Source organism: Lactobacillus sp. HBUAS51381 (assembly GCF_012641095.1).
Classification (GTDB): Bacteria; Bacillota; Bacilli; order Lactobacillales; family Lactobacillaceae; genus Levilactobacillus.
The window spans coordinates 1-57230 of record NZ_JAAVSC010000018.1; the positions used below are offsets into that span (position 1 = coordinate 1).

Consider the following 57230-nt stretch of genomic DNA (forward strand, 5'->3'; position numbering starts at 1 on the left):
ATATTCAGTGACGACTTTAATCCTAAAATCTAAATTAAACTTAACCATAATAAAACCCCCAAGGTTGGACTTTCTGTCCAACCTTGGGGGTTCACTTCATTAAGGGGTTATCCACAGGTTTTGAGGTAGTCCTCGTCAAGGGCACACCCATACCATCTAAAAAGTTTCACATGAAACTTTTTCAAATCCACTGAACCCGTCAAAAGAGGCCGTTCCGACCTGGACTAAAATCCAGATCAGAACGGCCTCTTTTTCATTTTCTACCTATCCTCTCGCCACCGGCTTCACCGTCTGCAGTTCGCCCTGCACCACCAATCGTTTCGGTTCATTTCGCTTCGCCGAGGCACAGGTGACCAATGTGACCAGCTTTTTGCCTGGGACATCGTTGATGACTTCAACCTGATACCGGTCAACCACCCGCACCCGCGTTACCCGATATCGATAGACCTGCCGTTGATCCGTCAAATACACGCTATCGCCACGATGGACGCCTTCGAGGGGCGAGAACCGGAGGCGTTTCGTTGTCATATAATGTCCGGCCAGCGCGTAATTGCCCTGTCCCATCCGCTGGTCCGCCTTGAGGGTGCCCGCGCCACGGACCAACACGGTATTACTGACGCCGACGCCAATCGGCAAGTCCAAGCCAACCGCGGGCACTCGTAGCTGGCCGATCGCACCATACCTGCTGGTTCCAGCCAACTCCTGTAGGCCATAACCGGCTACCGAAACGGGCGTCAGTTGTTTGGTCTTGGCGTAATTGAACGGGGCGGTCTTCCCCTTTGCCGCACGATTCGCCCGCTGGACACTTTCGACCGTCATCCCGTGCATTGCCGTCTTCCCCAACTGCGTCACCGAGAAGTTTCGTGTCAGTCCCAGTAGGACCAAGCCGGTGCCGCCGAGAAACATCAGGAGTAGCCAGAGGGACGTCTTTTTAAATCGTCGTTTACGCGTTGCCATTTAACGTCCCTCCTTTGACCGGCGGTACCGCCGATAGCCTGTCCACATGCCCCCCATGATGAGTACGCCCGCCAACACGATCAAGCCAATCTTGTACCAATCCCAAACAAACTTACCTTGCGGAATCGTTTGCGTTTCATTGGGAATCCGCTGGCCGGTTACCAAGAGCCGGTGCGTGTTGATCATATACGGCGTACACGTCATCAGCGTCACCTGATTCTTCGTCGCCACACGCTGGATCGGTTGCCGCGTCGCCGCCTTCACGGTCCGTAGGTTGGTTACCTCATAGGTCATCAACCCGTAAGCGTTCTTCAGGTAAAAGCGATCACCGCGTTGGAGCCGGGGTAGGTCGGTAAAGAGTTGGGCGCCGGGGAGTCCCCGGTGAGCCGTAATCAGGCTGTGCTGGTTGCGTTTGCCCTGCGGCGTGTCCGTCCCGCGGACCACCCCCGCATATTTCTGGAGCACCTGTTCGCTGGTGTTGGCAAATACCGGCAGTTCCACGTTAATCTTGGGAATCGCCACGAGGGCTAGCGGTGTCGTCTCCACAAAACCTTTACTGTCGGCCTTGAACGGGTCTTGAACCGTGGTCTGATCCGTCGTTTCTTCCTGTTGCAGCGCCCGTTGGAGTGCCTTGAGCTGCGTCTGACTGGCCGTACTCAGCTGACGTTTATAGGCGGTCAGAACCCCCTGCTGGCGCCATCCCGTCACCACATTGCTGGCGGCCGGGTAGCCAATCAGGCCGAGGCCTAAGCAAAAGAGTAGGATGATGAGCCATTTACGCATGGGAGATCCTCCTTTCCCGTGTCGTCTGAGCGGTCAGCCTAAAGTCTAGTTCTGTTGCCGCTGTTGCCGGTAGTACAGGTAACCTGCGCCACCCATCAGGAGACTCCCGATCAGGAGGAACAACCAGATGCCCATCCCCCCGGTAATCGGCAGGGCGTAGCGGTCGTTTTTAATCGTGACCAGTTGCGTTTCTGTATTAATCTCAAATGCGGTCGCGTCCTTCAGTAAGGCATAGCCAGCGGGGGCTTGCGTTTCAACCAGGTTGTACGTCACCTTGCCATCCCGTTGGTCGTACACGTACGGAACGCCGGTGAAGTCAAACGTGCCATCATCCCCGGAAACGATCTCCGTCGCATCCGCCTTGTCGGCAACCCATTTCACAAACGTCTGGCCATCAAAGACCGCCCACGCGATATCGCCCGTATGCGTCACCTTCTGGACCTTGAACTTCGCACCGGCCAAGCCTCTGTCCGTATTCTGGCCATCGACCTTCTTAAATTTGGCGCCGCCCAGAATTAGGTAGTTCAAGATGCCAATCCGATCGTCTTCAATCTTGAAGTATGATTTGTCTGGCTTCGTTTCCGTCGCGGTAATTTTACCATCCTTATCAACCGTAAATGTCAGAGAGATTTTGCCATCCTTGACCTCGTCTTGGTTGTACCACGGGTAATTGTCAATCGCGATTTCCGTCAACACGTATTCCACACCCGCCGTTAAGTTGCCAAACGTAATGTCACCCTTGTCGTTAGTCGTTAATTTCGTGACGTCGCCGGACCCATCCGCGCGTTTCAGCTCGAATTCAACCCCGCTTAACGCCACGTAGTCTTTACTCGTTGGGTCTTTGGGATTAATCCCGACCTTGTGGATCTCGGGATCAACGTTACTGGCAATCACGTTCTTGGGGTATAGGTGAATGGTGCTCTTATTGCTCAATGGCAAGCCGATAATCATGGGTGCCGATAGCCCCGTCAGATGGTGCGTGGGTGCCTTGGTTTCCATGATGAGGTAGAAACCGTTGTTTGGGAGGTCCGCAAAGGTTAGTAGACCATCACTCGTCGTTAATTCTTTCTCTGCGACCAACGCGAGCTTATTTTTTTCAACGAAGGCGGCCTGTGCCTTGAGAACGTCGGCCGGATCCGTCTTGCCGGCAAGAATCTCTTCAAGCAACTCGTCCCGTACGGTTTTAAACGTTTGGCCATCCGTCTGACCGCTCGTAACGCCCCGGTCTTTAAGCAACGCGGTTAAATCATACACGCCGTAGGTCACAGCCCCATACTTGGTTGCGTCGTAGGCCGTCATCCCATTGAGGAGGGGGAGTTCATCCCCCGTGTTCTGCAGGGTCTGGTCCGACTGATTGTCCACCTTGTGCAGCTTCATGGTGACCGTCTCTGGTGTGGTCTCAGCGGCATGTGCGGCCGCCTGACCGCCCAATGCGAGGCCACAAACGGCGAAAGTAGCGAGTGCGAATTGACGTAATTTTGTGAATTTCATGGGGTTATCCTCCTCTAGGGTGGGTGCGCCAAATGGCGAGCGACGATAGGGTCAGTGTAAGCCCTAAGACAATGAGCCAGAAGATCCCCTGCCCCCCGGTAACGGGGAGACTGTACGGGTCATTTTTTATCTGGTCTGGTGTGGTTTGTTTCTGATCGGAAATCGTAAACTGATGCGTTGCCCCCAGGGTATAGCCGTCCGGTGCCTGCACCTCAATCAGCGTGTAGTCACCGTGGGGGAGACCCGTGACCTCAAAGGCCCCTGTGTCGGACCCCTTCAGTCGTGTGGCCTGATCGCGTCGGTCGACCGCGCCGGTCAATTTGCCGGCGGCGTCAAACGTCAGGTACTGATCGTGACTGTTTTGGATGATGAATTCGGCGCCGGCAAGGTTATCGCCACTCGTGCCGTCAACCTTTTGGAACTGGTAAGCGCCACGCTTCAGCCGGTTGGTCATGGTGATGACCTGGTGCCGATCGTCATTGGTGATGCTGACCTGTACCGCATCCCCCGTGATCGCCCAGCGTTTGGCTTTCGCATTGTACGTTAGGGTAAAGCTGTCACGATCCACGTATGCGCCGGGAACCGTTTCGGTAATCGTGTACGTCTGTTGCCGGTCCAGGTCGCTCAGGTCGATAGTACCATCCGCATCGGTGACGTACGTCTTGTGGAAACCGTTGTCGCCGGTTACCGTGAAGCCGACGTTTCCGAGCGATGCATCCGTTGCGGGGTCCCAGTGGAGGTCCCCCACCTTCTTGAGTGTTAGGTCGATTGGGTTACGTTTGAAATGTGTGACCACTTTATTGGTAGACTTCTCCCACGTGTAATGTGTGCCAGAATCAAACTTGACCTTGGCCTGGTTCTCAAACGTCCCGAGGAAGTCTTCACTAAAGTTGACTTTCATCTGAAAGGCGAAGGGTTGGCCGTCAAACGTCAACGTTTCGATTTCCTTGTCGGACAACTCATACGTGACGTGCCGACCATTCGTCACGGTCACCTGGCCACTCTTAGCGATGAGGTCTCCATTCGTGTTGTAGAGACGAATGTCCTCGGCCTTGACCGTCATGCCCGCCGGTAACTCATCCGTTAGAATAATCTTATCCGGCTTAGCGATGGACTCATCGGGAATGCTGTAGGTTGGTTGATAAATCGTGTAGTAAAAGCTCGTCATGTTTTCAAGATCCCGGTCAACCGTGACCTGATCCAGGTTGTTATTTTCTACACCCAGGTCGCTGGTCCGGTGAACCGTCTTCTGCGGCGCAAGGGGTTCTAGGGGAACCACGTAACCGCTGGAGAAGGACTGCCACGTAAACCCGGATTCACTCATTAACTTGAACTTCTGGGTCGTGCCGACCATGGGGAAGGACACGGCGCCCCGTTCGTAGTTGGTGGACCCGAGGAAGTCCCCCCATTGATTCGGCCCATTGTATGGTTGGCCTTCCTGCCAAACCCCCTCACCAATGCCTTCGTACCACCCATCATCGCGGGGAGCAACCAAGGAATCAACTGAGAGTTTGCCTGTCAGCCCCGACCGTGTGCCGGCCCATTCGTGTTCGCCAGTGTCATTCCCGTTTAGCGAACCAAAGGTGAAGTACGACGTGTGTTCCTCGCCGTCGCCGGGCTCAAGGAAATCAAGCGCCCGGGTTCCATCGGCGTTGGTGAACGTAATGTCGATGTCGAAGCTCTTGATCCCGTTGTAGACGATCCCGGAATAGAAGTTGTTGGAAAAGTCAATGTAGCGGTCCTTACCGTCCGTTCCGGCGGGGACATTGTCATTGTAGACAATGTTTGAAATGGTGAGGATGGCCCCCATCGTTTGGTCCGGCTTTTCCGCCGTTGCGGAGGTCGTGTAGGCCCCGACATTCTGGTAGTAGACCACGATGGTGTCGTCCTTGGCCGGTGTCTGGTTGAAGACGAGGGCGTAGGCTTTGGCCTGGTCCGCCTGTTGGTAGGAGTAGTAGTACTGGTCGCCGTAGCTGTTGTTCCAGTACGTGTTGCCGTTAGCATTCGACTGCTTCGGTCCCTTGACGGTGGCCTTCTGATCACTGAGAAGCGACCCGCCAATCTCCAATTCCGAGGACCAACTGCCAATCTGAATCTGTCCGCGGTGAACCGCAAGCGGCGTCCCCGTGAGGTTATCCCGTTGGTCCTTAGCCGGTGTTGCCCGACTCATCTTAGTCGTGGGCGCCGGCTGGGCATCGGCGTCGTCATCAGCGGTTTTACTGGCCGATTGACTCGTGGATGTAGCGGATTTTTGAGAATGGGCTGACCGCGACCGTTGCTTGGTGGACTGGGACCGTTGCTTGACGGTCGTTTGGGAGGAAGCTTGTGATGAGGCTTGTGACGTTGAGGAAGAAGCGGCCTGGTTACTGCTGCTCGTGTTGCTCGTGGCTGACTCTTCCGTTGCGTTATCGGTTTGATCAGCCGTGACCGTCACCTCGGGAAGGGTAAACGTTTCGTCCGTGTCGGCTACCTTTAATTCCAGTTGAAGTTTGTCGGTCAGCAAGGGGTCGGCCACCGTCAGGGGAACCACGAGGTCAACGGTTTGTGGTTGCTCTTGCTTGTTTGTGAGCATGAGTTGCCGTTTTGGGTTAACCTCCGCCGTAATGTCTTGGGCCGGGTCGAGGTCGGCAAGCTTCCCCGGGGTAAATGTGGCCTCATCCTGTTCGGTTAAGGTAATCACCGTGTCTCCGGCGGGTAGTTCAACCGTCAGTGCCAGTTGCAGATCCTGCGGACGATGGCTGGGAATGTCCTGGACGACTTTACCCGCTTGATCATGGAAGACCGCCGATTGGATACTATTTGCTCGTTTCTGAGCATAACTGTGTAAAAGGGGAGTTAAACCAACGAGACAACCAATCAGTAAAAAGATTTTTAACCATTTTTTCATGAGGGATACCTCCATATCGAAGCGGGTTGCGAGCTGTTTTTTTATTCGTAGGCTTAGATTAACAGTGAAATTTGAAAAAATTATGAACATCATATGCATTTTATAATAATGTTAACCTTGTCGTTGTGTTATATACTAAAATAGATGTAACGTCTAATTGTCAGCCGCACACATCACGCCCCTCAAGCATAACTATTAAAAGAATTATCTTTACGTGCGGTGAAAAGGCCGACTAGTCCCCTATCTGACGGTAAAAATTATGGTCAATATCAGTTTTGAAGAAATGCTGATTCTCGCTAGGAGCCGCCATTCAGGAGTGCTACACTGATTGAGAACAGGAGGAGATATCTATGGAAAAGATGCACTTGTTTCAAGGCGCCCTAGCCATCGGAGTTGGTGTGGGCTTACTCGGTTTCGGAGGAATTTCGGCAGCGGCCAGCAGTCAATATTCGGCAGCACGCTCCCGATCCGTTCGACTGGTCTGGCGTAAACCGATGAAGCAGCGGGCCTATACGGCAACGACGGGGTCCCGTTTTTCGCGGCATTTGGGCGTGCGCTATAGCAAAAATAAAGCGACCGCCAACGTCACGTGGTATACGGATGCGCATGAAAAAATGTATAAGAAGTATCAGGGCCATTCGACCATTTACTATCACGTGAAGAGCGCTGACAGGACCTTACAGGGATGGATCTGGCGCGGCTACTTGAAACCAGTCAAGGCTAAGACATCGGATGCGGCCGTCACCGCAACGGCGAACCCCGATGACCCCGGGACCCGTGCACCAATCGCCAATGAACGGCTACTCGACCAGGAAATCTTGAACCTTTTCCCGGGAACGATTGAGGATAAGACGCTGGACCAACAGGCTGGGGCCGTGGTCTACACCGACGACGGTGAGGAGGGGCCAACGGTCAAACCGGGCCAGGTCTATATTCGCCTCTACAACTCCGCACGGGTCATGAACACCCAGAATTACGCGAACTTATTGGCGAAGGCGGGCTATCCAGCCACGAAGCGCAGTCAATACCGCGGCTGGCACATTGGTGTCCGGGCCCAAGTCGAAGACGGCTACGGTGAAGGCGTTAGCCAGGGCGACGCGGCCATCTTCTTAGCACCGGGGAAATAGGTTAGCCTGCGTGTCGGGGAGAACGGTTATCTTGACAGCTTTCAATGACTAATATAATTTAGAATTCGTTCTACATAAGGTATCGGATGGGCTCGCTATTGCTGGCCATTCGGTGCCTTTTTTAACGGCTTTAATTAGGTAGGATATCTGGTCCACCTTCCGATATTGGTGTCGTTACGTTAATGGTTAAAAAGTTAAGACTGATATATGAGTTTTCATTTGTTGTTTCATTCGTCGTTGTGAGGAATCGCTAATTATCAGGATAGGTCAATTTAGTTTGCCCTTTTATTGTTGTAAACCGCTTTCAATGCTACTATAGATGGGTAACTGATATATCTGTTTATCATTTAGGAGGGATTTTATGGTAGCTGACTTACTCGCACTTTTCTGGGTTTTACTCGGGATTCTGCTCTTGGTTTTCCTAATCGTCAAAACCAAGGTACATAATATTATTGCGTTACTGATTTCAGGTTTATTCATTGCCTTTGCCGAGGGCTTACCTTTGGTGAAGATTGCCACCACGATTCAAGAAGGTATTGGGAGCGTCATGTCCTCTTTGCTCTTGATTGTGATTTTTGGGGCCATCATTGGGAAAATGATGACCGAATCTGGGGCGTCTCAACAAATTGCGGACACGATCGTCCATGCCATGGGGCGGAAGATGTTGCCCTACGCTTTACTGATCATCGGAACTATCTTCGGGATGTCCATGTTTTACGAGGTTGCCTTCTTAATCACCATGCCTTTAGTGATTAATATCGCGAAGGAAGCTAAAGTGCCCTACATGAAATTAGTCATTCCGACCATTGCTGGGGCGACGATGGGCCATAGTATTTTCCCACCGCAACCCGGTCCAATGGCCTTGGTAACGGCCTTCCACGCGGATATTGCGCAAGTCTACATTCTCGGTTTCATCGTCATTGTCCCGACGATTATCTGTTCCGGGGTCTTGATTCAACGCTTCATCCCCGGCCTAGCGGACATGCCGCTGGGCAACGTGATGAAGCCGGCGCCTAAGCGTGCTGCCAATGATATTCCCAGTTTCAGGACAAGTATCATCATTCCCCTACTGCCAGCGATTATCATTATCTGTGCGTCCATCGCTAAATCATTGGCCGCCACTAGCAGCTGGGTCTTTAAGTTCTCCAGCTTCATCGGGAGTGCCGAGATTAGCATGTTAATCACGGTTATCGTCGCCATGATTCTGTTTGGCTACCGTAGAGGCATGTCGGGTAAACAAATTTCCGACCACATGACTAGCGCCATTGCTGGTATCTCTAACGTCCTCATGGTCATCGCCGCCGGTGGTGTCATGAAGGAAGTTATCATTGATAGCGGTATTGGGAGTAAAATTGTCGATTTAGTTGGTCATACCAATATCTCACCGCTCATCTTAGCTTGGATTATTACCGTCCTAATTCGCTTAATGACGGGACAAGGGGCCGTTTCCGCCATCACCGCCGCGGGAATCGTGGCGCCGATGGTCGTGGCTTTCCACGTCAATCCAGCCCTGATGATGTTGGCCTGTGCCTGTGGGAGTAACACCACCACGCTGATGTACGATGGCGGCTTCCTATTGTACCAACAATCATTTGGGATTTCTTTGAAGGATACCTTCAAGACTTGGGGCCTGTTGGAATTTGTGAATTCCTTTGTCGGCCTACTGATGGTTCTGCTGATTAGCGTCTTTGTTCATTAAATTATTTCACTAGATAGTCATAAACGAGCCGCCGAAACGGGTTGAAACCCCAGCTTCGGTGGCTCGTTTTACGACAAAATTTAAATTCAGTGTTGTTATCATACGGCCGTCTAATTGAAAAGACGCATTACCTGACGAATTACCTACAATTCAGAAGCCGCTATGCTCTAGCCGAAGCTCATGCCAAATCCGTTGACTACGGCGCGTAATTATCCTTGAGGAAGCTCTGACATAGTCTTTGAAGCTTTGTAACCCAGATAAGCGAACAGGTTGATCATACAGCCGATCTTGTCCATCCCCATGACCTTCAAAAAAATCCATCAATATATTTTTCTCAACGAACTGATCAAACGATCCAAATTGTTCAAAATAAGCACTTTGTTTTCGAATCGCCACTGACAAGCGATCATCGCCTAATTTACCAGCGTAGAAAGTAGCAACCTTCTCTAAGTAACAATCAAAAAAATCAAAATAGGGAGACCCCGAGCGCTTAGGATTAATCCCACCATGAACTGGCAGAATTCCAAAATTTCCTAATTGATAGTTGTTGCACACCTGATAATAGGGTTTTCCGTATTGGTCAATTTGTTCATATTCGAAAATCTGACTTTCATTGTGTGGAGCGTATTGCCGAATAATACCGATAATCTCTATCTGACTGGCACGATCTAAGTTCCAATAATAATGGCCATAATATTGCTGGATCGCAAGGCGGTAAGTATTTAAGGTATCTCCGGCGTCAGCCTTTTTGTCATACCAAGGGAAAATTTGCTGATAAATTTCATTAATCAATGGGCATCGATCTGATTCACCGCCCTGCGTTAAAAAATCAAATCGAATTGCCTGCAACTCATCCATTTTCAGAAAATCTGCTAACCTGATTGCTTTGCCATAAGCATAATGGACTAAATCCATCAATACATCTCCTCACACAAGCTGAGATTCCCGCCACATCAGTGATCTCAAATGAATACAGATACCATGTGTCTGCTCCCTATTAAATGATTCGTTACGCCTTAATATTATCAGTGGCTGTTCAACAAGTGAATGGCTATCCCTTTCAAACCCGTATAAAAAAGGAACCCATCGCCTACGTTTCCACACCCAGCAATGCGCCCCTTCAGTTTATGGCTTCTTCCAAGCGTTCTCGTACGGCGTATAGGGCATCAACTCATCCTCTGCGTAGTAGTCCTGCTGTACACCACTGAAACGAATTAAGTACCGGCTGCGTTTGATATCCTTGTAAACCACCACGCCGACCAGTGGCGTCGTCCCCAGCTTCGCTAAAACTAAATCACCAATTTTATATTGTGTTAACATTAGGCATACTCCCTCTTCTTTGACTTCGCGATCAACCAATAGCCTAAGTTTACGGGACCCGCCGTTATCAAACAATCATCAGTCTGGCGCAAGCGATGAATAATCAACGATTCATCCCAATTGTCGCTTATCTCGAAAGGAATTTGCCGATGTCCAAAACCGACTTACGCGTCACTAAAACCAAACGGGCCATCCAGCAAGCGGGCCTGGCGCTCCTGCTTAAGAAGCCGATTAATAAAATCACGATTACCGAACTGGCCCGCACAGCTCTGATTAACAAGGGCACTTTCTATCTGCACTACGCGGATATTTACGCGCTGTACGATGAATTGCTCGCGACCGCAGCCAACGCGGCCGTTTACGACTCACCGGCCTACCCACTGCTGTTTCAAGACAGTCAGGCCTTTGTTCGCGAGTTTTTATTCGCCGAAAGCCCGACACTCCCACCGGAACAACAGGCGTTGCTGAAGCCAGAGAACCTGCGTTTTGCGCCCGACTTTCCTAAGGTCTTGTTGGCGATTTTCAAACAGGCCATCTATGCCGTGGGGCCGCTGACCCCTAGTCGCCAAAATGATCTCAAATTGACGTTCTTACTGAACGGGATGATTTCACTGCTGGTCAATCCGACGCTGATCGATCGCGAGGACCCGGCTTGCGTTGACTTCACGGTCCAGTTTTTAAGTCGGACTGTTGAGGCGACTTTTCCGGAATTTTATGGCAAGTAGCATTGCCGAAAGGCCCTTTTCGCACGAGTTAAGTGTTTTTCACTGAATGTGTGCTTAAAACGGTTGGACGTGGCCGGCTACCCAGACACGCTCGAGAACATTCTCGGGGATGCCGAAAACTAGGCCATTGCCTACCTTAAGGGCATTACGATTGGCCAGTTGATGGACGAAATTAAGATGATTTAATCGCGTAACGGCGCTCTGCAGTGGTGAACTGCGGGGCGCCGTTGTGGGTTTGTTATCGATTAATCTGTTTGCTAATCACTGAGTTGATTTTGTCGTGAGTGCCTTGGTAGTCGTCCTCAAGCCTTCTCCAAGGAGATAAGTGAGCTTCTACGCTGAATTGCGGTCACAACATTTCAAGCTGTTGTTCTCGCAAACCTCTGGCTTTAGTCAGGGGTGGTTGAACCTTAGATCCGCGTTCTGAACGAAAACTATTTCCCAGGAATTAACGCCACATAAATAACCGGATAACCAATCTCTAGGTTTCGGGTGTCATTCGACGTGACCGTTGCAACGCCAATGTGCCAGCCCTTAAATTGGGTGTAGGTCACCGGCACTGGTTGTGCTGGATACTCGCCTTCCTTGTAAGGAATTGGCGCGCCTTTACTCATAGCGATCTTTGAGAAGTAGTCCTTGAGGTTTAGCTTACCTGACTCATAGGCATTGGTCAGGGCATCGCCTTCAACGGAACCGTCCGGCGAACTGATCAGGCGGATTTGTCGCGCTTCTTTAGGTGAGAAGCCATCACTTTCGACGCAGAACTCCCAGCCTTGGTTGTAGTTTTCAGTATCGTTATTAGCGAGCACAAAGTCCTGGGCCAATTTCGTCAACCGCTTATCGGTCTTAACACCCGGGAAAAAGCTGGTGATTTCCTTGGCCTGAGCGGCTTCCGTTTTGACGTAAGCCGGGGTGACCTTAGGTGCGACCGGCTGGGGAACCGGCTTGAGATAGCCGCGCCAAATCCATCCCTGCATTGAACCGTCACCGTTACGCACATGGTAGTAGATGGCGTAGTTATGGCGATTCTTCTGGTAAAACTTTTCATGAGCATCGGTAAACCAAGTCGTGGAACTGACTGAGGCATTGCGGTCATAGCGAACTGTTAAGTGCTTAGAATAGCGGTACCCCTGATTGGCCGTAAATTGGTGCTGCCCCATCGGCTTCCGCCAAATCACCCGAACCGAGTTACCCCGTTTGGCCGAATATTGATTCGCTGATGCGGTCGTCGTTGTAGCTAGCCACAAGCCTAACCCCAGGCTTATAGCCAACATCCCCTGAATAAATCTTTTCATATGTAGTTTCCTCCTAACTATGAGGTAAGCTTAGCACTCTGCCAGTGGGTTTACCAGTTAAGCTGGCGAATCAATTGGAAACCTATTGTTGTTGCTGCAACACCATTTGAACCCGCTCCATGGCTTGTTCCTCATCATACGCACAGTCTATATCCGTTAAAATTTCCCCTTCTCAGACTTAACCGTGAGTTCTTTGATATTTTCTGGCTACTGTTGCGCTTCAATTAACAATTCGTCATACTAAAATTACTTCGTGATCACGGTGTTTAATCTAACTTGGATGATCAAATTAGAGCTAAGTCACCAGCATAGATTAATTCTGAACTTGCAATTTATTTTCAAAGGTTTTAACCAAAAGGAGCGTATTTAAAATGCAGACGCAAACGTATTTTTTAGGCTGTAATTACATTATCGATTTGGTCAATGGCAAATGGAAGCCCTCCATCATTTGCTCACTTGGCTTAGGTGATAAACGATTTGGCGAGCTTCGTCAGTACTTTAAGCGTCTTTACGGCGTTGCCCCGGCTGAAAAAGTTCTGAGTGAGCAGCTTCATCAACTGATTGATCACAAAATAGTTAAACGAACGAGTTATGACGTCATGCCCATGAAAGTTATCTATTCGCTAACCGACGAGGGGCGAGATTTAAAGGCTCTATTAATTCAGATGACGCAATTTGCAGAATCTATACAGGACGACTCCGTCCACTTTAAATATAGTTCCAAGGCTATGTTGGGATTGGTCGATTTGGATTTAGAAGAAAATTTATCAGACTAGTGACCACCGCCAGCTTTGAAATCAGCTTCTAGCACTACTTACTTCCAAGTAAGCAGCTTACAAAGAAGTGCCTACTATTCGTAAGTAAAAGACTGGGTTATAATAGTTAGTGAAGTAATAAACAAAAAGGAGTTTTCAACTATGAGTAGCTTAAATGATCCGTTAACTTTTCGTCATGGCGCAACTGTTGATAACCGATTCGTTCTTCCGCCGATGCTGACTAACAGTGGTAAAGACGGCTATATTACTCCAGATACGCTTGACTATTACCATGCCCGTGCTAAATCTGGCGGCCTGGTCATGACTGAATACATGTACGTTACAGAAACCGGTGGACCCGCGCTGACTTGGAAACGGGGTCGCGAGCAATTGGCCGCCTACGATGATAAATTTCTGCCACAGCTCAAGAAGCTGGCTCAGGCGATGAAACATTCCGGCAGTAAAGCGATTATGCAAATTGCCCATACTGGACGGGAAGCGAACTACCGTGCCATGCAAGGGGAAAAAGTTTACGCACCCACGGGCTTAGAAGACGGCAGCGATTTCCCATTCCTTGATTACAAGGTCCATTCACTATCGGATGAACAAATTAAAGAAATAATTGCCGGTTTTGGTAAAGCCGCTAAACGGGCCATTGACGCCGGATTCGATGGCGTTGAAATCCATGGCGCTAACCATTACCTCATTCAACAATTTGTATCCGCTTACTCGAATCACCGTACCGATCACTGGGGCGGCTCTGTCGAGAAACGCATGAACTTTCCATTAGCGGTGGTTAAAACCGTTATGGAGACCGTCGATAAGTACGCGCCTAAAGGTTTTATCGTTGGCTACCGAATTTCACCAGAAGAGATTCACGGCAAAAATGTGGGCTACACTTGGCACGAGTCCACACAATTAATTGATCAAATCACGAAGCAATTCGATTTAGACTACATTCATCTTTCAATGTTGCATTTTGATTCAAAACCCGGTGACAATTTATTACTAGACACCGACGGCGAAGCGGACAATAAATTTAAGGATTCTGACAAGCCATTCGCAACCCTCTTCAAGCCCTATTTAAATGGCAGTAAAGAGATTATTGTTGGTGGAATCGATAGCAAGGATAAGGCCGAATCAGCTTTATCTTTGGCTGACTTAGTCGCTGTTGGTCGGGAAAACATTATTGATCCAGATTTTGCCGAAAAGATTTTAAACCATCAAGAAGACCAAATCATCACTTCACTATCCATCGAACAAACTAAGAAAAACCATATGACGCCAGGATTAATTGATACCTTCTCTGGCCCAACTACGGCAATTCCACTATCAGGTGCTGAAAATATTCAACCTCTACATCGAGGCTTTGGTGGCTGGACTGAAATGACCTACCCACATAATAGTGAGACTAAATAATCGTAGAACTAGATCGATTAATTTCATCGTTTAAAATAGACTAAGATTAGCTCTGTAAGACCCAGTTAGGTTTTACAGAGCTAATTTTAGTATGCTTATAATTAATATTTCAATTATTACCTAAAGACACATCACCACATGTCTTCAGTCTATTTCTTAACTATGCTTTCGCCACGCTTGTTTCATAAGACTGAGAATATACTCCAGTTGCTCATCATTAGCAATTGATAACTCGTAATCTCCATTTCCCCAGTGTCCCGTATGACTAACATCCCTAAATAGATGCACTGAATCGTCCAGCTCCCCTTTGCTCAGATTAATCCAAATCTTTAACTTCTTTTTCTGAGGCAATAGGTCGACAACATTGTGTCGATCAATTCGAAATCCCACATAAACCTTAGTTACTTTAACCTCAAATCTAGTATCCCATGTTAATAACGCCTCTTTGATCTTAGCGTATACTTCCTGAACATTCTCATTACTCTTAGCTAACAACTCTTCTTCGCTGACCAGCCGCAAGTCCTTAGCATCTTTAATTTTAATCGTCTCACTCTTCGAAACATCACTGCTTATTTTTTCTACATTGTTGGCCGTCTTTTGCATTCCAATTCCTTTAGAGATTTTATTAAAAATCAACTCATTATTACTAAATAAGTTGGCCTCATACAATTCAATTGGAAGAGAGGGATTATCAGCTGCATCTTTTTGATAATCATCAAAACTCTGCGCAATGAAAATAAGCCTCACCTGTGACCAGTCAAAATAATCGATACTCTGTGATTCGCCGTACCGTTCATTGTAGGCCAAAACAAAATCCGCTTTATGATTCAAAAGCGTATTGAGATAGGCATAGCCTTGATCAATTACGCTGTACTTAGTTGTCTTCTTATATTCAATAATAACGAACGCTTTCACTTCATCGTCATAAGCAACTGTATCTAAACGATACTTTCCTACTGTGAACTCTGTTGCGACAAACTTCGGTCCAATCGTTAACTCCAGATTGTTCTCAATACATGTTTGTAATTTCTTTTCATTTTTAAATGAAATTGGATTAATCTTGCTCAAACTTGATCTTCCGTTTACCTTGTCAGGGTTAAGTTTATAGAGATCCATTTCAACAACCACCTTATTTTCCTCATAATTAATAATCTACCTTGAATTTAGCAATAAATATTAGGCAACAAAAATCAGCAGAATGAATAATTTTACAGAATGATAACCGCATCACTTATGATAAGGCAATCCGTATCAGACTACTCTGCAATTACGCCAATCAATTGATTCAAGTATGATATACCGATTCTCATAAGTAAACCATTCATATAGCCTTAGAGCTCGTGGGTTCAACTCCTACTCCTGCTATCTGACATCACCGGTTCTAAGCACCTTACTCCAATCCCTTTTCGCAAGTTGTCTCTACGAATCCTTGAAAGGGGTAACGAATATGTATCCTTTACTTGTCATCTTAGCCGTGTCTCCGGTTTACTTACCAGTAGGATCCTTAATCCGGTTCAGAGGTAATCTGTTAACCACTCACAGCTAATGGGGCTAGCTTAACTGCTAGCTCATTTTTTTATACGAAAAATCCCTCCGTCATTGTCAGATGAATTTATATTATTTCATCTGACAACCACAAAGGGATCATAACATATGCCGCTCTAGGCTCTTTTTGCAATTGGTAACTGCTCCCACACAGTAGCTACTGCATTTTATAATCAGCTCGCTGAAACCAATCAAGCTCTTCTCATATACAAGAGCGGGTAGGGATTGCCTTGTTCATCATGTTCTGTTCGCTTATACACTTCAAACCCCATATGCTCATAAAAGCCCTTTGCGCGCGGATTCTGCTCATTAACTGCTAAATCAGTCACCGCATATTTTTCAAGACCATAGTTAATTAAGGCTTTCCCCAAGCCCTTGCCCTCTTCCTCACGCGCAATAAAGAGCATCTCGATATGCTGCTCGGTAATCCCCATAAATCCAATTGGGACGTGCATTTCATTTTCGACAACAATCAAATGTGGTATTTCTGTTAACGCTTGTGGCACGTATCGCTTAATGGTGGCGATTTCGTCTGCTGACAAGAAGAGATGCGTGGCCTGCACAGCGCTTTTCCACACCGTCAAAAGTTGTTTAATTAGCGTAACATTGCGGTCTTTCACTTCAATAATTTTCATTTTTCCTCAATTCATTTACTAGTATCAAAAAACAAGGAACTGAATCCATATATTCTCTCTATACAATCTATACTCAGTCAGTTCCTGGACCTGAACCGGCCACTGTTTAAATTTCCGTGAAAGCACACTGCGAAGAACTAAATAAGCAATCTCTACCCCCAAGATACACCGATTTCATCCAGTCTTATCCTCAAACTTTGAAGCATCTCGTAAATTTTCTAACTGTTGTAAATAGCACCTACCGAATAATACCGATGGATATTTCATTGGTGATAATCAACAGATTTCGTTGCTACAATCTGCTGACCATTGCCTGTTGGAGACTATGACTTTAATTTTCATATCTGAATCAAGTCATTCATCTATGCCCCATAGATCAGTAAGCACTACATCATCACTAGCAGGTCGAATTTCCCTATTTTTAATCTTAGGTATCTTTACAAAGACAGGAATTTGCATTGAACTTCCTGTAATTATAGCCTCTCCTTTTCCAAGGCTGGGTATCATCTGAAAAGAACTTCTGTCTAAAGTTGGCATTGTATTTTCCAACATACGTAAATCTCTGTCATTGACCAGCCGGTGAACTACATAATTATGAACTTGAGATAGAATTGTTGGTGAAATATCCGCTGGCCTTTGTGAACTAATAGTCAGGAAAAAGCCAAATTTACGACCTTCTTTTATTATTTCTTCAAATGTACGAAGCCTATAATCTTGCCAAGTGTCTCCAAAATTCGTTTCTTGATCGTTTAAGATGTTATGTGCTTCATCAATTATTAAGTGCTTAGTTTGCGTAATGCCATGGCCTGTAGTGTTCTCTTTTTGAAAATCATAAAACATTTTAGACAACATCATAGGGATAACTCTCTTAATTTCTTGATTAGTATGGACCAAGGAAAAAACATTTACTGGATAATACTTATCCTGAACATCGTCTACCACTTCAATTACTTTGGCAAGGCTAGTAAATACTGAATCAATACGATGAAATAAGGGATTTAAATAATCTCGATTAATTTTCCCCCATGCCGTGCTATGAACTCTCTGAAAATCCAAAAAGACTGCCAGCTTTTCAATTGGAGTTCTATTACTTGATTTCCAGTAATCTGATAATGCATTCTCAATCTCCCCACCCTTTAAATATATCCAGACTGAATCACTGATTGTTGCCTCTGAGCCCACGTTAAAATATATTTTCCCATTTGTAGTATCAATATAATAGTTTTCATTAGTAGAATTAAACTGGATTTTATCAATTTCTGAATAAATATTTTCTCCCTGAACGTACTTCTTACAACTTTGAATCCAATCTTGTATGCTATCTTGATTTGCTGAGGAACCACTAGTCAATATTTTTTTTAAAGTGCCGCAAACAAACTTTCCAAACTCGAAATTCATATCATCATATTTTTCATTAAATAATGAAACAGCCTTTTTCAAAAAAGGTGCTTGAGTAGCTGCAGTTGCACTAAAAAGAGTCGATAAAATATCTGCGTCAAACAAGTAGTTCTTCGTGATAAATACCTTATCCCCAGCACTTCGGGTACTCAATGTGAAAACTTTTTTCTTATCACCAATATCAAATTGTTTTCCTGTATATTCCCCATTAAAGTCAATGATGAAAAATTGGCTTCTTTGAAATATTTGATTTTTATATTTGGAATGAAATAAGTCAAAGTACAGTTTCTGTAATGTGTTTGATTTACCACTACCTGTATTCCCAAAAATACCAATATGACTCGCAAAAAAAGTATTAATATTTAATTCAACCGGTTGATTTTCTAAAATCGACTGTCCTATATTGATGGAGCCAGTCTCTCTATCTACGCTATAAATTTCACTTAATTCTTTTTTGGTAGTTAATGTCACTTCATTCCCAATCATTGGTACATAAGAACTCGTAACTTGAAAAGTATTATCAATAATTACTCCACGAGTTTTTAGCTGGATTACTCGATTTATCGAATCTTTCTTATATCTATTATCAAATTATGTACTTCTAATCGTATTTTGCTGATCGATCACTTTTTCAGTAATAACTGATGCGATAATTTTTACATCATTCTGATTAATCGTTAATAACGCACCAATCTTGGGACCCGTAAGAATATCCCCAAGCCAAATAATTTCAGAAGAATTGGACATATTATATACACCAACACTGGCAACGGATCCATCAACACCAACTATTACACCAATTTGTTTAGTCAGTTGCATTTTAATCTCCCTCTGATAGCATTCCATTTAAAGTATACGTTAGCCACTCTAAATTAAGTTTATCAGAATTTTCATCTGCAAAAACATCCTTTGGAGTAATTATTTTGAAGTTTGGCCGCTCTTCTAAGAAACCCAAATTATTCAGAAAAGTTTCTCTATCTGCATCACTATACCCAATTGCGTACACCATTAATTCAGCGTTCTGAAGTGCTCTTCTAACCATTTTTCCAATATGTTTATCTTGAAATGAAAACCCAATTATAAATAAAACAGATTGTGGTTTATCTAATTCTAATTGAAACATCCTTAGCATTTCATAAAAATGATTCTGTAAAAAAGTTGTTGCGGATTCAAACCCCGTTGGTGGCACAACGACTGGTACTGGGCTAACTCGATTAATTATCCGAATATTTTCCTTATCCTTAACCCAGTTCATAGAGCCATGTGGTTTAATCACAGAAATTGATGGCACTTCATTTAAATAATCATTGTTCAATCCCCTATATGAAACAGTTCGGTTATAGTTAGAACTGTCTAGCGTTCTTTGAAAGTAGCCATTAGCACCATCATTAAATACAATTCTGTTATTCTTCGAAGCCTTATCGATAGCCTTTTCAATAAAAAGATCATAGTTCGTTGTAAAAATATTAACGTTTTTAGGCGACTGTCTTGAATTGGATAGATTTAAAAGATCGATAACTACTTGAATAAACCGATCATATGTACCTTGTGTATTTCTTACGTTAGCACTTTGTCTATATCGGTCTAAAATTTCACGACTCGTTACCTCTACCTTTTTAAGTAGTTCATTATTCGTCAACCCCGCCATTAAAGGAATCGCCGGAACAGACGTGCCCGAACCTAGTAAAAAATTCAGTTGTTTCGTTATTGCTAAGTTTCTCATCCGCTTGCTTAACGTATCTACCTGATTATCCATAACATTGCTCTCCCTACATATTCTTATTCGATCATATGACCCAAGCTTCACATAACGAGTTTAGTTGCCGACAACTTTAAGAAAAACCGCATCACTTATGATACGGGGACCCCTCATTAATCATAAACGCCCGATAAACCTGCTCCGTCAACACCAACCGCATCAGCTGGTGGGGTAGCGTGAAGCGGCCAAACGAGATCTGGGTGTCCGCGCGCTTCAAGACGGCTGGCGTCAGGCCCAGGGAGCCACCGATGACGAAGGTGATGTCTGAGTGGCCGTAGGTGGTCAGGTCCTTGATTTCCTTGGCAAACTCCTCTGACGAGCGTTCCTTGCCCAGGATGGCCAGTGCGTAGACGTATTCGCGGTCCTTGATCTTACTCAGGATGCGTTCGCCTTCCGCGGCCATGACTTGGTCCATTTCGGCCTGTGACATGCTTTCCGGGGCCTTTTCATCTGGGACTTCCACGATACTGAATTTACAGAAACGGGAGAGCCGCTTGGCGTATTCCGCGATTCCTTGTTTGAAATACTTTTCCTTCAATTTCCCAACTACGACGAATTTGATGTTCATAATTATCCTCCTGTACACAGGTTGTCCACAAAGTTATCCACAGGTGGACAACCTGTTTTCCTAGATATTGGGGGTAAATGGTCACTTACCTACGACATCTATTTTTTGCCAAAATGTCAATCTCTTTTTAGTTATCCACTGCTGAAGTTCAAAACAAACGTTCGCCGGTCCCGCTTACAATCGTTGCTACCACGGTGTTTATCAGTGACTAGAAGCCACCAAATTTTTTCTATCCACAGTTATCCCCAGCACCTGTGGATAACTTTTGCACCGGTCTAATTGCCGTTCTAGCCCTGTTCATAACTTTTCCACCGCTAACGGCACCAGCTTATCCCCCAAGTTATCCACAACTATAATTTCTGCAATTTTACGACCTGAATTACGCGCGGGACCTTCAGTTGGTTCGTTCGGACAGCTAACCACCGGGTACGTTTTCATTCGGCTTAAGTCGATCTTAAACTTCGGTTTTTCACTAGATAGTTTATCATATCAAAAAAGCGGCCGCTGGAAAAATCCAACGACCGCTTTCATTTTGACTAACTTTCTGAGTTTTCCGTCGTACTGGTGGTGCTCTTTAGCTGCGAACTACTTTCGGTCAACTTGACCTTCGTCGTCTGCTTCTTACCATTGTGGTAATACGTCATCGAGACGGTATCGTTCAGCTTATACTTGTAGAGAATATCCCGCAGCGTCGACTGATCGGAAATCTTGTGACCACCCAACTCCGTGATGACATCGTACTTGGACAGGCCGGCCTTCTTCGCTGGTGACCCAGACGAGGCACTCATGACCACGACGCCGGCATCCACGCTAGATGGCAGCTTCAATACCGACTTCTGTTGCGAGCTGGAAACGTTGGCCAGATCCACGTAGGTAATCCCTAGCGCGGGCCGCACAACCTTCCCCTTCTTGACCAGCTGATTGATGATGTTGACGACTTCGTTGGATGGAATGGCAAAGCCCATCCCCTCAACGCTAGTCCCTTCAGCATCGCTGGCAATCTTCGAGGACGTAATCCCGACGACTTGACCGCCGACGTTAATCAACGCCCCACCGGAGTTCCCGGGGTTAATCGCGGCATCGGTTTGGATAACCGTGGCGTTCCCGGTTTGGGTCCCAGCCGAGTTCGTGGTTTCAATCGTCCGTTTCTTCGCGGAAATGATCCCTTCCGTTAACGACGTGGCATACTGGCTGCCCAGCGGCGAGCCAATGGCCAGTGCCGTTTCACCGACCTTGATCTTGTCGGAATTACCGAACGACGCCACGGTCTTCAGGTCGGCGCCGTTAACCTTCAGCACCGCCAAGTCGGTAACGGAATCCTTCCCGACCAACTTCGCCTGGAGCTGCTTGCCCGAACTGGTCACGACCCGCAACGCGGATGAGCCAGAGACCACGTGATTGTTGGTCACGATGTAGGCCGTGTTGCCATCCTTCTTATAAACGACCCCGGAACCTTCCGACGCCTCTTCTAATTCGGACTTGGACTTACTGGAGTTCGAGGATGAACTCTCCCCAAACAGTTGGCCCAAGGTATTGCTACTACTATTCTGCTTTTGTAAGTTGACCACGGAAACCATGGCCCCTTTGACCTCGTTAAATGCCTTGGTCGATTGCGTGGAGACATTGACCGTCACGTTCGAGGTCTTGGTGTTCCCGGTTGAATTACTCCCACTAGGAACAGCGGTATCATTAATACCACTATTATTAATATAACTAATCCCACCGTAGGCTACACCACCACCGAGAAGTCCGGCGATCGCCGCCGTTACGGCCACCTTAGTTAAAGTGATACCGCCCCGCCGCTTGCGTGGTTGGGGTTCCGGCGTGGGTGTTGGTGTTGCCTGGTTATCATTATTTTGATTATTGTTGTTATCCATAGCATTGCGCAGAAACGCGCTAACCCTCCTCATTCGTCGGTCAGGGCATCAGGCCACCAACCGCCATTTTGATAACTCTTATCATAGCTGGATTGTGTGAATTTTTTTTGACAAATGCTTGCTGAAGTCCTAAAGTTTACGGTTTCTTTATAAAGCCACTAATGGTGTGGCCTCTTCCGGGTTAGTATCGATCAACTGGAAGTCGTGGCCCACGCCAAAGTCGCGGTTCTCCATCATGGAGGCCACGGTCAGATGACACAGCGACTGCATGTTGTTGTGCAGGCTGCGGTGGCCCAGGTAGATCTTCTTGGTTCGGTTGCCCAACACGTCCATCAGGGCATCGGCACCCTCTTCGTTGGACAGATGGCCCTTGTCGCCCAAGATCCGTTGCTTCAGTGGCCAGGAGTACTCGCCCATCCGCAACATTTCCACGTCATGGTTACATTCCAACAAGTAGGCGTCCGCGTCGGCAATCACGCCCTCCACGTGTTCCGACACGTAGCCGGTATCCGTCAAGATCACGAAGGTCTTGCCGTGGTAGTGAATCGCGTAGAATTGGGGTTCCGCCGCATCGTGGGACACCGAAAAGCTCTCCACGTCGATATCGCCAAACGTTTGAACGGTATCGGGGGCAAACAGGTGCTTCTGCGCCAGGTCAACCTTGCCAATCTTGGGGCTCATCGCGTCCCAGGTGCCCTGGTTAGCATAGACATCGAGTTGCGCGTAACGCCGCGCCAAAATCCCCACGGCCTGCCGGTGGTCCGAATGTTCGTGGGTGACCAACAGGGCATTAACGTCCTGCATCTTCCGGTCGATATTGCCCATTAACTTTTCAATCTTCTTCCCACTCAACCCGGCATCAATCATGATCCGTTCGTTGGGACTCTCTACGTAGCACACGTTGCCCGTGCTCCCGCTGGATAACACGCTGATGCGTAGGTCATCCGCTGTTGCTGTTTCCGTCCGCAAATCCATTCGACCTCTCCTTAAATTCAATACCGTTATCATACCGCATTTTGGCGGACTTGTAACTTATTATCCTTGCGCCATCGTTGCCCAGTAAAAAAGCCCGGAACATCGCCCAGACTTCTGGTATTGCTAAACTTAATTTTTTTGACGAGTCTGGGACAAAACGCCCAGACTCTTTGTGTCTCCGAACTAAGATTGCCGAAACGTGGGTCAAAAGGCAGCTGGTTCCGCTTAAAACAGATAACCAAACAATCCAAACCCAGGATTATTCGGTTATCTGCCTTAATGCTCACCAGCTAACCGCCTTTTATCCCACTCTCTTACTGTTTTAGTCGCTGGTTGTGGCCGATCCGCTGACCGTCTTGACGTTGCTATCCGACGTCAGAATCGCCCCGGTAAAGGCGTTGACGTGTTTCAGCTGCAAGACGCCCGCATTACTGCCGCTATTGGCCTTAACCGCAATAACCCACGTTGGAATGTAGACGCTACTGTTCTTCAAGTTAAAGTAACGGGTATACGCCAACTTGGTCCACACAATCTTGGTATTGTTCGCAATCTGATTATATTGGTACAGCCAGATTAGCGCCTTTTGTTCAGAAATGGTTTCCGTCTTTTCCCGCAAGGTCGTGACATCCGTCAAGTACCCTTGCGTATAGCCGGTGACGACCCCCGCATTCGTTAAGCTGAAGCGGATTTCACCGTATTTCGAATAAATCTGGCCGTCCGTCACCCGTTGCGTGTAAACCACCGTGTTGCGACTCGACAACTGCTGATTGTATTTATACTGCCGCCCATTGAGAATCAACGTGGCATTGCTGACCACCGTATCCAAGGTCTTATCCGGATGATCGGGATCCACGTCCGTAATGGCGGTCTTAAAGGTTGAGGCAATCGTCCCGTCCGACTGATACCGCACCGTCTGATCCGTCAACGACGTCAGGCTACTCTTGATGCTATCGTCATTACTGGTCGAAACGTAGTAGCCCTCGCCGCTCTTCTTAGAGGGCGTGCCAAACTTAATGTCGTCCGTCCGCATTTCCTTAATGATGGTCGTGTCGCTGTCCGCCGATCGACTCGTCGTATCCGTTTGGGCCGTCGTGTCGTGTTGAAACGCCGCGAACAGAAAGATATCAATTGCGATAAACGCGACTAGAAATAGCCATTCGATGCGTCGAAAATCCATGCCGGACCGCCCCCTTTCACCGGATTACTGTTGTTGCTTCAACAGCTGCGTGTAGGTCTTCCAACTTCCATTGTAGAGCACGTACCACGTCGGCGTCAGGTTGACCACCTTATCCGACGAGGTCGATGTCAGCCACTGATAGCCCACCTGGAGGCTCTCAATCTTCGCTTTACTGTACCCGGCTGCGACCAACTGATCGATCACCGCCTGAGTTCCCGGCAACGTCACCGCTTTTTTATCGGTGGGCACGGGGACTTGCAGGCTATAAAGCGAGAAGTTATACCGCCGAACGCCCTGCGAGAGCATCTGAATCCGGGCGGCCCCGTAATCACTCTGATTAATGATCGGGAAACCTTCCACGAAGCTACGGTACGTCACCGTCGAGTTCTTCGCGCTGTAACCATAGTACCGCAAGTTCTCCATCGGAATCCCAATGGTCTTCACGGCCGAATAGCTAGCGGTCAACGCCTGGCTAAAGGACAGCGATGACTGTAGCGCGCTATAGTCCTCGAACAGTGCGGTTCCCTGCTTATTGTAGACCGTCAACTGCCGTGAGGCTCCATCACTGTAGATGGTGTTGTCCTTATTCTTCTTGGCCGTCACGTTGGTCGACTCCCCTTTATTCAGGAGTCGCGACGTAAAGTAATCGGTCGACTGCTGGTTAACCAGATAGCTATATGAGGGCACCGAAACACTCGACTTCACGTACGCCGTTGCCGATTGACTCAACCACTTCATCGAGACGTTGATCCGGAATAGGTTTTCTTTCATAATCTTCCGGATAGCTGACGCGTCCGAGGACTTGACCGTCACCTGATAGACATCTTGCTTTTTATCGTCTAACAGATAGATGTGGTCCTGATCATCGAAGGGCACCAGAATCCGTGAAAACTGCGTTGATTGACTATTCAGCTGGCTGCCAAATACCGTGTTAAACATCTTCACGTTGATCGGACTGGCGTACGACAGTAATAGGCTATTCTTCCGCGTCAGGTAGCGCATATAGGCGCTCTTAGACGGCACCCGAATGTGATTAACCCGGCCAAATTGCCACTTGGTGAGGGCCTCACGCAACTCGGTCGTCAGATTGACTTTCCGGTTATTCAATAACTCCTGATTCCCGTTGGCATCGCTATACACAACCTGCGTCGGCAGATACACGTCCTTTTGGGGCCGCGTACTGAGTTCGGTGGTCGGCGTATTAGAGCTCCGTTGCCGGTTGCGTTCGTACTGCGCCGGGTTCGTCCAAATCATTGCGGACAAGACCACACTGACGGTCACGGCCGCGGCCAATCCGAGTGGCAAGAAGGCTTTAGTTATCTTCATCCCAAAGGTCCTCCTCTTCATACGGCTTGTAAGGCAGAGAAATGTAGAACGTTGACCCCCGTCCTTCGCGACTATCCACCCAGATTCGGCCGCCGAGCAATTGCACAACTTCCCGGGAAATAGCCAACCCTAGACCGGTCCCGCCTTGTGCGCGTGAACGGGCCTTATCAACCCGATAGAACCGATCAAAGATCCGTGGAATATCTGCGCGGGGAATCCCCAGACCTTGGTCAGACACGCTAAGAATCACGTTATTGTGGGTCTCAAGGAGCCGACAGGTCACCACGCCCCCATCGGGTGAGTATTTGATCGCGTTGTTCATCAAATTATCCAAAACTTGGGTGAAACGATCGGTATCAATCTCAACCCACAGGTCGCGCTTGGTGAAGTCGCGCTTGATGGTGTACGTCTTTTCTGGACGATCGTCTTGTTTTAACATCATATCGAACCGGTCCAACACGTAGTTGAACAGTTCATTTAAGTTCACCATTTCCATGTCGACCTTTTGCGTCCCGGAATCCATCCGAGACAAGGTTAACAGGTCATTGATCATCCGAATCATCCGATCCGTTTCCTCTTGGGTCACCTTCAAGAATCGGGGAGCAACCTCGGGGTCCTTCCAGGCGCCTTCGGACAGGGATTCGATGTAGGCCCGGACACTGGTTAACGGCGTCCGCAACTCATGAGACACGTTCGACACGAATTGTTTCCGGTCCTGGTCAATCTTCTGTTGCTCCGTGACATCGTGCAGGACGCAGACCAACCCGGAGATGAAGCCAGACTCCCGCTGAATCAGGGAGAAGTAGGCTTGCAGAATCAGATCGTGTTCTTTGGTCGAAAAGTCCAAGACTAAATCGTCCGGGTCTTCCAGCAATTCTCGCAACGTATAGTCGTCACGGATCGCCAACAGATCCAGAATGGATTTACCCACGGCACTATCGGTTTCCGTATCCAGGAAGCTCGCCGCCGTTTCGTTAATAATTGTGACATTTCCCCGGCGATCGGTGGCAATGACGCCATCCGTCATGTGGGACATCACGGAGTCCAGCCGCCGCCGTTCGGATTCGGTCGATTCCTGCGCCTCTTCCACGCGGACAGACAGGTTATTGACCGCACTGGCCAATTGCCCCAGTTCGTCGGTCCCATAGACCCGAACGTGCCCAGAGTAGTCCCCACGGGCGATTCGGAGCGTCTGTTTCTTCATTTCATCGATTGGTCGGGTAATTGCCCGGGAAATAATGATCGCCATCACGAGACCTAAGATGATCGCCACAAACGTTGCGGAGAAGTAGATCAGCGTGATTTGATTAATATTTTGATAGACCGAGTCCAGGCTCGACCGCATGTAAACAACCCCGACTAATTCGCTGTTATTTCCCTGCGTCCGAATCAATCGCGTAATGGTGGTGTAGTAACGACTATTGTTCTGTGAGTTGTACGTAGTCCGCACCACGTCACGGTTATTGTAGATTGAATTCTTAATATTGTTGTCGGTCGTCTTCTGACCCACAATCCCCTGGTTATCCACTTCATTGGTCCCACGAATGGTTCCCTTGTTGTCGATAACCCGAATCTGGGCATTGTTGGTGTTGTTGATCTCCGATAAGGTCGATTTGATTTGTTTGTCGGCCTTGGTTGTATTCGTGGTCGACAACTCATCAGACAAGCGATTGACGATGTACGTCTGGACCACCTGCTGCGATTTAAACGTGTTTAAGTTCTGACGTTCCAGTTGTCGGACGAACACGGCACCCACAATCTCCAGCGTGAGGAGTAGGAGTAGCGCGAAGACCAACGCGATTTTAAAATGAATCGACTGGAAAAATTTAATTTTGCTATTCACGAAGTCACAGACTCCTCCAATGCGAGATTTAGCGGCCGACCGCTAGCTAAGCTTGATCAGAATCGGGGTTACGTAAATAGTAACCAACACCCCGCCGTGTGACCAACCAAGTTGGATGGCTCGGGCTGTCCTCGATCTTTTCACGAAGACGCCGCACCGTGACATCCACGGTCCGCACGTCGCCGAAGTAATCGTAGCCCCAGACCGTTTGTAACAAATGTTCCCGGGTCATCACCTGACCAATGTGTTGGGCCAGATAATGGAGTAATTCAAATTCACGGTGGGTTAATTCAATATTAGCGCCCCGCTTAGACACAGAATAGGCCTCGGGATGAATGGTCAAATCCCCAATCTCGATGTCTTGGTTTTCTGGTTCTTCTGGCTGGGCATGCGCCGCCGTATTTTGCCGCCGCAAATTGGCCTTAACCCGGGCCACTAATTCCCGATTAGAGAACGGCTTGGTGACATAATCATCGGCGCCTAATTCCAATCCCAGAACCTTATCTAGTTCGGAGTCCTTGGCCGTCACCATGATGATTGGCATATCATGCTTCTTCCGAATCTCACGAGCGACTTCCAGGCCATCCACTTTGGGCAACATTAAATCAAGGATCACGAGGTCAGGATCGCCGTCTTCAACCTGTTGAATGGCGGCTTCGCCATCGTAGGCGACATCCACTTCGTATCCCTCTTTTTCCAAATTAAACTTCATGATATCAGTAATAGGCTTTTCGTCATCGACAACTAGAATTTTTTTAGGCATAATTAAAAATTTCCTCCTTAAAGGGAAATACAGTCCGATCCGGTAATTGCAGGATTACCGGCAGGCCAGCCATTGGATGTCAAACTACCATCGTCAATGGGGCCACTACGATTTTGGTACGGTTTTGTGTTGATCGTTTAAAGTCAAGGAATAGTGGGCCAGTCGTTGTCACTAACCCGATTTTTTCAAGTGCGTTGACCGTCCTGAGAAACTTCCAGTGACGGGAGTGCAACGCTAGTTAAAGTATAACACATCATGAAAATTCTTTCAGTTCAGACCGCAGTAAGGGTTAAGCTTATGTTAACCAAACATTTCCCGGGAAATGTTTGACAGTAATAGACGAATTATTGATTTATGTCCGTTTTATATTTTTTTCGCGCTTTTCCTTCGTCACTTATCGGCGATTGGCCTTAAAAATCGGTTTTTTTCAAAAAAAAATTTATTTTTCAAAAATCCAGATAATTCCCGTTAAATTAGGAAATTCGGGTGCCTCGATAACCAATTTTTTGAATAAAAATCAACTTTTTTTCAAAAAGGGGTTGCGCACCCCCCATCCCCATGATATGATAGTTCTCGTTGATATGGAAGACATACAACAGCAACAACTTAATCACATGGGCAGTTAGCTCAGCTGGCAGAGCAACGGACTCTTAATCCGTGGGTCCAGGGTTCGATCCCCTGACTGCCCATAACGACTAATCAGCTTTCACGAAGGCATTCTTCGTGGTTGCTGATTTTTTTGTGCACTCAAGTTATAAATATCCGTTTTACTTATGTTTATTCAATCTGATCAGGGGACCACCTGATGGCCGACTGAACCACTTCGGCTATTTTCTACCAAAAAGATCATTCACGCTTTCGTGAATGGTCTTTTTTCATTTTCCGGCCTTCGGTTATTCAGAATCAATTTTGATTAACAACTTGCGTTATTCACCATCTCGATTCAGGACACGACTTGAGGCCCTAGCACGCTCCCCCTAAACATAAGGAAAATTGTATTCAATTCGATGTATAAAGGGGCAAAACGTTGACTTGGTGCCGCCATTTCCGTAGTCTGAGAACTAACTTATGGAGGTGACGCTTATGAATAAAATGACGTTAGGGAGCCTGGCTGCCCTCACCATCACGGTTGTCGCGGTCGGCTTAACCATCAAGTCCAGCACCGCCAGTCCGACCTTTACGGTGACCCAAGCCCGGTACAACGGGCATACCCATCAACTACGCCTAAAAGTGAAGTCCACCCGGCCCCAGGCCCTCAGAGTGATCTACAAGGGACACACGTTGGCCAAGACCAGCCATAAGGCCAAGCATCAGCAATTTAACGTTAACTTTCGCGGCTACGGGACGTTTAAGGTCACCAATGGTCATCTGACGAGGCACGTTGCGGCGAAGCGTTACGCGACCAAGACGCCCACGCTACACGCTGCTAAAACACCGGCCCATCAGCAGGACTGGCACCCAACCGTGGCGGTCTCTAAACACAGTCGCGTCACGCTCAAATTTCGCGGCAAAACCTACCACATCTCCAGCCACAACCAACAGCAAGTGACGTTCAAGATTCCCGTCCGCACTCGCCCAACGGATCAGGCCTTTCGCCAGGAGATGGTCACCATTACGGCGAAACGGGCCCATAAGAAGACCAGCAAGCCCCTTCACCGCAAGATTGGTATGGACTTCCCAGCCTAAAAAAAACGACGCGTCCACGTATCGACTCGCCGTTACCTGTTCAACGCGACCGATAGCGGCGAACCGCTTCGAAAAGATCAATTAGGCCGAATAACCCAATAAATCCACCCACGCTCTTTAAGAAAAGAATAATATCACTCAGCCAAAACAATTGGCCCTGAGAGATGAAATCAATCATCCCCTTGACCAAGAAGATTGGCACAAGGAAACACAGAAAGATCTCTAACAAATCAACGGTTTGCACAATTTGATCCCGCAAAATCTTTTGAAAACGCACGGCACAACCTCCTCCAGGTCAGGCCGACCCCATTCACTCGTTATTTGCCGCCGACTCGTTGTCCGCGATCCCCCAAATAACCGGATGAAACGGTTCCCCGAGGCCTTTCCCAATTCCATAGTAACATAAACCAATCGCTAGCTGATTAGTTTTCTCATACAACTATTTCGCTGGTTTAAACGAAAAAATCGCCCTGCAATTCCTGCAGAACGATTTTTAAGATAGAGGGTGGATTATGTCGGGTGAGCGGGGTCTCTCCGGGCGAACACTCACGGAATTACTTGCCAGATTTACTTCCAGTACGCGTATTTATACTGGGCGTCCGTCATCATGGTGTATTTCAATCCACCCACTTGATCGGAGACCAGATGCGCCTTGGCTTGTTGATACAGTGGCACTAGCCCTGATTGCTGGGTGACATACTTGTCGGCTTGCTTCATCAGATCCCACCGTTGTTGGGTCGTGTAAGCGGAAGTGTTGTCGATTTCCTTCATTAGATTCGTAAAGTGCGCATTGTTCCACTTGGTGAAGTTGACGGAGCTGGTCCCATCGGCCATCTGGAGGAAGTCGGAAGGATCCCGCCAGTCGGTCGTCCAACCGTCCAGATCGATATCAAAGTTCCCGGCGGAGCCCTTGGCAATCTGTTGGGCCAGTGGCATAGACTTAATCGTCAGCGTCAAGCCAGGCATGTACTTCTGAGCTTGTTGTTGCAGATATTGCGCCGTATGCTTCTGTTCGTCCGTATCGGCCGTCAGCAGTTCCAGATTGGCCTTCTTAATGCCCAGTTCCTTCTTGGCCTGATTCCATAGCTGGGTGGCCTTCTGTGGGTTGTAGCTGACTAAGTTGCCAACGTCTTCGGAGAAGTCCTTACCCGTAGTCGGGTCATTGCCATCACCGTAAGGAATCAGACTCTTGGCAGCGGATGAGCCATCCTGCAGGACGTTCTTCGTCAGGGCCGTCCGATTGACGACATAGGAGAAGGCTTGCCGAACCTTGGTATTGTGCGTGACGGTCTTCTTATCGTTGAATTCCAAGAACCGCATCGAGCTATTCAGCGTGGTCTTTAATTCCTTATTATTCGCATTTTGCTTAATGTATTGGCCGGTCAAGACGGTTTCCTGTACCTTGCCAGACTTGAAGAGGCTAGCGGACGTTCCGGGATCTTTAACCACCTGCACATTAACCTTGTTAATCTTGACGTTCTTGGCATTCCAATAGTGCGTGTTCTTGACGTAAGACCAACTGTCCGTGGTGCCACTCCAACCGACCAGCTTGTAGGCCCCTTCGGACATGGTCTTCGTTGCGGAGGTGCCGTACTTGCTGCCGTACTTCTTAAATAAATCAGTCTTCATTGGATATTCCGCTGTCGCCAGGATGTCGGGTAGCCATGGTTGCGGCTTAGACAAGGTCAGTTGTAAGGTCGACTTGTTCAGCGCCTTAACGCCTAATGTAGAGGCCGATTGCTTCCCAGATTGCACGGCGTCATAGTTCTTCAAGAACTTCAGCTTGTTGGCGACCTGTGACTTGGACTGTGGGTTGACCTGCCACTGGAAGGATGTTACGAAGTCCTGCGCCGTCACGGGATCACCGTTAGACCATTTCGCAGATTTCTTAATCTTAAACGTATACACGGTCCCATTCTTGGTTGGTTTAACCACTTTTTCCGCAACCCCCGCAACAACTTTGCCGTTCTGGTTCAACGTATACAGTCCCTCTTGCGTCTGCGCAATCAGGCTGGAACTATTGGAATCGCCAGAAATAGCCGGATTCGCCGTAGCCGGATTGCCAATCATCGTCACATCTAACGCCTTGTCCGCACTACTCTTAGCCTGTGTGGTCCCACAACCAGCCAATGCTGCAATCGCCAATAAACCGAAACTCAATCCCATTATTTTTTTCATAATCCAATCCCTCATTTCGTTTAAATCCAAAAAGCCACTCGTCTCCGTTGGTTTCTTCAAACCAACAAGGGCGAATGGCTCGCGGTACCACCTTGTTTTATCTCTCATGGCGCTGACGCTAATCAGCTCCCGTGCGGTAATGGGCACGACTCAGGGGCAACTACACTGTTCACTGTCCCGACGCTCCGATGCGCTTCACCCTAACCGGTCGATTCGGCTTCCATCATCCCGAACTCGCTACACAACTTGATTAAGGCTACTCTTCTTTGCTTGGTCTCATTTATTGATATTAAATTTATCATCATTCATTATCTGTGTCAATACTTTTATAAACATTCATTTTTATGTATATTTTTTGAATATTTGGGTAAAGAAAGAGCCAACCCTTATCCCTGTAGGCTGGCTCTCCTGTATATCATGGTCTTAATCGTGTTAAAAAGCGTCAAAATTAAGTGTCCTATGCATTAGTGATGCGTCTGATTTTGTTGTTGCCGAACTGGTGTGGTGGTCGTTGTTTGCCGACTCACCATTTTCCCCTCTTGACTCGTTGTGGTCTGTGTCTTAATTTCGACATGACCGCTCCCCGTCGTATTCGTCACTTGAACCGCCGTCTGGCCCGAAGTGGGTTTGACAACGGAGTCCGTAATGGTCGACTGATTGCGCGGCGGTTGTGCAAATAGCAGCAATCCCAGCACCAGACCAATCAGCAGGCCACCGATTCCCCTAATTCGTTTTTTCATGTGCTTTCCCCTGATTTCCCTAATGATTCTGACAATAACCTAGTTTTATTATACACCATTCTCTACGGAACTCATTTAAAAGTTTCCACACGGTGTTGGTTCCCCGTAATGATGACGCCGTTTAACCCCAGAATCACCAGATTGGCCAATGCCGCAATGATGAAAAGCAACGTGTAGGAGGAATGGTCAATCACGAGGCCCCCAAACAACGGACCGACCGCCTTGCCCACCGAGGCCCAGGCGTTGGCCATTCCCTGGTACTTCCCCTTAACGGCCGTGGGCGTCAGATTGTTGACAATGGCCGGAATCGCTGGAAAGGCCGTGGCCTCACCCATCGTCAAGATCACCATGGCGATGACAAAATGAAGGTAGTCCTTCGCAAAGATCAACGTGACAAAGGAAACCGCCACGAAGAAGATCCCCGCATACACCTGTAAATAAAGGTTGCTGAAGTAGTGTGAAAACCAGTTAATGAAGGCCTGAAAGACCACAATTAGCCCCGCATTGAGCGTCCACAACAGACTGTAGTCCTTCATCGGAATCCCCATGCCCGTCATGTACACGGATAGGTTGGAGACCCACTGCTCGTACATAATCCAGATGACCACCAGCGAGACAAAAAAGCCCGCCATGATCCGGCGATTCGGCAATGCAATGTGGACGCGTTGATTCTCCTGCTTCACGACCTGACGTTGCATAACCGCCGGCGCGTGGTAACAGAGCACCGCCACAATCAAAAATAGAACAAACAGACTCGTCGCAATTCCAAACAGGAGGGCAACGCTGGTATTATAGACGTACCCCACCATCGCCGTTCCCAAGACCACCCCTAAGTTTTGCGCAAAATACAGCATGTTAAATATGTATCGACCGTCGCGACTGTGGATCGTGGTCCCTAGTGAGTTCACCATCGTCAGCGTCCAGCCAGACGCCAGACCCAAGAAGATTAACGAGATGGGAAACGCCGGCCAGCCGTGATTGAAGATCAGGCTCCCCAACGTGAGTAAGGATACGCTCACGCCACCAATCGTCAAATAGTAGGGATTCAACCGGTCGAATAGGCGACCCCCTAAGACACTGCCGACCACGTTAGCCAGCGAGTAAAACAATAGGATAATTCCCACTTCCGTTAATGAGGTCCCCAGCCGATTGTGCATGTAGATCGTCGTCAATGGCCAGATAAAGCTCATCCCAATGCTACTGAACAGCGCGCCTAGCAACAGCCAGCGCAACCGAATTTCTTGTTTCATCGTGACCCTCCCTTTCCCAAAAGTACGTTAAGCTACATTCTAGCACTAGCCTTCGGGAAATAACCACCCATTAATTTTGGGAAACCGCTGCCAACTCCGTTCAACTGGACTTTATGAAATTTACACAAGCCAACCAAAGGAGCACACACCTATGACCATTTTATTCATCAACGGGAGTTCCCGGCGTCACGGTAACACCGCCACACTCGGTGAACGGTTACTGGCGAATTATCCGCATGTGACCCGCCATCTCACCGCTTACCAGCTACATTTTGTTCAGGATTACCGGGACACCCCCCATGCCCAATGCGACCCGCACGATGACTACGAAGCCCTGATGCATCACGACTTCGCCAATGCCAGCGATATTGTCCTGGGAACCCCCGTCTACTGGTACACGATGTCGGGACAACTCAAGGTCTTCATGGATCGTTGGTTCGACAGTTTTAGGCAGGACTTCCCTTTTGCTGGTAAACGCGTCTATCTCCTCATAGTCGGCGCCGATCACCCCGAACACAAGGCCACCGGCATTGTCGACGCCGTGCGCTACTCCTGTGATTGGCTCCAGATGGACTTTCAAGGCGCCAGCATCGTGACCGCCGATGGCCCCCACGACGTTGCCACCCTGCCAACACTTCCGACGAGTTGCCGCGCCCTCCAACACCAACTTTCACAATTTAACGCCTAATGTTTCACATGAAACATTAGGCGCGCCACGAATTTTGGACGCAAAAAAACCACCGCTCGGGGAAAGCGATGGTCATCGGAGTAGGGGTAACGTCATTATAACAATGACGTTAACTATTTTTTTCATTATTCCAGGGGAGGAGGAGTACATGAAAAAAGATTGTTAATCTTTGGTAGAAGCAACCTATTGGTTAACTTCTATGCTTCATATACTAAGCTGAAAATATGACGAAAATGTGAACATTCTAGCACAACCCTATGAATTTTACGGTTAAACACCATTTATCCGCTTATTTTCTCAAATTAATCAACGATTCACGGGAACAACTTGATTGATATCAAGTTGTCCGCATAAATTTTTGTCTCCGCACCCACGATATCTCGGTAAAACAAAAGCCGTTGCCCCCTTCATCCAAGCAACGACTTTATTTTTTATTCGGGGGTGTACGCCACCGATGAAAATTTATTGAATGATTTTACAAAGAGGAGTTTGACGGTTCCCCGCGGACCCGACCGGTTCTTCTCAATAATGACTTCAACTTCCCCGACATCCTGATCGCCCTCATCACGGGGATCGCTGTCATTGTCGCCGCCACCATCTTCATCGCCGTCGCGTTCGTAGTAATCGTCCCGATAGAGGAAGGAAACGATATCGGCATCCTGTTCAATCGACCCGGATTCCCGAATATCGGATAATACCGGCCGCTTATCCTGCCGTTGTTCCACGCCCCGTGAGAGCTGGGATAAGGCAATGACCGGCACGTGCAATTCCTTGGCCAACTTTTTCAACTGCCGCGAAATATCGGAGACTTCTTGTTGCCGACTTTCGTGGTTAGTACCTTCAATCAGCTGTAGGTAATCGATCACGATGAGCCCTAGATTGCCCTTTTCCTTGGCCAACCGCCGGCATTTCGCACGAATTTCGGTAATCTTATTTCCGGCCGTATCATCGATGTAAATGCTGGCCTTGGCGAGGCTCCCCATCGCCACAATCAGGTTCTGCCATTCATCCTCGGACAATTGCCCCGTCCGCAAATGGTTGGCGTCAATCGAGCCTTCCGCACACAGCATCCGGTTAACCAACGACTCCGCGCTCATTTCCAGACTGAAGATGGCCACGGTCTTATCCGTCTTGGTGCCGACGTTTTGCGCAATATTCAACGCAAACGCCGTCTTCCCAACCGCCGGACGAGCGGCTAAAATCATCAACTCATCGTCGTGAAGGCCCGTAGTCATCTTATCCAACTCGGCATAGCCCGTGGAGAGTCCGGTAATCACGTCACCCTGCTCAGATAACTTGTTAATTTCTTCAAAGGAAGTGTTCAGGACGTCACGAATCGGCTTGAACCCCGATTGGTTTCGCGTCTCCGCAACACTCATGATGTCACGTTCGGCATTGTCCAACAGATCCGAGACGTCCTCGTCTTGTTGATAACCCTGCGTGGCAATATTCGTCGCCGTTTGAATCAGTCGCCGGAGGATCGCCTTTTCCTGCACGATCTTGGCATAGTAGGTGGCGTTGGCGGCCGTGGGCACGGCGCCGGCCAGGTCGGCAATGTAGGTAATTCCCCCCACGTCGTCCAATTCATTTTTAGCCGTCAACCGGTCCGTGATCGTCACCACATCAATGGCTTCATCGCGGTCGTTGAGGTCGATCATGGCTTGAAAGATAATCTGATGTTCCCGGCGGTAAAAGTCCTCCGGGGCTAGGTATTCCAACGCATCCACCAAGGCATCGGTACTTAAAAAGATCGCCCCGAGGACGGCCTTTTCGGCATCGAGGTTCTGTGGTGGGGTATGGTCTGTGAGTACGTTATTATCCATGCTTAACTAATTACCTCTTCACTGGTGCCTAGACAACGTTCCAATTCACTGTGCTTGTCAAATTCGGACAAGCATTAAGATACCTATTCTACCATGTAATCAGGGGTCAGGTAAATATGCACGCTCGCTCACCTTGAATCATACACGATTTTTACCAATTCTGCGCGATTAAACACGATTACCTTGAAAAATATGCCCATCAAAAAGGACCGTCACGCGTGCGCAACGGTCCTCATAAATTTCATTATTTTTGCTTCGCTGCCACGTGGACGCGAATCTTCGCGGTGACGTCGGTGTGCAGTTTGACTGGCACGTTGGTGTAGCCCAGCGACCGGATCGGCTCTGGCAATTCCACCTTACGCTTGTCGATCTTCAAGTCAAATTGCTTTTGCAAAGCCTGAACAATCTGCTTGCTTGGAATTGAGCCGAACAGCCGGCCATCTTCACCGGCCTTGGCCACAATTTCAACGACCGTTTTATCGTTTTCCAAGTGCTTTTGCAGGTTCTGGGCTTCGGCCAAGTTCTCCGCCTCACGCCGTTCCTCTGCCTTACGCTCACCCTTCAACTGGCTCATCGCAGACTGGTTGGCTTCCTTCGCCAACCCCCGCTTGATCAGGAAGTTTTGGGCGTAGCCATCAGGAACGTTCTTGATTTCGCCGCGCTTACCCTTGCCGCGGACATCCTTCATAAAAATGACTTTCACGTCGGTCACTCCTCACTTATAATTCATGCTTAACTTTAATCCTACGCCGAAACGCAGCCAGAAGCAATTAACTATTTGGCCGCGTCAACGGGCGCCTCGGTCGGATTCAGAATATCCAGCAACTGCTGTTTAACCTCCGCGACCGATTTATCACTGATCTGCGTGGCGGCATTGGAAAGATGACCCCCGCCACCCATGTCTTCCATGACCAGCTGAACGTTAATCTCACCTAAGGACCGAGCGGAAATGCCCACCCGACCATCGGCTCGCCGCGTAATGACAAACGACGCGTCCACGCCGGACATGTTCAACAGGTCATCGGCCGCCTGAGCCGCCGTGACTGGATCGTAGGTTTGATCCTCTTCGCCAGCAATTAAGGCCATGTCTTCGTTAACGAACTCAACCATTTCAATGAGGTGGTTGCGTTGCAGGTAGCTGTCGACGTTTTCCTTCATATACTGCTGCATCTCGATGGAGTCCGCCCCGGCAGACCGCAAGTAACTGGCCGCGTCAAATGTCCGGGTCCCGGTCCGCAACGAGAAGTGCTTGGTATCCACGAAGATCCCCGTCAACATCGCCGTGGCTTCCAGCTTGTTGATTGGTTCGCCCTCTTGAGACTGGTACTCAAACATTTCGGTGATTAACTCACACGTCGAGCTGGCGTACGGTTCGATGTAAACCAACAGTGGGTTCTCAGGGAACTCTTCGCCCCGCCGGTGATGGTCAATAATCATCACGCGGTTTTCCAACCGGTGGTAAAGGTCCGCCGAGATTGAGATTGATGGCTTCGAGTGGTCCACCATCAATAACATACTCTGCGCCGTGGCCTTTTCCAACGCTTCTTGCGGTGAAATAATCGCCGCGTCGATGTCGGGATAGGCCTTGAGGTTATCCAACAGTCGTTGGACGTCGGAATGGACGGTTTCCTTGTCCAGCACAATCCAGCAGGTCTTGTGATTCATCTTGGCAATCCGCCGAATCCCCAGGCAAGCCCCCAGCGAGTCCATATCGGGCTGGGTGTGTCCCTGCACGAAGATCTGGTCGGATTCGTTCATCAATTCTTGAAGCGCTTGGGAAATCATCCGCGCTCTGACCCGCGTCCGTTTCTCCATTGGATTGGTCTTCCCGCCGTAATACCGGGCTTCCTGATCGGCGGCCTTCACGACAACTTGGTCCCCACCCCGGCCCAACGCCAGGTCCAGATTACTCTGGGCTTGATCGGCCAGCTTATTCAGATTAGGGTCGCCATATGCGATCCCAATACTCAACGTCAACGGGAAGTTTTGCTTGGACGTGGTCTCCCGAATCGTGTCCAAAATCTTAAACTTATCGGCTTCAATCTCCGCCAATGATTTCGCATAGGCCAAGACGAAGTAGTGGTCATCGTCCAACTGTTTCAGATACATATCGAACTGCTGAACCCAGGCCGACAGCTCATTGGTCACGTAATTCCGCAGATTGGAAATATCCTGATCGGTCATCGACTGGGTTACTTCATCGTAGTTATCCAAGAAGACCTGGCCAATCGCAATCTTTTCATTATCATACTGTTCCTGAATCATCTGGTAATGGGTAATATCATAGAGATACACGGCGTGAAAATCCGGTTCCACAAACAGCGTAAACCGTTTGTCACGCCACTTCACCGTCGTCATGGTCTTGGGTTCGGCGTCATTAATCAGCCGCGCCAGCTCCACGTCGACATCATTAATCGACCGGCTCAGAATATCGGTATCACCGAAATAGTTCTGCAGGTAGGGATTCACCCACTCCACCTGATCACTATCTCCTAAGATCATGACGCCCGGTGGCATTCGCAGCAGGGCCTCTTGCTCACCCTGCTGAATCCGAAAGGACAGATCTGAAATGTACTGCGTCGTGTCGTCGCCAATCTCCGCCATGGTATTGAAGACCATCAGCGTGGCGATGCCCACTAGGATCAGGACCACAATCCCGAAGATCCAGTTCAGTAGAAACGACAGAACAATTCCAAGAATGGCCAGAGCAGCCGTCATAATAGCGATGCCACGCAGGCGCCGGTTCTGTAAGAACTCGGGAATGTTGGCTCGCGAAAATAATTTTTTCATTTTGCTCCTCATCTGATTCATCTGGGAAAATTGGTTTTGCTTCCCACATCGCAAGCAGGTTGCGGGGGAATCAAAAAGTTACAAATAATACCTTTATTTTATCACATTACCCCCTAATCACAAAATAGTCCTCCCGCACGAAACCGCGACATGACGGGCCTGATCTTGATTTTTAAGGGGACCAAAGATTTAATTGTCTGGCACAACCTTTAACGACACTGATTTTTCGCAAGTCGCTTGACCTTGACGTTGCGTAAACCCTTATAGTAAGTTCTAAGCAAGAAGGAAGGAAACGGTATGACCTACAGTATCCAGCAGCTCGCCCAACTCGCCGGTGTCAGTCCACGGACACTGCGCTATTACGATCAGATTGGCCTCTTACCGGCCCAACGCAACGCCGTGAATGGTTATCGTGAATATCCAGCGGCGGCCGTCGATCGACTACAGCTGATTCGCTACTTTCAAACGTTTGGCTTTCAGTTAGCTCAGATACAAGACTTATTGGCGCAGTCCCCCGCCGAACAGACGGCGGCTCTGGTCGACCAACGCGATCGCCTGCAGGCCCAACGTACCCACCTGACCGCCTTGCTAAATACCCTGGACCGCACACTAGCGGCCCGTCATGGAGGTCCCCAAATGACAGATTCCGAAAAATTTGCCGCATTCAAACACCAAACCCTCGCCGAAAACGAGCAGCAATTTGGTGAGGAGGCGCGGCACCGCTACGGCCAAGAAACCGTCACGACTAGCCAGCAAAAATTCGCCGCGTTAAGTGAAGCCGATTATCAAGTTATGCAGGATACGGAAGCCGCATTAATTGCCCAACTAAAGATCGTGACGACCAGTCAAGACCTGGACAGTTCTGCCGCTCACGACGTCTATCGGTTGCATCGTCAATGGCTGTGTTTCACGTGGAACAATTACACACCGGCTAGACACCGTGGACTCGCCCAGCTTTATTTAGCGGACGACCGATTCGCTCGGTACTACAACCAACGCGTGGGCTTGCCGAATGCCACGGCCACCTTAGCCGCCATTATTGACCGGTACGCCGTCTGAGTGTGCGACAGAAAACGGTTAGCTAGTTAACTTGACGCCTGTTGGCACACATTCAACTGGCTGAAGCTAGAGATAAGGGTTCGGGACGTTTTGTCCCGAACCCTTATTTGGCTTAATCCAATCCCCACTCAGCATCCCCGACAAAGTAGGCGCGCCCGTTAACCTTAAAGTTCGTCCAGCTAGCGGCCGTATCGAAGGTATCATCAACCGGCGTATAACCTTGCGACTGCTTGCCACCCTGCTTAATTGTTAACCGATAGTGGTGTGGCCCAATCTTATGGTCCGCAAAGCCCTTCAGTGGCGTCCGATAGTCAATCTTGTAGCTGGTCCCCTTCTTCACAAGCTTGGTAATCTTCACGCTATCCGTGGGCTTTTGCTCAGCAAAGTCATTGTACACATTCCGAGTGCTCCACTTGTCATCAATCTGGGTCATCCGGGCCTTGGTGTAGGTCTGAATGTAATTATCCAGCGTCACGTAGAGTGCTGACGAATAGGTTGGCTGGTTAAACTGCGTCTTGGACATCACGAAGCCCTTGCCCTGCCGCAGCAACTGTGCCCGGATCGGCGCCCGTAGCGTCTTCACATAGGTAAAGTTGGTCGTGTTAAAACGAATGGCCTTGTTGCTGTATTTAATCTTGCGGTAGCGCGCGTAGCGAATCGCCCCGAGAGTGAATGTCGCCTTCGTATAAGCATTCGGATACTTGCCATAAAAGACAATTCCGTCGACCCGTAGCAACTTATTCTTCTTCACGTGAATCGTCTTGTAACCGGACTTGGTCTTCTCCTTGGCGCCAATATCCATGGCATGCTTGGTTCGGACATAGGTCGTGTAGAGTGGCAGGTCCTTGGCCTTGGTTTTAGTGGCTGCCTGTGCCGTCACGCTACCGCCCACGGCAACTAAGGCGATGGCGAGTGCGAGTGTCCATTTATGTATTTTTTTCATGTAATCTCCTCCTATTGCCATCCTATGCTTTTCTCCGGTAAAAAGAAATACTCACTTCTACTGGACTCATCCACTATTTCGAAATGGCAAGTCCTCTATCTATGTTTAGCGTCAACCGACTCCTGAACGACTTAATGACCACGTGAATGCGTTTCCAGCTAACCGAATCACATTAATCGCTATATACACAACAATTGTGTATAATGGTTTACAAAAAGAGGTTCCCCCGAATGCCAATGACGCCTAAGGAATGATTAAAACTCCTCAAGCAAAACGGATTCATTGTTAAACCCAACCAGCACAATGGCACAAGTCATCTTAAAATGTGGAATCCTAAAACTAATGTCACTATCCCTGTCCCCATTCATCCCCATGAGCTTAAAAAGGGGACCGAACAGGGAATTCTCAAACAAGCCGGCTTGAAATAGCGCCACGCCCTAAGGAGGCCATTCTCATGACACAAGATACACAAGTTATTTATCCCATCATTCTTCACCCCGAAAATACTGGCGGCTATAGCGTTGAGATTCCGGATCTTGCCGATTCTTGGACCCAAGGGGATGATCCCATTGAGGCCTTAGAAATGGCCCGCGATTTAATCGGCACCCTCTTGATTGATGAAGCAACGTTTCCAGCGGCAACCCCCTTCGAAGATTTGGCAGTCACTGCCCCCGCTATCAAGAGTTTAGTCGAGGTGGATATGCGGGCCTTTCGTCAGAATCATACCCATATCGTTAGAAAGAACGTTTCCATCCCCGAGTACCTCAACGTGCTCGGGAAAAAACAGGGTCTCAATTTTTCCGAAGTTCTAACCGAAGCCCTCCACGACAAGTTGAACGCCTGAAAGCCCTGAACGATGTGCTCAGGGCTTTTTCAATCCCAATCTTTATCCTGAATCAATCCGTTCCCGGCCACGAGACTTCATGAGCCAGCTGAGCCAGTTTATCGGGAGTGCATACACGATAGTGATGCCCCACCTTTTCCAAATACCCTTGTTCAACAAAATCCGCCAGCACGTAGAGCAGATGTCGATAGGACACGCCTAGGTATTGGGCCACCTGCGTGTGCTTTTCCTCGTAGATATCCTGGTTCGCCGTCAATAAGATAAAACCAGCTAGGCGTTGGGCCAAGGTAAACGCTTGATTCTGCGAGAACGTCTGAATATTCCGGGCGTTCTTCCGTCCCAGATACTGACCAACACACCGCAAAAAAGTCGTATCGTGTAATAATTTTTCTCGATAATCAGCCATCGGGAGTGCTAGGCACCAACAGTCTTCAATGGCTTGAACTGTAAACGATGAACTAGCTGGGTCTAACAGTTCCATTTCACCGATAAAACACGGTGGCGTGAAAAAATCAATCAGTGTCACCTTACCATTCGCCTGCGTATCATAAAGTTTTGTCTTCCCCTTCACCAGATACAATAAATTTTGCGGACGTTCCGGTGCCTGAACCAGGAGACTCTTAGCTGGAAACAACACGAGCCGGGCCGCCGCCATCACATCAAACGAAAATTGTTGGTCATATCCCCATTGCTTGATTAACTGGCTTTTCAACACCTCGTTTTGAATTTTCCGCAATTTAAGTCACCTCCACTATGAGATTTCTCATACTTACCTTAGCAAGGACCCCGCTATAATGCAATCAGTAAGTAAGGGATTACATCAAATTTAGGAGGCTTTTCAAATGACGAAACGAAAAATTATTCTCGACTGCGATCCGGGGCATGACGATGCGATTGCCATGTTGATGGCTAATGCCCATCCTGATATTGATCTACTGGGAATCACCATTGTTGCGGGTAACCAGACGCTAAAGAAAACGGTACGCAATGGCCTTAATGTGGCGCAACTCCTGGATATTGATACCAAGATTTATCCCGGTATGCCACAACCCCTGGTTCGTGAACAAGTCGTGGCCGGTAATGTCCATGGCAAGACCGGACTGGATGGCCCTGTCTTCCCAGAACTTCATCGAACGGCTGAACCGGAAAACGGCGTGCGGTTTATTATCGATACCCTCATGGCTAGTACCGGCGACATTACCTTAGTTCCGACTGGTCCTCTGACCAACATCGCCACGGCAATGCGCATGGAACCCCTAATCATCCCCAAGATTAAAGAAATCGTCTTGATGGGTGGGGCTTACGGCACTGGCAACTTTACACCATCGGCTGAATTCAACATCTTCGCCGATCCCGAGGCCGCTCACGTGGTCTTCAAATCCGGTGCCCCGATTGTCATGATGGGCTTAGACCTGACCAACCAGACGATTTGCACCCCCGACATCATCGACCGGATGGAAGCCGTGGGTAACCGGGCTGGCAAGTTGTTCGGTGACCTCTTACGGTTCACATTGAAGACCCAATTTGAGGAATTCGGCCTCGCCGCTGGTCCCATCCACGATGCCACGACGATTGGTTATTTGATTGCTCCCGAGCTCTTCGACTTGCAGGACATGTTCGTCGAAGTCGATATCAACCGGGGCCCCTCATATGGCCGCACGGTCTGTGACGAGAACGCTGTCTTGGGGCAACCCGCTAATGCCAAGGTCGGCAAAGGTATCGATACGGCGGGCTTCTTTGATCTCGTCGAACACTGTATTCGGATGTACGCATAGTCATCACTAGATAAAGGGGATAGAACCATGTACTTAGCAATCAATGCTGTGGGGGTGGGGGTCTTTCTGGCCATTGGCTTCCTCTTCTCCAAAAATAAACAGCATATTCATTGGCGGTCAATTGGCATCATGTTGGCCCTAAACCTAATCCTGGCCTGGTTCTTCACCAGCTTTAGTGTCGGCCAGGATGCCGTGAAGGCTGCGGCCGATGGCTTTAACTGGTTGGTGGAGGTCTCCTACCAAGGAATCGTCTTCGCCCTACCCAACTGGGTGACGCCGGCATTTGGGGGAACCGCGGGCTCCATGAACTTCATTACCAGCGCACTCCTCCCTGTTCTGATGATTGTGCCCCTCTTCGATATTCTAACGTATATTGGTGTCTTGCCTTGGATTATCAAATGGATTGGCCGCGGCCTATCTTTCATTACGGGCCAGCCTCGGTTTGAGTCATTCTTCGCAGTTGAGATGATGTTTCTGGGAAATACCGAGGTTTTAGCAATTTCCGGAATTCAGCTTCGGCAAATGCGGGCCGAACGAAATTTAACACTAGCCATGATGTCCATGAGCTGTGTTACCGCTTCTATTCTGGGGGCCTACACGCAGATGGTCCCCGGTCAATTCGTCCTGACCGCCGTTCCAATCAACGTGATTAACGCCATCATCATCACCAACCTATTGAATCCCGTTCAGGTCGCCCCCGCAGAGGATACGATCGCTAAGGTTGGGGCTGAGGGCCAAGACAGCGACGGCAAACGCGAACCGTTCTTCTCATTTCTGGGCGATTCAATTCTGACTGCCGGACGCTTGACGTTAATCATTGTGGCCAACGTCATTGCCTTCGTGGCCCTCGCCGCGCTGGCCGATAAATTGTTGGCCCTGATCTGGAAGCCCCTTTCACTCGAAAGTATTCTAGGAGTCATCATGTTCCCCTTTGCTTGGTTGCTGGGATTCCCGGTTCATCAAGCCTGGCTCCTATCACAGGATATGGGGCTCAAGCTGGTCACCAACGAGTTCGTGGTCATGGGCAAAGTCGCCGGCCATGTCATTAACGGCTATACGCCCCATTTACGCGCCGTCTTAACGGTCTTCCTGACGTCGTTCGCCAATTTTGGGACAACGGGAATGATCATTGGCGCCTTCAAGGGACTCGTTGATAAAGAAAAGAATGATTTAATTGCCAAGAACGTGGGCTACATGCTGTTATCGGGGATTCTGGTTTCTCTACTATCCGCCGGTATCGTTGGCCTGTTCGTGTGGTAAGCCTTAAAATGGCCGCCGTTTTTCAACGACGACCATTTTTGATTAGGCATTCGGATCTTTAATCTGGCTCCAGGGCATCACGTGTAACAGCCACGAAACGCCGTATTTATCCGTAAAGTGGCCCAGCTTACCACCCCAAAACTGCGTCTCAAACGGCCGATCAATCGTCACGGTTCCGGAAGCACTGACCCGCTGGTAGAAGTCCTCGGCGACTTGGGCACTCGCCGGGTCATCTGCATTAATATCCAAAATCAAATCAATCTGTGTCGTAGGTGTCACTTGATTGCCAAAGGCATCGGCACACTGCAGACTCGTCCCCAAGACACTAAAGCCCGCGTGAATGGTGAGGTCGTCGAGATTAATTCCCGCTGGCAGACCAAACTGTTTAGCCTGCGCCGCATCCGGGCTGAACCGATAAATATCAGTCGCTCCAAAGACCATTTGGTAGTAGGCCAACGCCGCCTTGGTATTCTCAAAGGAAATGCTAGGAATTAAGCGTGATTGCATGGCTAGTCCCCCGTCGTCTGGGCCAAGTCCTGTTGCCAAGAAGAGACGCTCAGCATCCACGAGATCCCATACTTATCCGTGATGTGGCCCATCTTGTCGCCCCAAAACTGGGTCGCAAACGGCATATCAATGGTCACCTCGCCGGAATCGACTAACCGTTGGTAGAAGTCATCCGCCGCCTGAACACTCACCGGATCATCCCCATTAATGTCGAGCATCACCGCCACTTGGCCTGACGGTTCCTGGTGGCCCTGGAAGGCGTCTGCGCATTCAATTCGCACCCCCAACACGGTAAAACCGGCGTGCATGGTCATCGTGGTTAAGTCCCCATCCGTCGGTAGGCCAAATAATTTAGCTTGTTCTGGTTGCGGCGCCAGCCGATAGCTATCGGTGGCCCCAAAAACGCGTTCGTAATAGGCAATGGCTTCTTTTGCGCGATCAAAGGCAAAGTACGGAACAGCACGGGTTTGCATGGTCAAAACATCTCCTCAAATTTGAATAGCCTAAGTGTACCAAGATTGCGAGGACAACGGTAGTGTTTACCCTCAACGATCGGCCAACCGCGACCCACACAAAAAATGTTTCATGTGAAACACTACCATAAGGTGTCTCGTCAAAATGGTCGACCGTGACCAATTTAATTTTAAATTCCCGGTTGACTTTCTAAATTCCCGTGCTAAACTAGCAATTATTAACAAATGATTAGAAAATTAAAAAGTGATGATGAAGTCCAGTAACGCCAGCTATCCCTTGTTAGCGAACCCGGTTTAGTGCAAGCGGGTCAAGGTCGCCAGCGCGAACATCCCTTCGGAGCTGTTTGCTGAAATTAAAGTAAGTCTATACCGGCCGCAACCGTTATCAATGCAGTGAATCGCGAGTGTGGTTCGATCTCCCAGTAGATCCTAGACTCTGGGAACGTCCCTCTAGGAAGCTCGCCGTTCATGGCTAGTGCTACTTTTTGAGTAGCAAAAATAAGGTGGTACCGTGCAGATTGCGCCCTTACGGAGAGTTTTTTCCGTAGGGGCGCATTTTTTATTCTCAGGTATTTTCTAATCATTTGGTATTCTAGGAGGTTTTTCGATGAAACATCTTGCTTTAACCGCGCCGTTAGTCCTACTCTTACTCGTCACCCTGAGTGGCTGCGGCAGCGCTGCCGGTAACACCACCAAGAACCGCACTTTAAACGTCACCCTACCGAGCGAACCGGCCACGGCCGATCCCAACAAGGCCACCGATACCAATAGTGGTAGCGTCATTTCTCAAACCATGGAAGGCCTCTATACGTACGATCAAAACGGTAAAATTGTCGCGGGCGTCGCCACCAAAGTCGTCCAACCTACCAACAACGGCAAAACCTATACCTTCAACCTGCGGAAGACGGCCAAATGGGCCAATGGCCAGGAAGTCACCGCTCAGGATTTCGTGACCTCACTCCGCCGCTGGGTCGACCCGAAGACCAAGGCCCAGTACGCCAACAAGCTGTCCGCCATTAAAGGGTACGCGGCCATCCAGAACGGCAAGGCTGATCCCTCCACCTTTGGCGTTAAGGCCCTGAGTAAAACTAAGCTTCAAATCACCCTGAGTAAAGCCGTGCCCTACTTTAACGATCTCGTTTCCGACTACTATCCCTTGAACACCGTCACCGTGAAGAAATACGGTCAAAAGTACGGCACCAACGCGACTAAGACCATGAGTAACGGCGCCTACAAGCTGGTCGGCTGGACCGGGAGCAATTCATCGTGGACCTATGTCAAGAACACCCACTACTGGGACGCCAAGAACGTCAAGATCAAGAAGGTGAAGGTCGCGGTCACCAAGGATGAAAGCACCGCCGCCACCTTGTTTAAGAGTGGTAAGGTCCAAGAAACCACGGTCAGCGGGCAATACGTCCGCGCTAACGCCAACAATAAAGAACTTCATAAGACGTTACAGGGGCGGTTGCAATACCTCTACGTCAACAGCAAGAAGGCCGCAACGAACTCCGAGGATCTCCGCCAAGCCATCTCCTACGTCACGAACCGGCAAACCTTAGCCAGCAAGGTGCTTCAAGACGGGTCCAAGGCCGCGCTCAGCGCCGTTCCCCGCGGCGACCAAGCCAACCCGAAGACGGGAGAGGACATGGCCAGCCAATTAGGCAACCTCTTGCCGACCGACGTGGCCAAGGCCAAGACCTATTGGGCCAAATACTTAAAGACCACCGGCAAGACCAAGGTCACCTTGAACCTACTGACCGACGATACCGATGACGACAAACACGTGGGCGCCTACCTACAGTCCGTGATGGAGAAGAACTTCAAGGGGCTCACCGTCACCACGACCTCGATTCCCCACGCCCAACACGTGGCTCGAGACTTCGCCGGCACATTTGAACTGAATCTGACGGGCTGGTCCACCAACTTACTCGATGCTTCCGACTTCCTCAACTTGGCAGCCAAGGACAACACCGTAAACTTCACCGGCTGGAATGATGCCACCTTCAACCAACTGCTCGCCAAAGCCGAGACGCAAACCGGCCTGACCCGTTACAACACGCTGATGGACGCCAACCAACGGCTCATGGCCGTCAAGGGGTACATCCCCCTGTATCAACCGTCCCAAGCCAAACTGGTCAGCAAGGATGTTGGGGGATTGAAAGATACCCTGTTACACGCCGCCCAGTATCGCTACGCCTACTGGAAATAACGTGGTTGCGACCCGCAACTTTTAAATGACACCGTTCAGAAGCACGCTATTTTTCAGGTCCACGCCGCCCGTACCCCTTCTCCCGAAGCCCTCACCACGATCTGACATCCTCAAATGTTCTCACCGGTGAGCGGTCTCCCGCGAGATTCGGTCTGTGCGGCGCACCACCAGACGCGATTTCTTATCAATTCACAACCTAGATAATCAGGAGGAATTCATATGACCAAAACCACTTTCTTTAATTTCACCTTATTCGATGGCACCAACGACCAGAACCAGGCCAACGCCTGGTTCACCGTCGATAACGATTCCGGCAAATTAGTCGACCGCGGGCAGGGCACGCCCGCAACCGCCGACTCCAGCGTTGATCTCAATGGACAATACGTCATGCCGGGCTTCATGAACGTTCACGTCCACGTCACTGCCAATCCGCAGGAACTACAGGGTAAGGAAGCTTCCGAAGCCGAAGCCGGCGTCCTCGCCTTCACCAACCTGCAAACCTTGCTCAAGTCCGGTGTCACCTACGTTCGGGGATGTGGGACCGGCTACGATGCCGACATCAAGCTCAAGAAGCTTCAAAAAACCGGCCAACTTCCCCACACGCCACACATGTTAACCTCCGGCAAGGCCTTCTCGATGACTGGCGGCCACGGTGATTCCCCTCACGGCGGACACGCGGTCGATTCTCCAGATGAGATGCGCAAGGCCGTCCGCACCGCCTTTAAGAACGGGGCGGAAAGCATCAAGGTCATGGCAACCGGTGGCGTCATGACCCCCAACGATTTCATGGAGGATGCACAACTCTCCGTGGCCGAAATGCACGTCGCCGTGGAAGAGGCCCATCACAAGCGGCGGGTTGTGGCCGCGCATGCCGAGGGGAATCCGGGGATTCAAAATGCCCTGGATGCCGGCGTAGACTCCGTGGAACACGGTTTCTACGTCACCGAGGACGAGGCCAAGCAGATGGTCAAGCAGGGCACCTACCTCACGCCGACACTGATCGCCGAATGGGTCATCCCCGAACAAGGCCCCGGCGTATTGCCCGACTGGGAGGTCAAGAAGGCCGCCGATGCGCTGGATGACACCTACGTCAACATGCGACGAGCCTTCCAGCTCGGTGTCAAATTCACCTGTGGAACCGACGCCGGCACCCCCTTCAACGGCTTTGACCTGACCCCCGAGGAGTTTGGCCTGCTGACGAAACTGGGGATGACTCCCGCACAGGCCTACCAGTGTTCCACGTTAAATTCCGCCGCGCTGATGGGCGTGGATCAGGAATACGGGACGCTTGAGGTTGGAAAATTCGCCGATTTCCAGGTGCTGAAGACCGATCCACTGGCCGACACTGCCGCCGTTGTTCAGGCCGATAAGCAGGTCTACTTGGGCGGTCACCGGGAATTCTAACTCACGTTAAAATGCAGTGCAGGCACACGGGATCCGACCCCTGGTGCGCTTGCACTGCGTTTTTTTGCGGTCTGGTGACCGCCAAATATTTATTTCGTTATATTAACGATTTACCATTTGACATTGATTCTGTTTTCGTTAAACTGAGGAAGACTTCCTCAGTTCTTAAGCTGTCCTAGCCCGCGTGGAGCAGAAGGTCCTCGACTAAAGGCCAACTTGAATAAACGTACTTAATGAGCGCTCTAAGTCAGGTAAGGCCGGGATTATAGCTCAATATTGACGCAATAGCTGACGCGATAGTTCATCCGTGGCTTTGATCGCGCAGAACACATCGCGTGCGGTTACGGCGAATCCCATGTTATGAATGGTTTCTCCCGGCTGCGTGGTGAGTTTGGCCACCTGCATCAGCTCATCATCGGTCGCTTCGTCCAAATGCAGGTCTGCCAGCGTGGTAGGCAGACCCAAGTCGGCTTCAAAGTCCAGATAGCGCTGATATTTAGCATCGCTGGCGCCCTCGAGAACCAGATTAACCAGCGTCCCAAAGGCCACCTTCTGCCCGTGTGAGAGTCGGTGAACATCTCCCGATAACGCCGTCAAGCCATTTTGAAAGCTGTGCGCTGCGGCTAGGCCAGAACTTTCGGCACCGACCCCGCTCAAGAGAATATTGGCCTCAATGATGTGCCCCAGGGCTGGCGTTTCCACGTGATTACTGGCTGCGGCCACCGCCTGATGCGTGTATTTAAAGAGAAGCGCTTCGCATTTCTCGGCTAGCGCGAGGCCCGCCGCCGTCTGTCCCGTCTGTAAAGGCAGTAACGTCGTCGTCCGGGCCCGGGCGATGGTCTGGGCCTCAACGTTGGTCGACAGGGCATCGGCAATGCCATCAATCAGGAAGCGAACCGGGGCACCGGCAATCACGGTCGAATCGACCAACACCAGGTCCGGGTTCTTATCATAGAATTGATACTTGAGAAACTCCCCGTTAGCCGAATAGAGAACACTCAACCGTGTACAAGGCGAATCGTTAGAGGCCAGCGTGGGCACGATTACGACCGGAACGTGAAGCTTGTCGCCAACCGCCTTGGTCGTGTCGTTGGTCTTGCCACCACCCAGGGCAATGACGAACCGCGCATCCTGTTGCTGCCCGATGGCCTGAATCCGGGCAATCTCTTCCGGCGAACTTTCACCCTTAAAATGAACATGTTCAATCTTTAATCCATCCGCTGTTAAATAGCGGTAGAACTGGCTCCCAACTAATTCCCAAACCACATCATCCGCAATCATGAGCCCGTGATCCCCAAACGGCGCAATATACCGGGCGGCGTGAGGCAGTAACCGAGTTCCCTGAACGTACGTTGCGGGACTTGCAAAAGCAGTAATCATTTCCTAGACCTCCAATACTAAGTTGATACCTTCAGTCTACTGAAATCCAACCATAAGCTAAGCCAAATACATCTTTAATTTGGCGTTAGGGTAGTGTTTGACCGTAACTAACAAACACGCGACAGAATGCAGTTAATTTCACTGCTTCCCGTCGCGTGTTTGTTTGACAATTCGTCCTACCATAAAAAAGTAGACCATGCCCTTCAACATGGCGCTGGCGGAGGATAATTGTCGAAAAAAAAAGAACCAACACCAAAGTGTCAGTTCTTAATCGACTACTCTTCGCTAACGAATGGCATTAAGCCCATGATCCGTGAACGCTTGATAGCAATAGTTAACTTCCGTTGGTTCTTGGCACTAGTACCAGTTACCCGGCGTGGTAAAATCTTACCCCGTTCGGAGATGAACCGACGTAATAAGTCAGTATCCTTGTAATCAATGTATTCGATGTGGTTGGCTGCAATAAAGTCAACCTTACGACGGCGACGGCCGCCACGACGTTGTCCTGCCATGAGAAATTCCCTCCTCGTATTTTAGTGTTTAGAACGGTAAATCATCATCGGAAATGTCAATTGAATCGCCAGTATTCGCGAACGGATCAGCCGAGTTATTCCCAGCATTGTTGCCGTTGTTGTTTGCTGCCGGATTCTGATTTTGCGCTGGGGCCGTCGAGGACGGGTTCCCACTCGTAAATGGATTGGCATTTTGATTCTGATTCTGTTGAGGAGCATTATTCGCTGGGTTACCGCCGTAGTTATTGTTACCGGCGTTGTTGTTCGCGTTACGAGAACGTGGTTCGAGGAACGAAAAGTCCTCGACAACAACTTCGGTGACATAAACGCGTTGGCCCTGTTGATTTTCGTAATTCCGGGTTTGAATCCGACCTTCAATACCGACAAGGGAACCCTTGTGGAAGAAGTTCGCAAAGTTTTCCGCGGACTTGCGCCAGATGACGCAACTGACGAAATCAGCTTCCCGTTCACCAGATTTGTTGGTGAACCGCCGATCAACGGCCAAGGTAAACGTGGCAACAGCAGCACCGCCTTGGGTGTATCGTAAGTCAACATCCCGTGTCAGTCGGCCAGTTAGTACTACTCGGTTGATCATTGCTGAATAACTCCTCTCAAATTTAAAAGTTTAAAGTCAAATTAATCTTCGCGCTTAACGATCATGTGACGTAAGATGCTGTCATTGATCTTGGATAAACGGTCAAATTCGTTTAATGCTGTATCGTCATTAGCGTTTAACGTAATAACGTGGTAGATACCTTCGTTAAAACCGCCAATTTCGTAAGCAAAACGACGCTTGGACCAATCCTTTGAGTCAAGGATGTCGGCACCGTTATCCTTAAGCAACTTGTCGAAGCGTTCAACCAAAGCGGTCTTTGCGGCATCGTCAAGGTCTGGACGAATGATGTAGGTAATTTCGTATTTAGTAGTTTCCATGAATGTTACACCTCCTTATGGACTTCAGGCCCCCGCTGCAATGCGGAAGCAAGGAGAGACTCTAGCGAAAGCCAGATACTCACAAGCTAGTAGTATAGCATAAATCATTTGGTTACGCAAATCGGGGCCGACCGACGGGTGCTGCCTTACGCTACATGACTTAACTCCGCAAAATGTCGGCATCTGTTTTTTATTTTTCCAAATTAATTTAAAAAATTGGTTGTGATAGGCATTTAACGCTGATCGTGACTAATTGGCCGCGTTCCATCGACCGCCGGCGTCGCAGACATTGGCGGTGTTTCCCGTAGCCCATCATGCCTTAAAAAGAGCGTTTCTTGAATGGCCACCCATTCACTCATCATTGGTCATTCCCCCTGACAGACGATTTAAGTTGACCTTCTATGTCAGAAGCTTGCTGGGCCGCACATGAGGCCGTTGGCTTAAACCCGCATAGATTTGCACGAGTAGATAATAGTCATCCGCTAAGAGGTAATGTGAACGATGCGCGACCGCCCAATCAATGCCTTCGAGAAGGATGGGTAAAGCACGTTCGGGTTGTCCTAAATGCAGACAGGCCCGCGCGTACTGATAAAAGATGGCGCACACATTGTCCTGCGGGTCGATTAAGCGCTCCTCACGAATAATTTGCACAACCCGTTCAAAACCACGAAAGTCCGCCTGCTGCGTCGTGGTTACCTGGATTTCATTTTCTACGGCCAACAACAATAGCTCTAGCGTTCGATACCGCCGCGGTCGTTGCGGGAGCATCATCGTCAACGCCGTACGAATCCGTTGCAATGCCGTCGCTGAATCATGAGTCGCCTGATACGTCGCGTAACCGTAGTAGTAATAGTAAGTTTTAAGGTCTTCATCCGTGTTCAGCGCTTGTAGGTGCTGTGGCTGGTCTAAATAGGTCATGAGGGCCCCATACTGCTGGTGATCGCTTAAGCGATGAATCTTACGGCTAACAGTCGGTAATCGCCGAATCGGGTAATTTTCCTTGAGCAGTTGGCCCAGTGGCAAGTGCAGGCGCGTACATAACCGGGTTAGCAGTGTCGCATCGGGCACCTGTTGTCCCTGTTCAATGCGATTGATCTGCGTCTGTGCGCAAATACCCGCTGCTAATGCGGCCTGCGATAGATTTAAGGCTTGTCGCCGTGCCTGTAGATATCGTCCTAAGCGCAATACTGCTGTCGCAAAATCCGTGGTGGTGATTGCCATGACCGCTTCAAATCCTCCTAGCCAATCGGACAAATTAGCGCAATGTCCGTTGTTGCTTTGAGTTTACCAAACCCACCGATTAAAGTAAACACATTTAACTATATACAATTATTTAAATAAAAGAAGTGGACGCCTTATAATTCCTTTTATATTAAGCGTTTATGTGAATATCTAGTCGGTTCAGATTAAATAATATTAACAGTGCCAATATACATCCATTGCTGATAAGTGCGTGATTGTAAAAAAAGAGAATTGATGACTTCATCAACTCCCTTTACGGTTCTTCTTTCATCTTCTTTTCAGGCATGCTAGGTCAAATTTAACAACATTCAGGGGTCATCGTTCACGATGACGCCAGCGCCATCCCACAACAGTCAGGAGTAAACCGCCTAAAATAGCCAACCAACCACGATTGCTGGCTTCACTAGTCGCCGGTAATCGACGTTGCTGTTGCTTAGCAGGCGCATGCGTCGCCGTATGGCCGCGATGAACAATGGGCTTCCGTAGTTTCTTCTTCACCGGAGTGGCCGTTGGCCGAGCCGGCTTGCCTCCCTGGATCAAATCCCCGTCATCCCCCGTTTCAAGCGGTGGATTGCCGTCAGGCGCTTCGGGAAGTGGAGCCGGTTCTGGTGTTGGTTCAGGCGTTGGTTCTGGTGTTGGTTCCGGTGTTGGCTCTGGCGTCGGCTCCGGTGTCGGTTGGGGTGTTGGTTCAGGCGTTGGCTCCGGTGTTGGTTCCGGTGTTGGCTCGGGATCTGGGTCCGGCGTTGGCTCAGGGTCCGGGTCTGGATTAGGAACTGGATCCGATTTATGCTCGAAAACCAAGACGATTTCTCCCGGGTATTGCCCATAATCCCCCGGATAGTCGCCCTCGGTTGACTTAAACCGATAGCCCGCTAGTGCATCGTCCAAACCACTTAAGAAGCGTTCTATCTGATATGGTGCGCCCCAATCATCATAAAAGGTCCGCGTTGGCAGCAGAATACGACCTTCCTCATCGACATAATCAACCTCAACCTTTCCCAATTCCAAGTATAAAAATGTCAAGAGCTGGGGTTTTTCAGTGAAAATGCCCTGTGATGGCACCGGTGACTCTTGATCTAGCCGGTAGCCGGGAATCTCTGGCGGTTCAATCACATACTTTTGCCCAATCTTTCCAATCTGCGTCTTCTCTGGAAGCAAATCATTACCGGACCTATCCTTGAACTTAAAGGTCACACTCCCCATATTCGCCGCCGCTTTAAGATAATACAAGGTCACTTCCTGCGGTTGGTTGTCAAAGGTTCCCGTTAAGGCCCGCGTTGCCCACTGATACTGATAACCGTCTAGGGTCGGGTTAATTTCAAATACCGCACCAACATTGCCCGACAACGTCTTCTGCGGGTGGATCACCTCATCCGTGGCCAAATCACGATAATTGATGGTGACCGGTTCTGCTGGAATCTCACGCACGTACGCCCCCGCCATTGCAGGGGTGTACGTTTCTTCTAAGGCTTGACTGCTCAAGACGGGCCCCTGTGGCTGAGTCACGGTTCCGTTGCCCACAGCATGCCAATTGGCCTTGTTAGGAACCTCATCCGTCCCTAATCCTAAGCCGACGGTATAGTGGTTGGCATCCTTTAAAAGCGTCTTAGGTCCCAAATATAAAACCTTCAGATTAGGCATCGCCGCCAACATGAGCTCAACGCGGCCATCGCTCCAGTAGAAACCGTCTCCACTGCCATAATCTAACCGTGACATATCAAAACCAGACAAATCGAGAACCCGTGCCTGCGATGCGTAAAACATCTTCTGCATACTGCCCGCATGTGAGGTTTGCCAGCCACTGAGGTTGATGACGCGCGCTTGACTCCGAGCAAACATCTGCTCAAAATTGACCATCTTACGCACGTTCCAGCGATGCAGATCAAGCGTTTGAACGCCCGTTTGGGCAAACATTTGATCCATCTTCGTCACCTGACTGACATCCCAGTTTGCCACTGCCAGGTTCTGCGCCGGAACGTAGCGAAACATCTTCGACATGTTTTGAACGTTGCCTGTCTGCCACCCGTTGACCTCTAACGTGGTTAAACTATAACAACGCCAAAACATGCCATCCATCGTCGTCACCTTGCTGACGTCCCACGACCGCAAATCGAGTGAGATTAGGCCAGATCCCGAAAACATATTCGTCATGTCTGTCACTTGACTTGTATTCCAACCATCTCCCAGACGCAAGTCCGTCAAATTGTGGTCCTCACAAAACATCCACGACATCGACGTGACCTCATCCGTCTGCCAATCCGTAAGGTCAAGCGACGTTAAGTTGTACATCGAGTAGAAGGCACTATTCAGTGACGTGACCTTATTCACGACCCAGTGACGTATATCCAATCGTGTGGCGCCACAATACATGAATAAACTATCCATCGTTTCAACATTAGAGGTATCCCAAGGCCCCACGCGTAGGTCCCGTAAGTTTTCGGTCCAGGCAAACATTCCCCGCATGATTGTGACCTGGTGGACATCCCAAGTGTGCAAATCCAAAGCTTCCAGTTGTTCATCAGATTCAAACATCGACGTCATGTTGGTCACTTGATGCGTGTCCATCAGGTCCGTTCCGGTGAATCGGCGCAACTGCTTAAGCTCACTGAATAAATCATAGCTTTGCTCGGGCAAAACAACCCGGCCAGTAATCCGAATTTCCTGAATTTGATCAGCATATTTACGCCAGGTTTCCGTTCTGTTCAGTTCCCCAGCCCCAATCGTGAGGACACCATCCTGTAGTGACCATTGACTGGTTCCCCAGGTCCCACTTTGCGCCTGACTGTCATCACGTTCAACGCCGACCGGTGGTTTGATGGGAGCCGTTGTCTGGGCCCGAACCGGTGAGGTGACTGACATCGTCCCAACTGCCGCTAGTCCGACAATAAGACCAATTCCAAGCCGAATGGCTACCCGTGATCGCATTTGAGGTAAATACTGCGTTTTCAAGATTTCCTCCTCCAGCTACCTAACATCATCGAACAATTCTGGTCTAGACCGAGTATACCTGTCGTCAATTTCAATGTCTATTAAAACCATTTACAAATTAAATTATATTCAGGCCATGTTTAATTGGTCGCAAAAAAACTAGCCATTCCCCTAAGGCAATGAGGCTCTTTGTCAACTGTTGTTGGTAATCTGCTGTATAGGGTTGCCTAATCGCATTGTGATTAGGCAACCTTTTTGATTCCGAATACTAGATGAATCCTT

At 49.1% G+C, this 57230-nt stretch carries 50 protein-coding genes, 1 tRNA gene and 1 pseudogene; 15 read left to right on the forward strand and 37 right to left on the reverse strand.

Translation table 11 applies throughout. The features are described from left to right. Nucleotides 1-264: 264 nt before the first annotated feature. Genes HEQ50_RS07400 through HEQ50_RS07415 form a run of 4 tightly spaced genes read right to left on the reverse strand, consistent with a single transcriptional unit; the run spans nucleotide 265 to nucleotide 6118 of the window. The gene (locus HEQ50_RS07400; RefSeq protein WP_168899884.1) at nucleotides 265-957 is read right to left on the reverse strand and encodes a class A sortase; all 693 of its coding nucleotides are present in this window, start codon (nucleotides 955-957) and stop codon (nucleotides 265-267) included. Beyond that, nucleotides 958-1740 carry a class C sortase gene (locus HEQ50_RS07405; RefSeq protein ID WP_168899885.1) on the reverse strand — a complete coding sequence of 261 codons (783 nt, stop codon included), beginning with the start codon at nucleotides 1738-1740 and terminating at the stop codon, nucleotides 958-960. A gap of 45 nt (nucleotides 1741-1785) precedes the next feature. Then, the gene (locus tag HEQ50_RS07410) at nucleotides 1786-3231 is read right to left on the reverse strand and encodes a SpaA isopeptide-forming pilin-related protein (protein ID WP_168899886.1); all 1446 of its coding nucleotides are present in this window, start codon (nucleotides 3229-3231) and stop codon (nucleotides 1786-1788) included. Between the two features lie 4 nt (nucleotides 3232-3235). Next, nucleotides 3236-6118: a SpaA isopeptide-forming pilin-related protein gene (locus tag HEQ50_RS07415; RefSeq protein ID WP_168899887.1), complete on the reverse strand. Its 2883-nt coding sequence runs from the start codon at nucleotides 6116-6118 to the stop codon at nucleotides 3236-3238. A 350-nt stretch (nucleotides 6119-6468) separates the two neighbouring features. Between HEQ50_RS07415 and HEQ50_RS07420 the strand changes: the two genes are divergently transcribed. Both HEQ50_RS07420 and HEQ50_RS07425 read left to right on the forward strand, forming a co-directional pair. Then, nucleotides 6469-7245 (forward strand): hypothetical protein, encoded by a 777-nt coding sequence (locus HEQ50_RS07420; RefSeq protein ID WP_168899888.1) that lies wholly within the window; start codon nucleotides 6469-6471, stop codon nucleotides 7243-7245. Nucleotides 7246-7606: 361 nt separating this feature from the next. Then, entirely contained in the window at nucleotides 7607-8944 is a 1338-nt protein-coding gene (locus tag HEQ50_RS07425) for a gluconate:H+ symporter (RefSeq protein ID WP_168899889.1), read from the forward strand. Nucleotides 8945-9094: 150 nt separating this feature from the next. On the opposite strand, the gene HEQ50_RS07430 is transcribed toward HEQ50_RS07425, so the two are convergent. Both HEQ50_RS07430 and HEQ50_RS07435 read right to left on the reverse strand, forming a co-directional pair. After that, nucleotides 9095-9859: a hypothetical protein gene (locus HEQ50_RS07430; RefSeq protein WP_168899890.1), complete on the reverse strand. Its 765-nt coding sequence runs from the start codon at nucleotides 9857-9859 to the stop codon at nucleotides 9095-9097. A 210-nt stretch (nucleotides 9860-10069) separates the two neighbouring features. Beyond that, nucleotides 10070-10264 carry a hypothetical protein gene (locus tag HEQ50_RS07435; RefSeq protein WP_168899891.1) on the reverse strand — a complete coding sequence of 65 codons (195 nt, stop codon included), beginning with the start codon at nucleotides 10262-10264 and terminating at the stop codon, nucleotides 10070-10072. Nucleotides 10265-10413: 149 nt separating this feature from the next. Between HEQ50_RS07435 and HEQ50_RS07440 the strand changes: the two genes are divergently transcribed. After that, the gene (locus HEQ50_RS07440; RefSeq protein ID WP_168899892.1) at nucleotides 10414-10989 is read left to right on the forward strand and encodes a TetR/AcrR family transcriptional regulator; all 576 of its coding nucleotides are present in this window, start codon (nucleotides 10414-10416) and stop codon (nucleotides 10987-10989) included. Between the two features lie 434 nt (nucleotides 10990-11423). Here HEQ50_RS07440 and HEQ50_RS07445 read toward each other — a convergent pair whose 3' ends face one another. Continuing rightward, the gene (locus tag HEQ50_RS07445; RefSeq protein ID WP_168899893.1) at nucleotides 11424-12284 is read right to left on the reverse strand and encodes a hypothetical protein; all 861 of its coding nucleotides are present in this window, start codon (nucleotides 12282-12284) and stop codon (nucleotides 11424-11426) included. 371 nt (nucleotides 12285-12655) lie between these two features. On the opposite strand from HEQ50_RS07445, the gene HEQ50_RS07450 reads away from it, so the two are divergent. Both HEQ50_RS07450 and HEQ50_RS07455 read left to right on the forward strand, forming a co-directional pair. Then, nucleotides 12656-13060, forward strand: a complete 405-nt coding sequence (locus HEQ50_RS07450; RefSeq protein WP_168899894.1) for a helix-turn-helix domain-containing protein — start codon at nucleotides 12656-12658, stop codon at nucleotides 13058-13060. 141 nt (nucleotides 13061-13201) lie between these two features. Continuing rightward, nucleotides 13202-14458 carry an NADH-dependent oxidoreductase gene (locus HEQ50_RS07455; RefSeq protein WP_168899895.1) on the forward strand — a complete coding sequence of 419 codons (1257 nt, stop codon included), beginning with the start codon at nucleotides 13202-13204 and terminating at the stop codon, nucleotides 14456-14458. A gap of 156 nt (nucleotides 14459-14614) precedes the next feature. Here HEQ50_RS07455 and HEQ50_RS07460 read toward each other — a convergent pair whose 3' ends face one another. The 12 genes from HEQ50_RS07460 to yycF form a co-directional block, all read right to left on the reverse strand. Next, nucleotides 14615-15574, reverse strand: a complete 960-nt coding sequence (locus HEQ50_RS07460; RefSeq protein WP_168899896.1) for a DUF5655 domain-containing protein — start codon at nucleotides 15572-15574, stop codon at nucleotides 14615-14617. 620 nt (nucleotides 15575-16194) lie between these two features. Next, nucleotides 16195-16638, reverse strand: a complete 444-nt coding sequence (locus tag HEQ50_RS07465) for a GNAT family N-acetyltransferase (protein ID WP_168899897.1) — start codon at nucleotides 16636-16638, stop codon at nucleotides 16195-16197. A 354-nt stretch (nucleotides 16639-16992) separates the two neighbouring features. Next, a complete protein-coding gene (locus tag HEQ50_RS07470; protein ID WP_334427399.1) occupies nucleotides 16993-18522 on the reverse strand; it encodes an ATP-binding protein in 1530 nt (509 codons plus the stop codon). A 105-nt stretch (nucleotides 18523-18627) separates the two neighbouring features. After that, nucleotides 18628-18855: a hypothetical protein gene (locus HEQ50_RS12980; RefSeq protein ID WP_334427400.1), complete on the reverse strand. Its 228-nt coding sequence runs from the start codon at nucleotides 18853-18855 to the stop codon at nucleotides 18628-18630. A gap of 1 nt (nucleotide 18856) precedes the next feature. Beyond that, nucleotides 18857-19792, reverse strand: a complete 936-nt coding sequence (locus HEQ50_RS07475) for an SIR2 family protein (protein ID WP_168899898.1) — start codon at nucleotides 19790-19792, stop codon at nucleotides 18857-18859. 91 nt (nucleotides 19793-19883) lie between these two features. Next, entirely contained in the window at nucleotides 19884-20363 is a 480-nt protein-coding gene (gene rlmH / locus HEQ50_RS07480; RefSeq protein WP_048733629.1) for a 23S rRNA (pseudouridine(1915)-N(3))-methyltransferase RlmH, read from the reverse strand. A gap of 536 nt (nucleotides 20364-20899) precedes the next feature. Continuing rightward, nucleotides 20900-22240: a S1C family serine protease gene (locus HEQ50_RS07485; RefSeq protein ID WP_211089265.1), complete on the reverse strand. Its 1341-nt coding sequence runs from the start codon at nucleotides 22238-22240 to the stop codon at nucleotides 20900-20902. Between the two features lie 147 nt (nucleotides 22241-22387). Next, nucleotides 22388-23215, reverse strand: coding sequence for an MBL fold metallo-hydrolase (locus HEQ50_RS07490; protein ID WP_168899899.1), 828 nt, complete (start codon nucleotides 23213-23215; stop codon nucleotides 22388-22390). 322 nt (nucleotides 23216-23537) lie between these two features. Further along, nucleotides 23538-24392: a two-component system regulatory protein YycI gene (locus tag HEQ50_RS07495; protein ID WP_168899900.1), complete on the reverse strand. Its 855-nt coding sequence runs from the start codon at nucleotides 24390-24392 to the stop codon at nucleotides 23538-23540. Nucleotides 24393-24416: 24 nt separating this feature from the next. Continuing rightward, a complete protein-coding gene (locus HEQ50_RS07500; RefSeq protein ID WP_168899901.1) occupies nucleotides 24417-25718 on the reverse strand; it encodes a YycH family regulatory protein in 1302 nt (433 codons plus the stop codon). Then, the gene (gene walK / locus HEQ50_RS07505; protein ID WP_168899902.1) at nucleotides 25705-27561 is read right to left on the reverse strand and encodes a cell wall metabolism sensor histidine kinase WalK; all 1857 of its coding nucleotides are present in this window, start codon (nucleotides 27559-27561) and stop codon (nucleotides 25705-25707) included. Before walK ends, HEQ50_RS07500 begins: the two co-directional genes overlap by 14 nt. 46 nt (nucleotides 27562-27607) lie before the next feature. Further along, nucleotides 27608-28324, reverse strand: a complete 717-nt coding sequence (yycF, locus tag HEQ50_RS07510) for a response regulator YycF (RefSeq protein ID WP_168899903.1) — start codon at nucleotides 28322-28324, stop codon at nucleotides 27608-27610. A 616-nt stretch (nucleotides 28325-28940) separates the two neighbouring features. On the opposite strand from yycF, the gene HEQ50_RS07515 reads away from it, so the two are divergent. Further along, nucleotides 28941-29013 (forward strand) — tRNA-Lys (locus HEQ50_RS07515). Nucleotides 29014-29407: 394 nt separating this feature from the next. Next, nucleotides 29408-30010, forward strand: a complete 603-nt coding sequence (locus HEQ50_RS07520) for a hypothetical protein (RefSeq protein WP_168899904.1) — start codon at nucleotides 29408-29410, stop codon at nucleotides 30008-30010. 40 nt (nucleotides 30011-30050) lie between these two features. On the opposite strand, the gene HEQ50_RS07525 is transcribed toward HEQ50_RS07520, so the two are convergent. From HEQ50_RS07525 to HEQ50_RS07540, 4 genes are all read right to left on the reverse strand, one after another. Beyond that, nucleotides 30051-30287, reverse strand: coding sequence for a hypothetical protein (locus HEQ50_RS07525; RefSeq protein WP_168899905.1), 237 nt, complete (start codon nucleotides 30285-30287; stop codon nucleotides 30051-30053). A 290-nt stretch (nucleotides 30288-30577) separates the two neighbouring features. Further along, complete coding sequence (locus HEQ50_RS07530) at nucleotides 30578-32188, reverse strand: peptide ABC transporter substrate-binding protein (protein WP_168899906.1); 1611 nt, start codon at nucleotides 32186-32188, stop codon at nucleotides 30578-30580. A 464-nt stretch (nucleotides 32189-32652) separates the two neighbouring features. After that, nucleotides 32653-32928 (reverse strand): hypothetical protein, encoded by a 276-nt coding sequence (locus HEQ50_RS07535; RefSeq protein WP_168899907.1) that lies wholly within the window; start codon nucleotides 32926-32928, stop codon nucleotides 32653-32655. A 71-nt stretch (nucleotides 32929-32999) separates the two neighbouring features. Further along, entirely contained in the window at nucleotides 33000-34178 is a 1179-nt protein-coding gene (locus tag HEQ50_RS07540; protein ID WP_168899908.1) for an MFS transporter, read from the reverse strand. 151 nt (nucleotides 34179-34329) lie between these two features. On the opposite strand from HEQ50_RS07540, the gene HEQ50_RS07545 reads away from it, so the two are divergent. Continuing rightward, a complete protein-coding gene (locus HEQ50_RS07545; RefSeq protein ID WP_168899909.1) occupies nucleotides 34330-34866 on the forward strand; it encodes a flavodoxin family protein in 537 nt (178 codons plus the stop codon). 431 nt (nucleotides 34867-35297) lie between these two features. Here the strand turns inward: HEQ50_RS07545 and dnaB are convergent, their stop codons facing one another. The 3 genes from dnaB to HEQ50_RS07560 all read right to left on the reverse strand — a co-directional run bounded on the left by dnaB (nucleotide 35298) and on the right by HEQ50_RS07560 (nucleotide 39479). Next, nucleotides 35298-36689, reverse strand: coding sequence for a replicative DNA helicase (dnaB, locus tag HEQ50_RS07550; RefSeq protein ID WP_168899910.1), 1392 nt, complete (start codon nucleotides 36687-36689; stop codon nucleotides 35298-35300). A 244-nt stretch (nucleotides 36690-36933) separates the two neighbouring features. After that, entirely contained in the window at nucleotides 36934-37392 is a 459-nt protein-coding gene (gene rplI, locus HEQ50_RS07555) for a 50S ribosomal protein L9 (protein ID WP_168899911.1), read from the reverse strand. A 71-nt stretch (nucleotides 37393-37463) separates the two neighbouring features. After that, complete coding sequence (locus tag HEQ50_RS07560) at nucleotides 37464-39479, reverse strand: DHH family phosphoesterase (protein ID WP_168899912.1); 2016 nt, start codon at nucleotides 39477-39479, stop codon at nucleotides 37464-37466. Nucleotides 39480-39776: 297 nt separating this feature from the next. On the opposite strand from HEQ50_RS07560, the gene HEQ50_RS07565 reads away from it, so the two are divergent. Then, nucleotides 39777-40538: a MerR family transcriptional regulator gene (locus tag HEQ50_RS07565; protein WP_168899913.1), complete on the forward strand. Its 762-nt coding sequence runs from the start codon at nucleotides 39777-39779 to the stop codon at nucleotides 40536-40538. A gap of 112 nt (nucleotides 40539-40650) precedes the next feature. On the opposite strand, the gene HEQ50_RS07570 is transcribed toward HEQ50_RS07565, so the two are convergent. Further along, a complete protein-coding gene (locus HEQ50_RS07570) occupies nucleotides 40651-41481 on the reverse strand; it encodes a hypothetical protein (RefSeq protein WP_232842709.1) in 831 nt (276 codons plus the stop codon). A 269-nt stretch (nucleotides 41482-41750) separates the two neighbouring features. On the opposite strand from HEQ50_RS07570, the pseudogene HEQ50_RS07575 reads away from it, so the two are divergent. Together HEQ50_RS07575 and HEQ50_RS07580 are read left to right on the forward strand one after the other, a co-directional pair. Further along, nucleotides 41751-41909, forward strand: a pseudogene (locus HEQ50_RS07575) (type II toxin-antitoxin system HicA family toxin); the annotation flags it as partial. A 26-nt stretch (nucleotides 41910-41935) separates the two neighbouring features. Continuing rightward, nucleotides 41936-42325, forward strand: coding sequence for a type II toxin-antitoxin system HicB family antitoxin (locus HEQ50_RS07580; RefSeq protein WP_168899914.1), 390 nt, complete (start codon nucleotides 41936-41938; stop codon nucleotides 42323-42325). 52 nt (nucleotides 42326-42377) lie between these two features. On the opposite strand, the gene yeiL is transcribed toward HEQ50_RS07580, so the two are convergent. Next, nucleotides 42378-43061, reverse strand: a complete 684-nt coding sequence (gene yeiL, locus HEQ50_RS07585) for a transcriptional regulator YeiL (protein ID WP_168899915.1) — start codon at nucleotides 43059-43061, stop codon at nucleotides 42378-42380. Nucleotides 43062-43167: 106 nt separating this feature from the next. Between yeiL and rihB the strand changes: the two genes are divergently transcribed. Beyond that, entirely contained in the window at nucleotides 43168-44100 is a 933-nt protein-coding gene (gene rihB, locus HEQ50_RS07590) for a ribosylpyrimidine nucleosidase (protein WP_168899916.1), read from the forward strand. Between the two features lie 27 nt (nucleotides 44101-44127). After that, entirely contained in the window at nucleotides 44128-45360 is a 1233-nt protein-coding gene (locus HEQ50_RS07595; protein WP_168899917.1) for a NupC/NupG family nucleoside CNT transporter, read from the forward strand. Between the two features lie 42 nt (nucleotides 45361-45402). Here the strand turns inward: HEQ50_RS07595 and HEQ50_RS07600 are convergent, their stop codons facing one another. Together HEQ50_RS07600 and HEQ50_RS07605 are read right to left on the reverse strand one after the other, a co-directional pair. After that, the gene (locus HEQ50_RS07600; RefSeq protein WP_168899918.1) at nucleotides 45403-45867 is read right to left on the reverse strand and encodes a glyoxalase/bleomycin resistance/extradiol dioxygenase family protein; all 465 of its coding nucleotides are present in this window, start codon (nucleotides 45865-45867) and stop codon (nucleotides 45403-45405) included. Nucleotides 45868-45869: 2 nt separating this feature from the next. Beyond that, complete coding sequence (locus HEQ50_RS07605) at nucleotides 45870-46340, reverse strand: VOC family protein (protein WP_168899919.1); 471 nt, start codon at nucleotides 46338-46340, stop codon at nucleotides 45870-45872. A 607-nt stretch (nucleotides 46341-46947) separates the two neighbouring features. Between HEQ50_RS07605 and HEQ50_RS07610 the strand changes: the two genes are divergently transcribed. After that, nucleotides 46948-48549 (forward strand): peptide ABC transporter substrate-binding protein, encoded by a 1602-nt coding sequence (locus HEQ50_RS07610; RefSeq protein ID WP_168899920.1) that lies wholly within the window; start codon nucleotides 46948-46950, stop codon nucleotides 48547-48549. Nucleotides 48550-48768: 219 nt separating this feature from the next. Then, nucleotides 48769-49953, forward strand: a complete 1185-nt coding sequence (locus HEQ50_RS07615; RefSeq protein WP_168899921.1) for an amidohydrolase family protein — start codon at nucleotides 48769-48771, stop codon at nucleotides 49951-49953. A gap of 270 nt (nucleotides 49954-50223) precedes the next feature. Here the strand turns inward: HEQ50_RS07615 and HEQ50_RS07620 are convergent, their stop codons facing one another. The 7 genes from HEQ50_RS07620 to HEQ50_RS07645 all read right to left on the reverse strand — a co-directional run bounded on the left by HEQ50_RS07620 (nucleotide 50224) and on the right by HEQ50_RS07645 (nucleotide 56969). Beyond that, complete coding sequence (locus HEQ50_RS07620) at nucleotides 50224-51333, reverse strand: glycerol dehydrogenase (RefSeq protein ID WP_168899922.1); 1110 nt, start codon at nucleotides 51331-51333, stop codon at nucleotides 50224-50226. 275 nt (nucleotides 51334-51608) lie between these two features. Next, on the reverse strand, nucleotides 51609-51845 hold the full coding sequence (rpsR, locus tag HEQ50_RS07625; protein WP_011666824.1) for a 30S ribosomal protein S18: 237 nt from the start codon (nucleotides 51843-51845) through the stop codon (nucleotides 51609-51611). A 28-nt stretch (nucleotides 51846-51873) separates the two neighbouring features. Then, on the reverse strand, nucleotides 51874-52440 hold the full coding sequence (gene ssb, locus HEQ50_RS07630; protein WP_168899923.1) for a single-stranded DNA-binding protein: 567 nt from the start codon (nucleotides 52438-52440) through the stop codon (nucleotides 51874-51876). 41 nt (nucleotides 52441-52481) lie between these two features. Continuing rightward, on the reverse strand, nucleotides 52482-52778 hold the full coding sequence (gene rpsF / locus HEQ50_RS07635; protein ID WP_168899924.1) for a 30S ribosomal protein S6: 297 nt from the start codon (nucleotides 52776-52778) through the stop codon (nucleotides 52482-52484). 233 nt (nucleotides 52779-53011) lie between these two features. After that, complete coding sequence (locus HEQ50_RS12895; RefSeq protein ID WP_255459872.1) at nucleotides 53012-53140, reverse strand: hypothetical protein; 129 nt, start codon at nucleotides 53138-53140, stop codon at nucleotides 53012-53014. A 37-nt stretch (nucleotides 53141-53177) separates the two neighbouring features. After that, a complete protein-coding gene (locus HEQ50_RS07640) occupies nucleotides 53178-53999 on the reverse strand; it encodes a helix-turn-helix domain-containing protein (RefSeq protein WP_168899925.1) in 822 nt (273 codons plus the stop codon). A 336-nt stretch (nucleotides 54000-54335) separates the two neighbouring features. Then, nucleotides 54336-56969 carry a BspA family leucine-rich repeat surface protein gene (locus HEQ50_RS07645; protein ID WP_168899926.1) on the reverse strand — a complete coding sequence of 878 codons (2634 nt, stop codon included), beginning with the start codon at nucleotides 56967-56969 and terminating at the stop codon, nucleotides 54336-54338. Nucleotides 56970-57230: the final 261 nt, after the last annotated feature.

Coding starts and splice junctions, on each gene's coding strand:
- HEQ50_RS07540 (WP_168899908.1), bottom strand. CDS start 34,178: ATGAAACAAGAAATTCGGTTGCGCTGGCTGTTGCTAGGCGCGCTGTTC.
- HEQ50_RS07405 (WP_168899885.1), bottom strand. CDS start 1,740: ATGCGTAAATGGCTCATCATCCTACTCTTTTGCTTAGGCCTCGGCCTG.
- HEQ50_RS07425 (WP_168899889.1), top strand. CDS start 7,607: ATGGTAGCTGACTTACTCGCACTTTTCTGGGTTTTACTCGGGATTCTG.
- rpsF (WP_168899924.1), bottom strand. CDS start 52,778: ATGGAAACTACTAAATACGAAATTACCTACATCATTCGTCCAGACCTT.
- HEQ50_RS12895 (WP_255459872.1), bottom strand. CDS start 53,140: ATGATGAGTGAATGGGTGGCCATTCAAGAAACGCTCTTTTTAAGGCAT.
- HEQ50_RS07450 (WP_168899894.1), top strand. CDS start 12,656: ATGCAGACGCAAACGTATTTTTTAGGCTGTAATTACATTATCGATTTG.
- HEQ50_RS07560 (WP_168899912.1), bottom strand. CDS start 39,479: ATGAAAAAATTATTTTCGCGAGCCAACATTCCCGAGTTCTTACAGAAC.
- HEQ50_RS07400 (WP_168899884.1), bottom strand. CDS start 957: ATGGCAACGCGTAAACGACGATTTAAAAAGACGTCCCTCTGGCTACTC.
- rlmH (WP_048733629.1), bottom strand. CDS start 20,363: ATGAACATCAAATTCGTCGTAGTTGGGAAATTGAAGGAAAAGTATTTC.
- HEQ50_RS07485 (WP_211089265.1), bottom strand. CDS start 22,240: ATGGATAACAACAATAATCAAAATAATGATAACCAGGCAACACCAACA.
- HEQ50_RS07420 (WP_168899888.1), top strand. CDS start 6,469: ATGGAAAAGATGCACTTGTTTCAAGGCGCCCTAGCCATCGGAGTTGGT.
- HEQ50_RS07495 (WP_168899900.1), bottom strand. CDS start 24,392: ATGGATTTTCGACGCATCGAATGGCTATTTCTAGTCGCGTTTATCGCA.
- HEQ50_RS07595 (WP_168899917.1), top strand. CDS start 44,128: ATGTACTTAGCAATCAATGCTGTGGGGGTGGGGGTCTTTCTGGCCATT.
- HEQ50_RS07565 (WP_168899913.1), top strand. CDS start 39,777: ATGACCTACAGTATCCAGCAGCTCGCCCAACTCGCCGGTGTCAGTCCA.
- HEQ50_RS07545 (WP_168899909.1), top strand. CDS start 34,330: ATGACCATTTTATTCATCAACGGGAGTTCCCGGCGTCACGGTAACACC.
- HEQ50_RS07615 (WP_168899921.1), top strand. CDS start 48,769: ATGACCAAAACCACTTTCTTTAATTTCACCTTATTCGATGGCACCAAC.
- HEQ50_RS07410 (WP_168899886.1), bottom strand. CDS start 3,231: ATGAAATTCACAAAATTACGTCAATTCGCACTCGCTACTTTCGCCGTT.
- HEQ50_RS07610 (WP_168899920.1), top strand. CDS start 46,948: ATGAAACATCTTGCTTTAACCGCGCCGTTAGTCCTACTCTTACTCGTC.
- HEQ50_RS07430 (WP_168899890.1), bottom strand. CDS start 9,859: ATGGATTTAGTCCATTATGCTTATGGCAAAGCAATCAGGTTAGCAGAT.
- HEQ50_RS07460 (WP_168899896.1), bottom strand. CDS start 15,574: ATGGATCTCTATAAACTTAACCCTGACAAGGTAAACGGAAGATCAAGT.
- HEQ50_RS07465 (WP_168899897.1), bottom strand. CDS start 16,638: ATGAAAATTATTGAAGTGAAAGACCGCAATGTTACGCTAATTAAACAA.
- HEQ50_RS07475 (WP_168899898.1), bottom strand. CDS start 19,792: ATGGATAATCAGGTAGATACGTTAAGCAAGCGGATGAGAAACTTAGCA.
- HEQ50_RS07580 (WP_168899914.1), top strand. CDS start 41,936: ATGACACAAGATACACAAGTTATTTATCCCATCATTCTTCACCCCGAA.
- HEQ50_RS07535 (WP_168899907.1), bottom strand. CDS start 32,928: ATGAAAAAACGAATTAGGGGAATCGGTGGCCTGCTGATTGGTCTGGTG.
- HEQ50_RS07470 (WP_334427399.1), bottom strand. CDS start 18,522: ATGATTGGGAATGAAGTGACATTAACTACCAAAAAAGAATTAAGTGAA.
- yycF (WP_168899903.1), bottom strand. CDS start 28,324: ATGCCTAAAAAAATTCTAGTTGTCGATGACGAAAAGCCTATTACTGAT.
- HEQ50_RS12980 (WP_334427400.1), bottom strand. CDS start 18,855: ATGCAACTGACTAAACAAATTGGTGTAATAGTTGGTGTTGATGGATCC.
- HEQ50_RS07600 (WP_168899918.1), bottom strand. CDS start 45,867: ATGCAATCACGCTTAATTCCTAGCATTTCCTTTGAGAATACCAAGGCG.
- dnaB (WP_168899910.1), bottom strand. CDS start 36,689: ATGGATAATAACGTACTCACAGACCATACCCCACCACAGAACCTCGAT.
- HEQ50_RS07455 (WP_168899895.1), top strand. CDS start 13,202: ATGAGTAGCTTAAATGATCCGTTAACTTTTCGTCATGGCGCAACTGTT.
- HEQ50_RS07570 (WP_232842709.1), bottom strand. CDS start 41,481: ATGAAAAAAATACATAAATGGACACTCGCACTCGCCATCGCCTTAGTT.
- HEQ50_RS07530 (WP_168899906.1), bottom strand. CDS start 32,188: ATGAAAAAAATAATGGGATTGAGTTTCGGTTTATTGGCGATTGCAGCA.
- rpsR (WP_011666824.1), bottom strand. CDS start 51,845: ATGGCAGGACAACGTCGTGGCGGCCGTCGCCGTCGTAAGGTTGACTTT.
- HEQ50_RS07520 (WP_168899904.1), top strand. CDS start 29,408: ATGAATAAAATGACGTTAGGGAGCCTGGCTGCCCTCACCATCACGGTT.
- HEQ50_RS07640 (WP_168899925.1), bottom strand. CDS start 53,999: ATGGCAATCACCACCACGGATTTTGCGACAGCAGTATTGCGCTTAGGA.
- HEQ50_RS07605 (WP_168899919.1), bottom strand. CDS start 46,340: ATGCAAACCCGTGCTGTTCCGTACTTTGCCTTTGATCGCGCAAAAGAA.
- HEQ50_RS07415 (WP_168899887.1), bottom strand. CDS start 6,118: ATGAAAAAATGGTTAAAAATCTTTTTACTGATTGGTTGTCTCGTTGGT.
- HEQ50_RS07435 (WP_168899891.1), bottom strand. CDS start 10,264: ATGTTAACACAATATAAAATTGGTGATTTAGTTTTAGCGAAGCTGGGG.
- rihB (WP_168899916.1), top strand. CDS start 43,168: ATGACGAAACGAAAAATTATTCTCGACTGCGATCCGGGGCATGACGAT.
- HEQ50_RS07620 (WP_168899922.1), bottom strand. CDS start 51,333: ATGATTACTGCTTTTGCAAGTCCCGCAACGTACGTTCAGGGAACTCGG.
- HEQ50_RS07440 (WP_168899892.1), top strand. CDS start 10,414: ATGTCCAAAACCGACTTACGCGTCACTAAAACCAAACGGGCCATCCAG.
- HEQ50_RS07445 (WP_168899893.1), bottom strand. CDS start 12,284: ATGAAAAGATTTATTCAGGGGATGTTGGCTATAAGCCTGGGGTTAGGC.
- ssb (WP_168899923.1), bottom strand. CDS start 52,440: ATGATCAACCGAGTAGTACTAACTGGCCGACTGACACGGGATGTTGAC.
- HEQ50_RS07500 (WP_168899901.1), bottom strand. CDS start 25,718: ATGAAGATAACTAAAGCCTTCTTGCCACTCGGATTGGCCGCGGCCGTG.
- HEQ50_RS07490 (WP_168899899.1), bottom strand. CDS start 23,215: ATGGATTTGCGGACGGAAACAGCAACAGCGGATGACCTACGCATCAGC.